The sequence below is a fragment of the Aquitalea pelogenes genome (assembly GCF_001515305.1).
Lineage (GTDB): Bacteria > Pseudomonadota > Gammaproteobacteria > Burkholderiales > Chromobacteriaceae > Aquitalea > Aquitalea pelogenes.
In genome coordinates, this window is record NZ_LNQV01000030.1 from 1 (window position 1) to 52703 (window position 52703).

The window sequence follows — 52703 nt, forward strand, 5'->3', positions numbered from 1 at the left end:
GCAGGAGGCCGACCATGTCGCTTGATCCGCATCGGCGCTGGCGCCGTCGCCTGCTGCTGGCACCCACCACGCTCACCCTGTTGCTGTTCATGCTGCTGCAATTGTCGGCGCAGCCGGGTGCCTTCCACCGTTTGCAGGAGGCCGACCATGTCGCTTGATCCGCATCGGCGCTGGCGCCGTCGCCTGCTGCTGGCACCCACCACGCTCACCCTGTTGCTGTTCATGCTGCTGCCCATGCTGCTGATGGCCTGGATGTCGGTGTTGGCCCCCGACACCTACGGCGGCGTGCGCTGGCATGAATGGAGTGTGGATGCCTATGTGCAATTCCTGTACGAGCGCGATCTGGACGACAGCCTCACGCTCAACAGCGATTACCTGCAAATCTTCGGCCGTTCGTTCTTGCTGGCCGGTTTTGCCACGGTGGTGACGTTGCTGATCGGCTTTCCCACTGCGCTCTACATCGCACTGAAAGAGGAAAAAACCCGCCAGCGGTTGATCCTGCTGATTTCCATCCCGTTCTGGACCAACCTGCTGGTACGCACCTACGCCTGGATGCTGCTGCTGCGCAACGGCGGGCTGATCGACAGCAGCCTGTCGGCGCTGGGCCTGAGCCAGGGCGCACTGGATGTGCTGTACACCCCCACCGCGGTGGCCATCGGCTTTGTCTATTCCTTCCTGCCCTTCATGGTGCTGCCCATTTACACCAGTCTGGAAAAAATGGACTGGCGGTTGGTGGAAGCGGCCTTCGACCTGGGTGCCAACCGCTGGCAGGCGCTACGGCGGGTGATTCTGCCACTGGCCATGCCCGGCATCGTGGCGGGCTGCCTGCTGGTGTTCATTCCGGCCATCGGTTCCTATTACATCCCCGAGCTATTGGGCGGCGGCAAGAGCCTGATGATAGGCAACCTGATCCAGAACCAGTTTGGCACTGCGCGTAACTGGCCGTTCGGTGCTGCCTTGTCCTTCATGTTGCTGGCGCTGGTGCTGCTGGCGATGTGGGTTTACACCAGGCGCTTCCAGCGCCCTCCGGGAGAATGACATGCAGGCAAGCAATAACTTGTGGCGCTTCCGTGGCGTCACCCCCACCGCCATGCTGGCCTTTGTCTACCTCTACCTGCCCATCGTGGTGCTGGTGGTGCTGTCCTTCAACGCCAACCGCATTGCCACCTTGTGGACCGGTTTTTCCTTCGACTGGTATCTGAAGGTGATGGACAACGACAACATCCTGCGGGCCACCAAAAACTCGCTGATCATCGCCTGCGGTGCCACGGTGCTGGCCACCAGCTTTGCCACCATGGCGGCGCTGGCCATGGCCGGCAAGCGCTTTCGCGGCCAGGCCTTCATCAATGCCATGCTGGGCCTGCCGCTCTTGGTGCCGGAAATTGTCACTGCCGTGGCGTCCTTGCTGTTTTTCCTCGCGCTGGGGCTGGACCTGGGGCTGATGACGGTGCTGATTGCCCATACGGTGTTCTGCATTCCCTTTGCCTACCTGCCCATCCGCGCCCGGCTGGAAGGGCTGGACCCACGGCTGGCGGAAGCCGCGGCGGACCTGTACGCCGGGCCGTTTGCCACCTTCCGCCGGGTGACCCTGCCCTTGATCCTGCCCGGGGTGCTGTCCGGCGCCATGCTGGCCTTCATCGTGTCGCTGGACGATTTCGTCATCACCTTTTTTGTGGCCGGAGCCGGTGCCACCACGCTGCCGGTGTACATCTTCGGCCTGATCCGCATGGGCATCACCCCGGAAGTGAATGCGGTGTCGGCGCTGATGCTGCTGGTGTCCATTGCCTTTGTCGCGCTGTCCTACTGGATGGGCCAGCGCAAGTCCTGAACCGGGTCGGCGGCTGTTCCGCCCCTCATGTTTCGCTTGTTGCACAACATACGAAGGAGAAATGCCATGAAAGTCTGCAAACTGCATTCGCTGGCCCTGGCGGCTGGCCTGCTGGTATCCGCCTCGGCCATGGCCGGGGGCGAATTGAACCTGTACAACTGGTCCGACTACATCCCGCAGGATTTGCTCAAGCGCTTCGAGAAGGAAACCGGCATCAAGGTGAACCTGGATGTGTTTGATTCCAACGAATCCCTGCTGGCCAAGCTGAAGGCCGGGGCCAAGGGCTATGACGTGGTGGTGCCGTCCGACTACATGGTGAAGATCATGCGCGACGAAGGCCTGCTGGAGAAAATCGACGTCAGCAAGATGCCCAATTTCAAGCTGGTGCAGGCTCCGCTCAACAAGCCGGATTTCGACCCGCAACGTGAATACTCCGCGCCATACATGTGGGGGGTAACCGGCTTTACCTATGACGCCAGCCGTGTGCCGGGCGGCAAGCTGGACAATAGCTGGAAGAGCTTCTTCACCCCGCCGGCCGCGCTCAAGGGCAAGGTGGTGGCGCTCAATGACGTGGCCGAGCTGTACAAGGCCGCCGCCATCTACCTGAAAGTGGACCAGTGTACCGAGGACCCGAAGCAGGCCAAGCGTATCCAGGACCTGCTGGAAGCCCAAAAGCCCATGCTGGCCATGTATAACTCCGACGGCACCATCGAGCGCATGCAGGCGCAGGAAGTCATCATGCACCAGCAATGGAACGGTGCCGCCTACCGCACCCGCCAGAAGCTGAAGTCCGCCGTGTTTGTCTATCCGAAAGAAGGCATCCCCTTCTGGAACGACAATCTGGTCATCCCCAAGGGTGCCAAGAACCGCGATAACGCGCTCAAGTTCATCAACTGGATGATGGAGCCGAAGAATATCGCCGAGGCCTCCAACTTCACCGGCTACAACAACGCCATCAAGGGCAGCTCTGCCTATTTTGTCGCCGACCTCAAGGCCGACCCGGCTATCAACCCGACGGCCGCCATGCGCGCACTGTTTGTGCCCAACAAGAACTGTTCGGCCAAGGCCAATGCCCTGCGCGACCGGGTGTGGACCAAGCTGAAGAAATGACACTTGCCGGCTGAGGCCGGCTTTCCCTTGCAAACACAACACAATGCCGCCGGTTCCCCACCCGCGGCAAGGAGACCTGCATGCTGACAATTTACAGTGACGACCACCACCTGCACCACGGCAATGCCGAGCTGATCGACGGCACCCTCAAGCCCTGCTTCGAGATGCCCAGCCGCGCCGACATGGTGTTGCAGCGGGTACGGCAAACCGGGCTGGGCGACATCATTGCTCCCACCGAACACGGGCTGGAGCCGCTGTTGCGCGTGCATGACGCGGGCTATGTGCGTTTTCTGGAGCAGGCCTGGAGCCTGTGGCAGGCCGAAGGCCGCAACCACGACGCGCTACCGCTGGTATGGCCGGTGCGCGGCCTGCGTACCGACCGCATTCCGCAGGACATCGACGGCCTGATGGGCTATTACTCCTTCGATGCCGGGGTGCCCATCACCGCCGGCACCTGGCAGGCCATCCGTTCCTCGGCCAATGTGGCGCTGACCGGGCTGGATGCCATGCTGGCCACCGGGCACAGCACTTTTGCGCTGTGCCGTCCGCCCGGCCACCATGCTGCGGCGGATTACATGGGCGGCTATTGCTATCTCAACAACGCCGCCATCGCCGCCCAGGCCATGCTGGACCGTGGTGCCAAACGGGTGGCGATTCTGGATGTGGATTACCACCACGGTAACGGCACGCAGAGCATTTTCTATCAGCGCAGCGATGTGCAGTTCCTGTCCCTGCATGGCGACCCGACGGTGGAATACCCCTTCTTCCTCGGGTATGCCGATGAGCCGGGCGAGGGCGCCGGGCTGGGCTTCAATCACAACTACCCGCTGGCCCATGGCACCGACTGGTCGCACTACGGCCCGGCCCTGGCGGATGCCTGCAGCAAGATTGCCGCCTACGCACCGGACGCACTGGTGGTGTCGCTGGGGGTGGATACCTTCGAGCAGGACCCGATCTCCCGATTCAAGCTGAAAAATGCCGACTACCTGCGCATGGGCGAGGCCATTGGCGGACTGGGCCTGCCCACGCTGTTCGTGATGGAGGGCGGCTATGCAGTGGAGGACATCGGCGTGAATGCGGTGAACGTGTTGTCCGGCTTTGAAAGCGTGGCAGGCTAAGGATGGCGGGGAGGCCGGCCGGCCTCCCTGACTGCTGTTTCAGGCCCGGGCCGGCGCAAAGCTGCCCGCCTGCGCCATACGCCACATGCGGCCATAGAACTCGGCCTTGATGTCACTGCCCAGCAGTTCGCCCGGCTGCAAAAACACATGCAGCTGCGAGAACAGGCGGATTTCGGTATCGCTTACCCTGCGTACCAGATGGTGGGCTTCCAGTTGTTCCGGATGGGTGAGGCCGGCGGCGGCCAGCATCTCGGACAGCGCATGCAGGGTGTTGCGGTGGAAGTGATACACCCGCTCGGCCTTGTCCGGTACTACCAGAGCGCGCTGGCGCAGCGGGTCCTGCGTGGCCACGCCGGTGGGGCAGCGGTTGGTGTGGCAGCTCTGACTCTGGATGCAGCCCACGGCAAACATGAAGCCACGGGCGGAATTGGCCCAGTCCGCCCCGATGGCCAGCACGCTGGCAATGTCGAAGGCGCTGATGATCTTGCCGCTGGCACCCAGCTTGATCTTGTCGCGCAGATTCAGCCCCACCAGGGTGTTGTGCACGAACAGCAGGCCCTCGCGCAGCGGCACGCCAATGTGGTCGGTAAACTCCAGCGGAGCCGCGCCGGTGCCGCCTTCCTTGCCGTCCACCACGATGAAATCCGGCAGGATGCCGCTTTCCAGCATGGCCTTGGCAATGGCCATGAATTCCCATGGATGGCCCAGGCAAAACTTGAAGCCCACTGGTTTGCCGCCGGACAGTTCGCGCAGCCGGGCAATGAAGGCCATCATCTCCAGCGGGGTGGAAAATGCGCTGTGGCTGGAGGGCGACACGCAGTCCTGCCCCAGCGGCACGCCACGGGTGGCGGCAATTTCCGGCGTCACCTTGTGCTTGGGCAGAATGCCGCCGTGGCCGGGCTTGGCTCCCTGGCTGAGCTTGATTTCAATCATCTTCACCTGCGGGTTTTGCGCCTGTCGGGCAAAGCGCTCCGGGTCGAAACGGCCTTGTTCGTCGCGGCAGCCAAAGTAGCCGCTGCCCAGCTCCCATACCAGGTCGCCGCCGTGTTCCAGGTGATAGGGACTGATGCTGCCCTCGCCGGTATCGTGGTAGAAACCGCCCTGGCTGGCGCCCTGATTGAGGGCGCGGATGGCATTGGCGCTGAGCGCACCAAAGCTCATGGCCGAAATATTGAATACCGAGGCCGAGTAGGGCTGCGCGCATTGCGGCCCGCCAATCTGCACCCTGAAACCGGCCGGGTCGCTGCGCGGGGCCGGGCGGATGGAGTGGCTGATGAATTCGAAGCCGCTGCCATAGACATCCAGCAGGGTGCCGAAGGGCTTGTCAGCCTGGGTGTTCTTGGCGCGGGCGTAAACCAGCGAGCGCTGGTCACGCGAGAAGGGCAGCTGCTCGCCATCGGCTTCCAGCAGGTACTGGCGGATTTCCGGGCGGATGGCTTCCACCAGATAGCGGATATTGCCCAGCACCGGGTAGTTGCGCCGTACCGCATGGCGGGTTTGTGTGAGGTCCAGCACCCCCAGCAGGCTGAGCGCGATGGCGGTAAGGGTGAAGGGCCACAGCCATTCGATCTGGTGCAATACCAGGCCGATCAGGCTGAGCAGGATGCAGGCGGCGAAAAAAGCATAGCGGCTGAGCAGGGACAGGTTCATGCGGGCTCCGGCAGGCGAGGGCTGAATGCGATGTGGAACAGGACAAGGCTTGAGACTTGTCCTGCCTGATCGGGTTCAGCTTAGCGCCCAGGCCGGGGCAGTACCATGGCTGATGGCAGCGCAGTGACGGTGTTAATGAAAGCGCACGATGTCGCCGTCGCGATCGAACGCCAGATAACGCGACACATCGCCACCGGTCTGGATGGTCTGGATCATGCGCTTGAGCGCCGCTTCGATATCGGCTGCTGCGGGCGGGCCACCGGCGCTGCCGTCCAGACAGGCGACAAACACGATTTGCCACGGCTCGCCCATGCGGGCGGATTCGGCTTGCAGGCTGGCAAAGTCCACCAGCTCTCCGGCGGCGCGGTCCAGGCACATGATGGGCAGCAGGATGCCGCCCTGGCCGCGGGCAAAGCGTTCGGCCTCCTGCGGCTGGTGGTCGTCATGCAGTACTGCCTTGGCAAATACCAGCAGCAGCTGTTGCGGGACAGGCTGCTGGCAGGCGGCAGCCAGCAGGGTGTTGAAATCGTGGATATCCATGGTCAGGCACTCGACAAGGTGGGCGCACACAGTGTGGCTGCCGGCATGACAACTGGCCATTCTCCGCAGGAACTAGTCTGGCAGCGCAGTGGAATTAGACCGCAATAAAGCGGATGCGCGGGCGGGGCTGCCCCTTTATGCTGACAGCCATCACAACAAGGGAGGCGCGACGATGAATCGCGACATGGTGGGACTGGTGGTGCTGGCGGCCCTGTGGGGCGGCTCGTTTCTGTTCATGCGGGTGGCCGTGCCCGAACTGGGAGCCGTGCCATTGATCGCCTTGCGCCTGGCGCTGGCGTCCCTGGTGTTGTTACCGGTCTTGCTGCTGCGAGGTGGCCTGCCCCTGTGGCGGCAGCACTGGCTGCGCATTGCCGTGGTGGGGGTGTTTCTGTCGGCCCTGCCGTTCTGCCTGATTGCCTGGGCCAGCCATAGCCTGCCGGCGGGCGTGGCGTCGGTACTGAATGCCACCACGCCGTTGATGACTGCCTTGTGGGCCATTCCGCTGGCAGGGGAGCGCATGCGTTTTGCGCGCGCCGCGGGCTTGCTGCTGGGTTTGGCCGGGGTGCTGGTGTTGATGCTGGGGCGTGGCGCGGCATTCGACGTGCAGTCGCTGCTGCCGGTACTGGCCATGCTGGGGGCCACCGCCTGTTATGGTTGGTCCGGTCATATGGCGCGGCGCTGGTTGCCCGGCCTGCCGCCGCTGGTTACCGCCACTGGCAGCCTGTTCAGCGGTGCCGTGCTGGTGGCACCACTGGCTTTGTTCTCGCTGCCGGCACAGGCCCCCTCACCCATGGTGTGGGGCGCGGTGCTGGCCCTGGCCGTGGGCTGTACCTCGCTGGCTTATCTCATCTATTACCGTCTGATTGACCGGCTGGGCGCGACACGCGCCAGCACGGTGACCTATCTGGTGCCGGTATTCGGTGTGCTGTGGGGGGCCTTGTTTCTGCAAGAGGCGGTCAGCTGGCCGATGCTGCTTGGTGGGGTACTGATTCTGGGCGGGGTGTTGCTGCTGGGCTGGCGACCCCGGTCCTGAGTCGCCAGTCGTTTGCCGCCGGTTTCAGGCGGTAGCGGCTGCAGTGGTGAGTGGCAACAGGATGCATACCCGGAAGCCACCGTCCGCTTCATCCACAAAGCGCAGTTGTCCGTGGTGCTGCTTTACCACGCGCGAGACGATGGCCAGCCCAAGGCCGCTGCCGCCATCGGTGCCGCGGTGTTCGGCCAGCCGCTCGAACGGTGCCAGGGCCGATTCGCGCAGCGCTGCCGGAATCCCCGCACCATGGTCGATCACACTGAGCATGGCCATATTGTCCTGGCTGGCCACTTCCACCCGGATTGGCGGTTTGCCGTAACGCCGGGCATTTTCCAGCAGATTGGACAGCAGGCGTTCCAGCGCCAGCGCATCGGCATAGAGTTCGGGTTCGGCCAGACGATCCAGGTGGACATCCAGCCCGCTGCGGCCAAAGCGTGCCACCACGCTGTCGGCCAGCTCTGCCAGGGCAACCGGCTCCAGCCGGGCCGATTCCTCGGCGCGGGCAAAGTCGATGAACTGACGCACAATGCGTGACAGCTCGTCGATATCCGCCAGCATGTCCGGGGTGTCCGGGCTGCTGTCCTGCAGCTCCAGCATCAGTTTCAGCCGGGTCAGCGGGGTGCGCAGGTCGTGCGACAGGCCGGCCAGCATCAGCCGGCGTTCCCGCGCAGCATTGTCCAGCGCGCTGGCCATGTGGTTGAAACCGCGCGCCAGGGCAATCAGCTCGCGCGGGCCATCTTCGGCCAATGGCGACGGAAGTTTGCCACCTGCCAGTTCACGCGAGGCATCCACCACCTTGCTGATGGGGCGGGTGATGCGCCAAGCCACCACGGATGCCAGCAGGATGGCCAGCACGGTGGCCAGCAACGCAGCCTGGATCAGCGAATAAATGGGGCGGTCGCTATAGCGGCCAAACGGAATCACCAGCCAGTACGGGGTGTCCAGCACATGCACGTTCACCCACAGCTCGTTGCGGTCTTCGCGGTGTACCATGTAGCCGTGCACGGTGTCTCCCAGGCCCTTGCTCAGCCGGCTGACCAGGCTGTCGGCCACGCGGGGCAGTTCCTTGTCAAACTGTTGGCGGGGGGCAGAATCCTGCGGCAGCAGGCGTGGCAGGCCGGGGCGGTTGTAGCTGGCCAGAAAAGCAGTGCGCTGGGCCGGGCTCATGTTTTCCATCGAACCCTCCAGAAAGGCCAGGGTGTCCACCACCTGGGCATACAGCTGCTTGTCCATCAGCTTGTGGCGCTCCCCTGCGGCAATATAGACCGTCACCACCTGGGTGGTGACCACCACCACCACCACCAGCACGATCAGGCGAAACAGCAGGGAACCGGCAAGGCGTCGCAGCACGGCTTACTCCCGCTCGCTGCCGTCAGGCACAAAGACATAGCCATAACCCCACACTGTCTGGATGAAGCGCAGCGGGCTGTCGCCAGCTTCCAGCGCCTTGCGCAGGCGGGAAATATGCACGTCGATGCTGCGGTCCAGTGATTCGCCATTGCCCTTGCCCAGCGCCATTTCCATCAGCTGTTCGCGGGTGAGCGGGCGGCGCGGATGGGTGGCCAGTACGGTGAGCACGGCAAATTCCGCCGTGGTCAGCGGCAGCACCTGCTGGTTTTTTTGCAGCTCGCGGCGGCCCAGATTGAGCTGGAAGTCGCCAAACTCGATGATTTCGTCGGATTCATGTCGGGCGGCCAGCGCCGGCGTGGCATGATGGCGGCGCAATACCGACTGGATGCGGGCGGTCAGTTCGCGCGGGTTGAACGGTTTGGGCAGGTAGTCGTCCGCGCCCATTTCCAGTCCCAGGATGCGGTCCACGTCTTCACCACGCGCGGTCAGCATGATTACCGGCACGGTTTCGCCCTGGGCACGCAGGCGGCGCACCACGGCCAGACCGTCATCACCCGGCATCATCACGTCCAGTACCATCAGGTCGGGGCGATTGCGTGCCAGTTTGCGGTCCAGTTCGCGCGCGTCCGGCAGGGTGTCCACCACATAGCCTTGCTGGCCCAGATAGCGGGTAAGCAGTTCGCGCAGCTTGGCGTCGTCGTCGACGATCAGAATCTTGTTGTGTTCCATGATATTTTCCTTGATGGCGCGGCGGAGTGTGACAGCCGTCATGCTGATGGCAAAGCTTAACGTGCCTCGGCGCTGGCGGCGATGGGGCTTCATGAATTTCTGTTAAACCCTGATGGCCATTCACATTAGTTAACATTTGGTAACATACGGCACACGGTTGGGCAAAAACGGGCTCCTACACTGCCATTGTGTCCTGCATGCCGGAGTACATCATGAGCAACAAATCCCTGATTTGCATGACAGTCATCCTGTCTGCGCTACTGGCGCCTGCACTGGCGCGTGCCGATGAACGCGGTGGCAATGGTGCGGATATCCGCGAGGCCCGTCAGCAAGCCCATGCCCAGGTCAGCCTGGCAACGCCATCTCCCACCACCGTGGGCGAGCCGGCAGTCAGCCCGCCGTACAGCATGCGCCGTCCAGCAGACGAGAAATGAATCCCGCGGCATTTGCCGTGTATCCCACCCGCCTTCTGCCCCGATTCCCAAGCATCGTCGTGGCAGGAGGCTTGATGTCAGGTTAAAATACAGCCATGAAGTACCATGCCATTTATGTCCTGCTGTTTGCTTCGGTGACGGCATTTGCCTTGCCGGTAGCTGCACAGGGCCCGGATGGCATGCAGGACGGCGCAACCGAGTTTCCGCATCAGGGCCGGCCACCGGCTGGCGAAGAGCGTCGCTTGCGTAATCTGCGCCTGAAGGAGGCCGTGCAGGCCGGTGACTTGTCGCCGGAAGATGCACGCCGTTTGCAGCGCAAGCATCCCGGCCCGCCATTGCCCCCGCCTGCGGGAAACGGCATGGAGCGGTATGGCCCGGATGGTTTCTCCCGTCCGCCTCCGCCCCCGCCGGCTCAGCGCAATTTCTGGCGTGACAAGCGGCAAAAGGCGCAGGAGCAATACCAGAACGATTGACCCGGTTGCATGGTGCGCCGGGGATTGCCAGTGGCAAGGACACGGCTTTGAACACAGCTTGGGGAAAACGGATTCGTATGCGCAGCTTGTCCTGCTTGATCGGGCTGCTGCTTTTGCCGACGGCGCTGGTCCAGGCGGGGGTTCCCGACTGTGACAAGGCCATGGCACCACAGCGCTGTGCCAGTTATCGCCAAGCCTGGCTCAGCTGTAACGATATGACTGACGGTGCGGCACGCGCCTGTATCGAACAATACACGCCTGCGCTCAGTTGCAAGCGTAGTCGCGATGCACGGCAGTGCGAGGCCTTGCAGGCGGCTCAACAGGCTTGTGACGGCACGGAAGGCGCAGCACGGCGGCTGTGCGTGCGCGAACGCATGCCGGCAGCCGATTGCAGTCATGCCAGCAACAAGGCGCGTTGCGAGCAACGTGCCGCTGCCGAGTGGCAATGTGCCGAGACCGCTGGCCAGCAGGGCCGTGAATGTGTACGCAAGGCACTGATTCCGGCACCGGCCGCAGCCAGTCGTCCGGCACCACGCCGTTAACCTTGGTGTGATTTATCCGAAAAGACCCGGCAGGGCCGGGTCTTGTGCATGTTGCCTGCCACTTGCCTTGGCCCCCGTGGCATGGTTTCAGGGCAGCAGGATCAGCGATCCGGTGGTGCGGCGGCTTTCCAGGTCGCGGTGTGCCTGTCCCGCATCGGCCAGTGCATAGCGGGCCGACGGCGTTACCTTGATGCTGCCGTCGCCAATGCGGGCAAACAGCGCCTGGGCAGAGGCTTCCAGTTCGCTCCGGCTGGCCACATAGTCACCCAGTTTGGGGCGGGTGAAGAACAGCGAACCCTTTTGTGACAACAGCAGCGGCTCGAAGGCCGGTACGGCACCGGAGGCATTGCCGAAGCTGACAAAAGTGCCGCGCGGCGCCAGGCTGTTGAGCGACATTTCGAAAGTACTTTTTCCCACCGAATCGTAAACCACCGGTACGCCTTGCCCGCCGGTAATCTCGCGCACGCGCGCCACCACATCTTCCTGGTTGTAATTGATGACATGCTGGCAACCCAGCTGTCGCGCCAGTTCCCCCTTGGCGGCGGAACCGACGGTACCAATCACGTTTACCCCCAGCGCATGCAGCCATTGCACGGCAATCTGGCCTACGCCTCCGGCGGCGGCATGCCACAGCACGGTCATGCCGGGCTGCACCGCAAAGGTACGGCGGATCAGGTACTCCACGGTCATGCCCTGCAGCATGACGCAGGCAGCCACCTCGTCACTGATATGGTCCGGCAGTTTCACCAGTACGGCGGCCGGAATCAGCCGTTCGCTGCTGTAGGCACCCAGCGGGCCGCCGGCATAGGCCACCCGGTCACCCACTGCCACATGACTGACGCCTTCTCCCACCGCCAGCACGGTGCCCGCGGCTTCACTGCCCAGGCCGCTGGGCAGCGAGACCGGATACAAGCCGCCACGCTGGTAGGTATCGATGAAGTTAATGCCGATGGCACTGTGGCGCAGCAGGACTTCACCCGGCCCGGGCTGGCCTGTCGTCACGTCCTCCAGTTGCAGTACTTCCGGGCCTCCATGTTGATGGAAACGGATTGCCTGGCTCATCTTGCCTCCCTTGTCTGGCCGATTGAGGAAGTGCCGAGTCTGCGCCTGCCTGCTTTGTACCGGCAAGCGTCTTGTGCTGAACAGTCTGTTTTTTAAGGGTTACTGCTTGGTATTTGGCTGTATTTGTTTCTACATTGAATCAATCCCTGACATTGTGCTGTGCGATACAGGGGCAAGGGGCGACGGGCGGGAAACAGGAAAGGGCAGGACATGAAAGGCGTGGTATTTACCGAATTCATGGAAATGGTGGAAGCACGTTTTTCTGCCGACATGGTGGATGACATCATCGACGATGCGCAGATCAAGTCCGGCGGTGCATATACCGCAGTGGGCAACTACCCGTTTGCCGAGCTGGTGGCGATGATCACCGCGCTGTCGCGCCGCAGTGGCATGAGTGCATCAGAGCTGATCTTTCACTTCGGCCATTACCTGTTCGGACGTTTTGCCGTTCTCTATCCGTACAGCATTCAGTCCTGTAGCAGTTCTTTCATGGTATTCGAGGGGATAGAAAAACATATCCACGTGGAAGTGCAAAAGCTGTATCCCGACGCCCAGTTACCGGATATCCAGGTTGTGGAGCGTGACGACAAGCGGATGATACTGCTGTACCGCTCGCCACGTTGTCTGGCACCACTGGCCACCGGGCTGATCCAGGGTGCACTGGACCACTTTTCCGAACAGGGCCGCATCACCACGGAGCCATTGAATGCAGAAGGCAGTGAAGTGCGCTTTACCGTGGAGTTGCTATGAGCCAGAGCGAGCTGTCCCAGTTGCAAGAGCAATTGCAGCGCTATCAAAAGCGGTATTTGCGCGAGAAGACTGCCCGCAAGGAAGCCGAAAGCCTGCTGGAGCAGCGTAGCCGAGCCTTGTATGACGCCAATTTCGAGCTGTCCACCGTGGCGGCGCAGCTGGAAAAAATTGTCGAATGGCGGATGGCCCAGCTATCCGAGGCCTTGCTCAAGGCCGAAATGGCGGCCAAGGCCAAGTCCGAATTCCTGGCGGTGATGAGCCATGAAATCCGTACCCCGCTCAATGGCGTGCTGGGCATGGCCGAGTTGTTATCCCATAGCCAGCTGACAGCCGAGCAGGGCGATCAGGTGGCTACGCTGAAAGAATGCGGCAGTTCCCTGCTGGCCCTGATCAACGACATTCTGGACCTGTCCAAGATTGATGCCGGCAAACTCACGCTGGAGCAGCGGCCGTTCAATCTGTTCAGCTTGCTGGATAGCGTGGTCAACCTGTTTGAACCCAAGGCCATGGAGGCCGGGCTGACCGTCACCTGGCAGCGCCCGACCGGCCACGCCTGGCTGCTGGGGGACGCCACCCGTCTGCGGCAGATCACCAGCAATCTCTTGAGCAATGCCATCAAGTTCACCCATCAGGGTGGCATTACGGTGACGGTGTCGATGGCGCCGCTGGAAGATACCTTCGACATGCTGCGCTTGCAGCTGGATGTACGCGATACCGGCATCGGCATGACGCCGGAGCAGATGAACAAGGTATTCACCGCCTTTGAGCAGGCCGATTCCACCACCACCCGCCGCTATGGCGGTACCGGCCTGGGACTGGCCATTTGCCGCCGCCTGGCCGAAGCCATGGGCGGACGCATCGATGTCAGCAGCACGCCGGGCGAGGGGAGTTGTTTCAGTGTCTACTGGGTGGCCACCAAGGTGGCGGCCCCGGCGCAAGAGGCCGCGGAACAGCAGACGGTGGCCGCGCCGGTGGCGGTATCAAGCCAGCCGGTATCGGTGCTGGTGGCCGAGGACAATACGGTCAACCAGAAGTTGATCCTCAAGCTGCTGGACAAGCTGGGTTACCGCGATGTGCAACTGGCGGCCAATGGACGTCAGGCACTGGAGCAAGTCTGTCAGGGCGGGATAGAGCTGGTATTGATGGACATGCAAATGCCGGAAATGGATGGCCTGGATGCCACCCGTGCCATCCGTCAGGCCGCGCTGGCGCAGCAACCACACATCATTGCGCTGACAGCGAACGCCTTTGATGAAGACCGCGAGCGCTGCCAGCAGGCCGGCATGGATGACTTCCTGTCCAAACCGGTCAGCCTGGAGCGCCTGTCCGCCGCCATGCAGCGCGGGCTGGGGCGGCTCAGTCCGCCTGCTGCATCCACGCCAGCGTAGCCGGAAGGCACTCCGGCCAGCGTGCCAGCCGGTGATCATCACCGTTGAACACGGTCTGCCGTTGACCGCTATAACAGCGTGAAGCCTGCTGCCACGGCAGTACGGCATCGGCACTACCCAGCCACAACCAGTAACGACCCTTGGCAATCCCTTGCGGACGCATGTCGCGCAGGGCATGCATGTCGGCTGCGTCCAGCACGTATTGTTCCCCGGTATAAGGGTTGGTTTGCACGCCCAGATAGCGCTGCAAATCCAGATGCGGGGTGATGGCCGGGTTGATCAGCGCGGCTTTCCTGCTGTGTTTTTCAGCCAGTACCGTGGCATAGAAGCCCCCCAGCGAACTGCCGATCAAGGCGGTATTTGCCGGCAGGGACAGCAAGAGCTCTTCCGCCTCGGCAATGGCCTGGGCCGGATGGGAAGACAGGCGCGGGCAGTGCAGTTGCACCTGCGGTGCGTGTTGCTGCAGGAAATGCCGGGTTTCCTCGGCCTTGAGCGATTGTGGGCCGGAATTGAATCCGTGCAGGTAAACGATATCCATGAGCTGAAATCATCATCAAAAAACGGCAAGCCCAGAGGGTTGCCGTCAAACCCCCTCTCGCTTTCTGAAATGAAAGCGAGGCGCCCTTGCAAGGCAAGGGCGGGGGATTGGGAATAGATGGAAAGGCTGCGGAATCCATAAGTTAACCGAAAGGCCCGGCTTTGCCGGGTCCAGTACCATCGCACCGGATAACTTTGTCCGCAGCCTGAAGGCAAGCCCAGAGGGTTGCCGTTTTTGTCTGGCTTGGCAAGCATTGTCTGTTTCACGTGAAACAAACTTGATGCACCGCAAGCTTGCCGGAAGCGTAAGGCTATTCGGCCTGCCAGGAGTAGGACTTGAGAATCGATTTGAGCTTGCCGCTGCGACGCATGGCGTCAATGCCCTGATTCAGGCGGTCGGTGCTGATGTGCGATTGCGGCGCAACGGCGCACATGGTGGGCATGTAGGTGACGGTAAGCGGATGTTGCTTGAACTGACGGGCTTCATCCGGATTGGTTTTGGCCCACCAGGCAATTTCCAGTTCCGATGAAATGGCCAGGTCGGTCAGCTTCTTCTGCAAGGATTTCACCAGCAGGTCCAGCCGCGGTTCGTCCACCCGCGTGGTGCGCCCAACCGCCCACAGGTGCTCCAGCGTCGGGTAGCTGTAACCGCGGATGGTGCCAATGCGCTTGCCCACCATTTCGTCGGCCTGATGGATATCCGGTACGCCCTTGAGCGACAGCACCCGTTCGATCTGCGGATAGAATTCGCGCGTCCAGCCCAGCCGCGTGGCATTGCCGAACCATTCCGGGTTGGCATTGCACACGATATTCACCTTGCCGGTTTCGATGGTGCTTTCCACCCGCTTGCGGGCAATCACCACATACTGTGCTTTCATGCCCAGCTCGCCGGCCAGCGCATCGCCCAGTTCCTTGATCAGTCCGCTGGCCAGGTTCTGGTTATCCGGGGTCAGCACCACGATGGGTGGTGCATCGGAATCGGAAACGCCAATCTTCAGTATGCCCCCTGCATGGATTGGCAGGCTGAGTACTGCTCCCGCAAGCAGTAACGGCCAAGTCTTATTCAAAGCAACCATAAGCTTGTACTCTCTTCTTCTTAGTTAGTTGTCTGACAGTTCCAAGTGCAATGGTAAACTGTTCGGCCGCACCATGAGTGTGCCACCTATCGTTCTTCACCATACAGCCTGTTTGCCATGACCAAAAAACCCACGCATCCGGTATTTTCCCAGCTGTCCCAGCGCATCCTGATCCTGGATGGCGGCATGGGCACCATGATCCAGCGCCATGCGCTGCAAGAAGCGGATTACCGTGGCGAGCGGTTTGCCGACTGGTCCTGTGACGTAAAAGGCAACAACGACCTGCTGGTGCTGACCCGGCCGGATGTGATTGGCGGCATTCATCAGGCGTATCTGGATGCCGGGGCCGACATCATTGAAACCAACACTTTCAATGCCACGTCGATTGCCATGGCCGACTACCGGATGGAAAGCCTGGTGTGGGAAATCAACCACGCGGCGGCCCGCTTGGTGAAGGAGCTGTGTGTTGCGCAAACCGCAAAGAACCCGGCAAAGCCGCGTTTCTGTGCCGGCGTGCTGGGGCCGACCAACCGTACCGCCAGCATCAGCCCGGATGTGAACGACCCGGGTTATCGCAATGTCAGCTTTGACGAACTGGTGCAGAGCTATACCGAGGCCATTGACGGCCTGGTGGCGGGCGGGGCGGACTTCCTGCTGGTGGAGACCATTTTCGACACACTGAACGCCAAGGCGGCAGTGTTTGCCATCCACCAGTATTTTGACGATCACCCGGACATCGCCCGTCTGCCCATCATGGTGTCCGGCACCATTACCGACCAGTCCGGCCGCACCCTGACCGGCCAGACCACCGAAGCCTTCTACAACAGCCTGTCACACGCCGATGCCATGTCCTTCGGCCTCAACTGTGCGCTGGGGCCGGACCTGCTGCGTCCCTATGTGGAAGAACTGTCGCGCGTGTCCGCCACCTATGTCTCGGTGCATGCCAATGCCGGCCTGCCCAATGCCTTTGGCGGTTACGACCTGGAACCGGCAGCCATGGGCGAGTTCGTGCGCGAATGGGCCGAATCCGGCCTGATCAACATCGTCGGCGGCTGTTGCGGCACCACGCCGGAGCACATTGCCGCCATTGCTGCTGCGGTGGATGGCATTGCCCCGCGTGCCTTGCCCGAGATCGAGGCCAAGTGCCGCCTGTCCGGGCTGGAGCCGTTCAACATTGGCGACAACGACCTGTTCGTCAACGTGGGCGAGCGTACCAATGTCACCGGCAGCCGCGCCTTTGCCAAGCTGATCCTGAACGGCGACTACGCCACTGCGCTGGATGTGGCACGCCAGCAGGTGGAAAACGGCGCGCAGATCATCGACATCAACATGGACGAGGGCATGCTGGATGCGCTGGCGGCCATGGATCGCTTCCTCAAGCTGATCGCCGCCGAGCCGGACATCGCCCGCGTGCCCATCATGATCGACTCCTCCAAGTGGGACGTGATCGAAGCCGGCCTCAAGTGCATCCAGGGCAAGGGCATCGTCAACTCCATTTCCATGAAGGAAGGGGTGGACAAGTTCAAGGAACAAGCCCGCCTGCTGCGCCGTTACGGCGCGGCGGTGATCGTGATGGCCTTCGACGAAAAAGGCCAGGCCGACACCTACGCCCGCAAGGTGGAAATCTGCGAAAAGAGCTACCGCATCCTGGTGGACGAGGTGGGTTATCCGCCGGAAGACATCATCTTCGACCCTAATATCTTTGCCGTGGCCACCGGTATCGAAGAACACGCCCGCTATGGCCTGGACTTCATCGAAGCCACCGGCTGGATTCACCAGAATCTGCCGCACGCCAAGGTATCCGGCGGCGTGTCCAATGTGTCCTTCTCCTTCCGTGGCAACAACAAGGTGCGCGAGGCGATTCACGCCGTGTTCCTCTACCACGCCATCCAGCGCGGCATGACCATGGGCATCGTCAATGCCGGGGCGCTGGAAGTGTATGACGAGGTAGACCCGGAGCTGCGCGAGCGCATCGAGGACGTGGTGCTGATGCGTACACCCAAGGATGGCGGCGATGCCACCGAGCACCTGATTGCGCTGGCCGAACGTTTCAAGGGTGAAGCGGCGGGCGAGAAAAAGGGCGAGGACCTGTCCTGGCGCGAGTGGCCGGTGGAAAAGCGGCTGGAACACGCGCTGGTCAAGGGCATCACCACCTATATCGTGGAAGACACCGAAGAAGTCCGTCTCAAGAGCGCACGCCCGATCCACGTGATCGAAGGCCCGCTGATGGACGGCATGAACGTGGTGGGCGACCTGTTTGGCGCTGGCAAGATGTTCCTGCCGCAGGTAGTGAAATCCGCCCGCGTGATGAAGGCCGCCGTGGCGCACCTGGAACCCTTCATCGAGGAAGAGAAGATTGCCCTCGGTCTGGCTGATGCCCCGGCCAAGGGCGTCATCATCATGGCCACGGTGAAGGGCGATGTGCACGACATCGGCAAGAACATCGTCGGTGTGGTGCTGCGCTGTAACAACTACAAGGTGATCGACCTGGGCGTGATGGTGCCGTGCCAGACCATTCTGGACGCCGCGCGCGAACACAAGGCCGACATCATCGGCCTGTCCGGCCTGATTACCCCCAGCCTGGAAGAAATGAGCCATGTGGCCAAGGAAATGCAACGTCAGGGTTTTGATATCCCGCTGCTGATTGGTGGTGCCACCACTTCCAAGGTCCATACCGCAGTGAAGATTGCGCCGCACTACCAGCAGCCGGTGATTTATGTGCCGGATGCCAGCCGTGCGGTAGGTGTGTGTTCCAACCTGCTGTCCGACACCCTGCGCGATGGTTTTGTGGCCGAAGTGGCGGCCGAGTACCAGCGTGCCCGCGAAGGCCATGCCAACAAGGCCAGCCGCAAGGTGGTGAGCCTGGAGGCCGCGCGCGCCAACAAGCAGGCTACCGACTGGGCCAGTTACACCCCGCCCAAGCCGCAGTGGCTGGGTGTGCGCCGTTTCGAAAACTACCCGCTGGCCGAGATTGCCACCTTCATCGACTGGACGCCCTTCTTCCAGAGCTGGGAGCTGGCTGGCCGCTTCCCGCGCATTCTGGACGACGAGATCGTCGGCGAATCCGCCCGCAGCCTGTACGCCGATGCACAAACCATGCTCTCGCAAATCATCAGCGAAAACTGGCTCAGCGCCAATGCGGTGATCGGCCTGTTCCCGGCCGCTACGGTGAATGATGACGATATCGACATCCGCAGCGTGGACGGCAGCGCCAGCCAGATGACCTGGGTAGGCCTGCGTCAGCAGCTGCCCAAGGCGGACGGCAAGCCCAACTGGGCACTGGCCGATTACATTGCCCCGGCAGACAGCGGCGTGGAAGACTACATTGGCGCTTTTGCCGTTACCGCCGGCATCGGCATCGAGCCGCATGTGAAGCGCTTTGAAGAGGCCAATGACGACTACTCTGCCATTCTGCTCAAGGCGCTGGCCGACCGTCTGGCCGAAGCCTTTGCCGAGCTGATGCACCAGCGCGTGCGCCGCGAGTTCTGGGGCTATGCCGCCGACGAGGCACTGGACAACGAAGCCTTGATTGACGAGAAATACCGCGGCATCCGCCCGGCACCGGGCTATCCGGCCTGCCCGGACCACACGGTGAAGAAAGAACTGTTCGCCTTGCTGGACGCACCGGGCATCGGCATGACCCTGACCGAAGGCTATGCCATGCTGCCCACGGCAGCGGTGTCCGGCTTCTACTTCAGCCATCCGGAATCACGCTATTTTGGTGTGGGCAAGGTGGAGAAGGACCAGGTTACCAGCTATGCCCAGCGCCGCGGGGTGACGCTGGAGCAGGCCGAGCGGGATCTGGCACCCAATCTGGGTTACGACGCCTGAGAGTCCGAACGCGTCACCGACAAGCCGCCTTGGGGCGGCTTTTTCTTTGCCTCCATCCTGGCTTGTGTTGCCAGCTGAAGTACGGTGTATTCGGCGGTCATGGCAAAGACATGACGGTTCTTGCCATGGCGCTTGGCCTGATACAAGGCCCGGTCGGCTTCCCGCAGCGCGGCACTCAGCCCGATGCGTCCGTCCATGCTGACGATGCCAACGCTGATGGACAGCTGGCGTTGCTGGATGCGGCATTGATTGACCTGCTGGATGAGCTGGCAGGCCAATGCGTGCACCTGGCCATGGTCGGTCAGGCGGGTGAACAGGCCGAACTCCTCCCCGCCCAGCCGTCCGCATAGCGATACCTCCGGATGCCGGCTCAGCACGGTGGCTACTTCCTGCAATACCTGGTCGCCGACATCGTGACCAAAATCGTCATTGACGCTTTTGAAGTCATCAATATCCACCATCAGGAAATGTCCCATCTGGGCCGGGTACCAGGCTTGCAACTTCTCCAGCAGACTGCGCCGGTTGTCGATGCCGGTCAGGGCATCCTGAAAGGCCAGGGTTTCCAGTTCGCGGCGCAAGGTGAAGTCGCGCAGCCGCAGTCGGCGGAACAGGATGTTGAGCATCAGGCCGGAAGTGGTACAGATGAAGACCAGCAAGGCCAGCCAGGAGTCCTGTGCCCACAGTCGCTGATCTCCTTGCGTGCTTTGCAGCATGAGCAGCCAGATCCCGCTGCTGGCCAGCAGGAAGGCTGGTGTGCGATGGAATACCGGGGCCATGGTGAGGGTGATGCACACGGCGATGGAAATGGCCCACGGTGCAGGATCGGCCACCGTCATGATGTTAAGGCGGAACCCCAGGGTCAGGCCCGCCAGGTTCAGCAACATGCCCAGCAGCAGGGTGCGGTGATGGCTGGCCAGCGAGGAGAACAGGATGCCGGCCAGCATGATCAGCAAGACCAGAACGGAATTAAGGCTGTCAACCTGCCGGTAGCGGTGACTGAACAGCAGTGAGGCCAGCCAGGCAAATACGCCGAGCATTTGCAGGTATACCGCGATGGGACGCAATTCAAGAAAGGACTGATGCAGGAAATCGGCACCGTCTGCCTGGTCGTGAGGCATGAGATCTCCTTGTGAATGGGTACACGGTAATGGTGCTGGTGAAGGGCATCGCAGCATCGTGGCTGCTTGCACAGAGGTGGTCGACTGGACATAGGTGCAGGAAGTCGCACCGCGCCGACTTGCGTTGCCGGCATGGGCGGGCACAATGCAGATGTCTGCCGCGCATCTGCTCTGGATCAAGAAAGCCGGCTGGCACCGGGTCTAGCATGAAATCGTAATCAGGTGGCATGACGCCACCCAGGACACCCACCAGGAGAAGCCGATGTTTCCAGAATTCCGTGAACTGATCAGCAAACTGAAAACCGAAGACGACCACTTCAGCCGCTTGTTCAACAAGCACAATGAATTGGACCAGACCATCAAGAACATCGAGGCCGGCATTGAAAAGGGCAGCCAGTTCGATGTGGAAGTGCTGAAGAAGGAAAAGCTCAAGCTCAAGGACGAGTTGTACGTGATCCTGAAAAAGGCTGATGCCTGATCACCACACAGGCAAGAAACGAAAAACCCGCCAGTTGGCGGGTTTTTGTTTGCTGCCACAAGGCGGCATCAGGCTGGGTCAAGCTCGCCGGGGCGGACATCCTCGTCGGCATCCTCACCCAGGAATCCGCCACTCTGGTGCGCCCACAGCCGGGCATACAGCCCGCCTTTGGCCAGCAGGCTGGCGTGATCGCCTTCTTCCACCACCCGGCCCTGATCCAGCACGATCAGGCGGTCCATGGCGGCAATGGTGGACAGGCGGTGGGCAATGGCAATCACCGTCTTGCCTTCCATCAGCCGGTACAGGCTGCCCTGGATGGCGGCTTCCACTTCCGAATCCAGCGCGCTGGTGGCTTCGTCCAGCAGCAGGATGGGCGCGTCTTTCAGCATCACCCGCGCAATGGCCACCCGCTGGCGCTGGCCACCGGACAGCTTGACGCCGCGTTCACCGACATGGGCATCGTAGCCGCGCCTTCCTTTGGGGTCGGTCAGTGACTGGATGAAGTCATGCGCTTCCGCCTGGCGCGCGGCATGGATCATTTCTGCGTCGCTGGCATCCGGCCGGCCATACAGCAGGTTGTCGCGTACCGAGCGGTGCAGCAGCGAGGTGTCTTGCGTCACCATGCCGATTTGCGCCCGCAGGCTGTCCTGGGTGACGGCGGCAATATCCTGACCGTCAATCAGGATGCGGCCATGCTCGACATCGTAAAAACGCAACATCAGGTTGACGATGGTGGACTTGCCCGCGCCGCTGCGCCCGACCAGACCAATTTTTTCACCCGGGCGGATGGTCAGGTTCAGCCCGTCCACGATGGTGCGCTCGCCACCATAGGAAAACCGCACCTGCTCGAAGCGTACTTCGCCGCGGGTCACCTGCAAGGCACGGGCATCGGGGCGGTCCACAATGGCCACCGGGCGCGACAGGGTGCTGATGCCGTCATGCACGGTGCCGATGTTCTCGAACAGGCTGGACATTTCCCACATGATCCAGTGCGATACGCCATTCAGGCGCAAGGCCATGGCGGTGGCGGCTGCCACCGCGCCAATGCCGACTTCGCCCTGGGTCCACAGCCACAGGGTGGCACCGGCGGTGCTGGCAATCAGCCCCATGCTCAGGATGTGGTTGACGATTTCAAAGCCACTGACCAGCCGCATCTGGCCATAGGCCGTCTGCATGAATTCCTGCATGGCGCTCTTGGTGAAGGCGGCCTCACGCTGGCCCTGCGAAAACAGCTTCACCGTGGCGATATTGGTGTAGGCATCGGTCACCCGGCCGGTCATCAAGGAACGGGCATCAGCCTGGCGCGTGGACGCCTTGCCCAGCCGTGGCACAAAAAAGGCCAGGGTGGCGACATACAGCAGCAGCCAGCCGACAAAGGGCAGCAGCAGGACGCGATCGAAACTGCCCACCACGGCCACCATGGTGATGAAGTAGATCACCACGAATACCAGGATGTCGGTGATGATCAGCACGGTATCGCGTACCGCCAGTGCAGTCTGCATCACCTTGGCGGCCACCCGCCCGGCAAATTCGTCCTGATAAAAGCTCATGCTTTGCCCCAGCAGATGGCGGTGGAACTGCCAGCGCAGCCGCATGGGGAAATTGCCGAACAGGCTTTGGTATTTGAACATGGCCTGCAGCGCGATCAGTACCGGACTGGCCAGCAAAATACCGCCCAGCAGCAGCAAATGCTCGCGCTCCTGCGTCCACAGGCGGGAGGGCGCCACATGGCTTAGCCAGTCCACCACCGAGCCCAGCATGGAAAACAGCAGTGCTTCAAAGGCACCAATGGCCGCTGTCAGCAGGGTCATGCACAGGATGTAGGGGCGCATGCCGCTGGTGGCGGACCAGACAAAAGGAAAGAAGCCCTTGGGAGGCTGTACGGGAGGAGTATCCGGGTAGACTTCCACCCGTTTTTCAAACCAGGAAAACATAAAGATCGTCCTTGTCCGGACATGAGGTCCGTTGAGGTTGTATGGGTGTATGACCTTAGCTTGAAGCGAAGCAATCAGCAATGCTTTTTTTGCATGGCAGATGGCGGGGAGGGTCAGCCGGGCAGCCGGATTGGCAGGAAGTAATATGTTTATGGCATGGTTGCCGGCAAGTGTGGCAAGGGTGCGGGACAAACAAAAACGCTTGCCAGGTGGGCAAGGCGTTGTGCCTGGTCAGGCGATCAAACGTGTAGCTGCACGATCTTGAGCGGATGCTGGCCATCCAGGCTGGGGAAGTCTTCTTCCGGGGTGATCCACTCTACCGCCTGAATCGGACGGCCGGCTTTTTCTGCACTGCGCTTGAGCGCTTCCAGCCAGGCGGCACCATCCACCTGGGCCACGTTATTGCAGCAGATCAGCACCCCGCCCGGCGCGGTGCACAACAGCGCAGGCTTGAACAGGGCCTGGTAGTCGTTGATCAGGTCCACCACGCCGAAGGGGCTCTTGGCATAGCGCGGCGGGTCGAGGAAAACCACATCGAACTGGCGCGCTTCCAGCGTGGGGAAGGGCGGCATTTTCTTGCCGCGTACCATCTTGGGCTGGCCGATGCCGGACAGCTGGCGCAGGGCGGCAAAGGCATCGCTTTGCACGCAGCGCGGACGGGTGGTCAGGCTGTTGAGCTTGGCATTGGCACGGCCTACGGCCAGGCTGGATTCGGCAAAATCCACATTCATCACGAAGCTGGCACCGCCTTTGGCTGCGGCCAGGCCCACACCGCAGGTGTAGGCAAACAGATTGAGCACGCTCTTGCCTTCGGCCAGCTGCATCACGCGGCGGCGGCCGGCACGCAGGTCGAGGAACAGCCACGGGTCCTGGCCGCTGTGGCGGGCGCGGATGTGATAACGGATGCCCAGCTCGTGTGCCACGCGGTTTTCTTCGGCCACGGCCTGTTCCGCCAGGCTCAGGGTATTGCTGATGCGCGAGTTGGCATTGCTGCGGTCGTTGTAGACCAGTTGCAGTTCAGGCAGGCTGGCGGCGTAAAACTGGCGGATTTCGTCCAGTTCTTCGTCGCTCAGCGACTGGTGGAAGCTCTGCACCAGCAGCAAATCGCCATAGCGGTCTATGGTCAGGCCGGATACCCCTTCCACACTGCCATGAAACAGGCGGTAGCTATTGGTATCTTCTGCCAGCAGGCAGCTGACAAGCTCGCTGCGGCGATCGGCGGCGGCTTGCAGCAGGGTGCTCAGGGTGTGGGACATGAGGGGCTTTCTTTCTGGAATGAGGGCAATTGTAAGCCCTCGGGGGGCATGCCTCAAAATTAGCACTAAGCTGTAAGAATTCATTGGCTGGCTCGACCCATGACAGACAGCCAGATCACGGCCAGTGTGTGGCCATTTTGCGGAGCAGAGCATGCAGGCAGCGCAGGAATTACTCAAAACCCTCTACACCATGGCCATGATGGTGGAAACCCGTGACGCTTATACCGGTGGCCATTTATGGCGGGTGTCGCGTTTCTCTGGCCTGCTGGCGCAGGAAATGGGGCTGGCGCGCGGCGAGGTGCTGCGTATCATGCTGGGCGGCTTTCTGCATGATCTGGGCAAGATTGGCGTACCCGATGCCATTCTCAACAAGCGCGACCGTCTGACTGACGACGAGTATGCGGTGATCAAGACCCATCCGCAGCAGGGGGCGGATTTGCTGCGTGAACATCCGCTGGCCGCCCTGGCCATGGAAGCGGTGCTGATGCATCACGAAACCCCGGATGGCCGAGGCTATCCGGCTGGCCTCAAGGGCGATGCCATTCCCATGGTGGCGCGCATCGTCGGCATTGCCGATGCCTTTGACGCCATGACCAGCCACCGTCCCTACCGGGCAGGCATGCCGATTGCGCGGGCGCTGGACATCATTCGCGAAAATCTGGGCAGCCAGTTCGACCGCACTTGCGGCGAGCACTTCATTGCGCTGGGCGAAGCCGGCAAGCTGGAACACATCGTCGGTCACAGCGAAGCTGGCATTCCCTTGCAGCAATGCCAGGCCTGCGGTCCCATCATCGCCATCCCGCGGCGCATGCAGGATGGTGACACCGTACATTGCCCCTCTTGCGGCGGCGGCTACCGCCTGCACCGGCAAGGGCCGGGCCTGGCACTTGCCCCCACCGGAGAGCAGGACCCCTTGCAGGTGCAACGGCCGGTGGTGGACCACGAACTGGTGGCCGAGCTGGTGCAGGAGGCATCCGCCTGCTTGCAGCCGGTGCGCCAGGGTGGCTGGCTGGCGCGGCTGTTTGCCTGAGCTGCGCCGCATGCCGTGCCGGAGGATTGTGTCAGCAAGTGTTAAGCGCGGGGTGTAAGGCTAGAGTTACAGGCGTTTAGCCGGTAGGCTTGAGTTCTTTGTCATGGCCATTCCGGCCGTCTTTACTGCTTCCATGAACGACGCGTCTGCATCCTTGCGGCATTGCCGCCCTTTCTGGCATTTCTGGTTGGCCCGTGTATTGCTGACGGCCGGTTTTCAAATTCTTACCGTGGCCATTGGCTGGCAGGTGTATGCCCTGACCGGCAGTGCGCTGGACCTGGGCCTGGTGGGCCTGTTGCAGTTTTTGCCACGGGTGCTGCTGGTGCTGGTGACCGGCGCGGTGTCCGACCGTTTCGACCGGCGGCGGGTGGTGGCTGTCAGCCTGGCCATTCAGGCGGTGGCGGCGAGCGTGCTGCTGCTGGGTAATCTGGGCGCGGGCTGGCAGGTCAGTCGCGGGCTGATCTTTGCCCTGTCGGTGGTGGTGGGCTGCTGCCGTGCCTTCGACATGCCGGCCATGCAGTCCTTGTTGCCCAATATCGTGCCGCCGCGCTGCTGGGGCAGGCCATTGCCATGGCAGCCTCGGCCAATGAGGCCGCCACCATCATCGCCCCCGCACTGGGCGGTTTTCTGTATGCGCTGGGGGCGGAACTGACTTATGGCTTGTCTGCCGCCAGTTTCCTCGCCTGCCTGCTGCTGGTCAGCCTGCTGCCTTCCAGCCGGGTGTTGCCTACCGGCCAGCGCGTGTCGCTGGACTCCCTGTTGATGGGGGTGCGTTTCATCCGCAGCCGTCCGGATATCCTGGGGGCAATATCGCTGGACCTGTTTGCCGTGCTGCTGGGCGGGGCCACGGCACTGTTGCCCATTTTTGCCCGCGACATCCTGCTGACCGGCCCCTGGGGTCTGGGCCTGTTGCGCTCGGCACCGGCGGCCGGGGCCTTGCTGATGTCAGCCTGGCTGATGCGCCACCCCATCAGGCGGCGCTCCGGTCACATCATGTTTGCGGCGGTGGCGGTGTTTGGCTTCGCCACCATCCTGTTCGGCCTGTCCAGCAGCTTCCCGCTGTCCTTGCTGGCGCTGATGCTGCTGGGTTCGGCCGATGTCATCAGCGTGGTGATCCGCGGCACGCTGGTGCAGCTGGAAACACCGGATGACATGCGTGGCCGCGTCAATTCGGTGAACTCCCTGTTCATTGGTGCCTCAAACCAGCTTGGTGAATTCGAGTCCGGTGTGACGGCGGCCTGGCTGGGTGCGGTTCCGGCCGTGGTGCTGGGTGGTGTGGGGACCTTGCTGGTGGTGGTGCTGTGGATGCGCTGGTTTCCACAACTGGCACAGCGCGACCAACTGGCACCCTGACGCGTGCCGCGCATGCTGGCATCATTCATGACTTTGGTATATTAATGTCGGCCTGATGCGCTATCAGACCGACTCAGCACCCGACTCAGGAGAAGTGCCATGCATGCTGTCAGCCCAAAGCTGACTGACTGGTTGTCGCAATTGAACCAGCTTATTCGCCGTTTGCAGGACAGCGGCTACAAACCTACCGCCATCGGTGCCCGCGAGGCCCTGGCCAATGTCACCCGCACGCTGGTGAGCCCCGGCCCGGATATTGCCTGGGTGAATGATGAAATCGTTCACGGTCGCGATTACAGCGTGCCGGTGCGCATTTATCATCCGGCACCGGACGAGGCGCGCCCGGTCTTGTTGTTCTTGCACGGCGGCGGTCATACCGCGGGCAGTGTCAGCGTGTATGACCCCATCAGCCGCAGGCTGGCAGCCGCTACCGGTTGCGTGGTGGTGGTGCCGGAATACCGGCTGGCACCGGAGAACCCTTATCCGGCGGCATTGCACGATGCTTATGCCGCTGCGCGCGGCGTGTTTGCCGCCCTGGATGCCCGTGGCCTGCCCTTTGTGCGGCAACTGGCCCTGGCGGGCGACTCGGCCGGGGCCGCGCTGGCTGCCACCGTCAGTGCGCGTTCACAGCATGATACCGCCTTGCAGATTGCTGCCCAGATACTGATTTACCCCAGTCTGGACTACAGCATGAGCCTGCCGTCGATTACCGAGAATGGCGAAGGCTATTTCCTCAACAGCGATCGCATTGCCTGGTATTTCGACAATTATTTCCAGCGTGGCGAGGACCGGCTGGCGGCGTCCCCGTTGCACATGACCGTGACGCCGCGCATGCCCGCCACCCTGGTGGTATCCGCCGGTTTCGACCCGCTGCGCGACGAAGCACTACGCTATCTGGACAAGTTGCAGGCTGCGGGCGTGGTGTGCGAGCACCTGCATTTTGATGACCTGATCCATGCCTTCCTGAACATGGAGCAGCTGGTCGCCGACGAGTGCGCCCGCACTTACCAGCACATTGCCGGTTTCCTGGCGCGCCAGCTGGCGCAGGTGGAGGCCTGAGCCGCCTTGCGGCATGCTCAGCCCTGCGGCAGTTCGCGCAGGGTGAGCCATAGCCGGGTGTCGAACTCCAGCTGGTGGTAGTCCGGTTCCATATGGCAACACAGCTGGTAGAAGGCCTTGTCGTGGTTCTTTTCGCGCAGGTGGGCCAGTTCGTGCACCACGATCATGCGCAAAAACGGCTCTGGCGCGTCGCGGAACAGGCTGGCAATGCGGATTTCATGCTTGGCCTTGAGCTTGCCGCCTTGTATGCGGGAAATCTGGGTATTGGTGCCCAGCGTGCCCTTGACCGGATGCTGCTGGTTGTCGAACAGCACCTTGGTGGGCGCCGGGGCATTCTTCAGGTAGCGCTGCTTGAGCGCGCTGACATACTGGTACAGCGCATTATCGCTTTGTACCTGATGGCTGGCGGGGTAACGGGCAGCCAGCCACTGGCCGAGGCTGCGTCATCCAGACGGGCCTGAACCTGGGCAAGCAGGGCGGGCGGGTAATGCAGCAGATATTTGAGGGCAGACATGCCGCCAGTGTAGCAAAGCGCTGGCGGCTGCGGCGGATCAGACTGCCACGCTGCCGCTGTCGGCCAGCAGTGCCGGCTGCTTCCAGCGGTAGCACAGCGCAACGGCCTTGCTGCCATCCGGAGCCAGCACACTTTCGCGGTCTACCATTTCCCCACCCATGCGGTTGTAGAAGCGGCGGGCATCGCTATTGGCTTCGTACACCCACAAGTGCATGGGGGTGCCGGCTTGCAGGCGATGCGCCTCGGCGGCGGCAGCCAGTAACAGGGTGCGTCCCACGCCACGGCCTTGCTGACCGGGCAGCACATGCAGATTGTCCAGCAACAGGCCGCGCTCGGTTTCGCCATCGGGCAGCAGGCAGACAAAACCTACCGGCTCACCATCCCACAAGGCCAGTTGTACCCACAGGTGATTGTCGTAATGAAAGCGGCGGGTCCACATGGTGTGCCGTTCCGTCGGGGCGACATGGTCCAGATAGTCGTCGGACAGGATTTTGCGATAGCTGTTTTGCCAGCTTTCGGTATGCAGCCGGGCAATCAGTGCGGCGTCGTCGAAAGTGGCAGGGCGCAAGGTCAGCGAAGTCATGGAGCGTGTCAGAGGGGTGTGGATCTTGGGATTTTACGACAGGCAGATGACATTAAGGTTCGGCTTACATACAAATTAACGTGGTTGACGCAAGGCTTGCTGGCTGATGGGGGTGGACAGGATGATGGAGGTGCGGGTTTCGCCCAGATGGTTCACCCGTGCCACCAGCGCTTCCAGATGCGCCACATCGCGCGCCAGCAGTCGGAACAGGTAGGAGTCGGCACCGGTGACGTGATGACATTCCATCACTTCCGGCATGCTGCCCAGCAAATCCAGCAGTTTCTTCTTGTAGGGCTGCGGCACGGTGATGCCCACCATGGCCGACAAGGTATAACCGGCCTTTTGCGGTGCCAGCCGCGCATGATAGCCCTGAATCACGCCGGACTCTTCCAGCCGCCGCACCCGTTCGGATACCGCCGGCACTGACATTTCCACAGCCCGCGCCAGCTCGGTGAGCGACAGCCGTGCGTCCTGTTGCAGGCACTCCAGAATCTTCCATGACTTGCTGTCTATTTCCATGCTGTGCCTCTTTTGCTGCCATCAAGGGAAATTGCCTTAATTTATCAGCTCTGATTGGTATTTGGCCTGAAAAACAGCATGTGCAGGACGGATGTGGCCGGGCAGACTATCTGCATCAAGCGGAGGAAATACCATGTTGCTTGCAGAACTGTTTGTCCAGGCCATGCTGGTGGGGGTGGCCATTGCCGCACCGGTAGGCCCCATCGGCCTGCTATGTATTGAGCGCACCTTGCAGCAGGGAGCGTGGATGGGGCTGGCCACCGGCCTTGGGGCCGCCACGGCGGATGGCATTTACGCCATGTTGGGGGCGATGGGGATGACGGTGTTGATCAGCCAGCTGACGGCACTGGCCCTGCCGCTGTCGCTGGCGGGCAGCCTGTTTCTGGCCTGGATGGCAGTGGGCATGCTTGGGCGTTCTGTCCGGCCGGAGGCAGACACCGGCGGCAGTGTGGCGGCCAGTCTGCTACGGGCTTATGCCTCCACCCTGGCGCTGACGCTGGGCAACCCGATGACCATCTTGTCCTTCGTGGCGGTTTTTTCCAGCTTGTCCGGCCATGCCCGGCCCGGGGCGACAGAGGCCTGGGTGATGGTGCTGGGTGTGGTGGCCGGCTCGGCATTGTGGTGGTGTGTGCTGGCGTTTGGTCTGGGCAGCGTATTGCGGCGCGTGGGGCCGCGTGGCAGGCAATGGCTGGACCGTGGCTGTGGCCTGTTGTTGCTGGGCATGGCCGGCTGGATGTTGTGGCAGGCATGGCCGCACTGAAACCGCCGTGCAATGCCGGCAGATTGGTTCCTTTCAGGTAAGCATGATTGGCTCTGTGATGGAGCCGCTCATTGCCCGGATAATGAGCCGGTCCCGTTGAGGAGTTACCAATATGTCGAATTTGCGCCTGCCCTATGTCGAGCTGTCTGCCCCTGCCTTGCAGCATCTGCGTGCCATCAAGCAACTGCTGGCGGAAAGCCCGCTGGGGCGTAATCTGGTGGAGCTGGTTTACCTGCGGGTTTCGCAGATCAATGGCTGTGCATTCTGCCTCGACATGCACAGCCGGGCGCTGCGCAGCGGCGGCGAAACTGCGGTGCGGCTGGACACGCTGGCTGGCTGGCGACTGAGCCCGCACTTCAGTGTGCGGGAGAGGGCTGCGCTGGCCTGGGCCGAGTCGGTGACGCTGATTGCCGGCACACAGGCGGATGACGCGGCGTATAACCCGTTGCTGGAACACTTCAACGCCCAGGAAATCTGCGACCTGACCATGGCCATCGCCAGCATGAATGCGCTGAACCGGCTGGCCATTGCCATGCGCCAGTAGCGACACCGGGTGGTGAACCGGATTGGTTCTTGATCAATCGTGTTGATGGAGTATTGCGATGAGCCTGTATTGCCCGTCTGCTTTTCGTGCCGAAGCTGGGTATGCCGCGCGTGTGATGACGGATAATCCGCTGGCCACCCTGATTACCCCGGCGGCAGACGAACCGTGGATCAGCCATGTGGTGCTGTTGCCCGATCCGCAACATCCTGATTGCCTGCTGGGCCATCTGGCGCGGGCCAATCCGCATGCCGGAGTGCTGTTTGCACAAGACAGCGTGGCGGTGTTTGCCGGTGCGCATGGCTATGTGTCACCGCGCTGGTATGTGTCCGATGGCATGGTGCCTACCTGGAATTACCGGGTGGCGCATGCTCATGGCCGGGCAGAACCGGTGGACGGCGCGCAGCTGGGTGAACTGTTAAGCCAGCTGGCGCGTCATTTTGAAGGCCCGGATGGCTGGAGTACCGATGCCATGCCGCCAGCGGCGATGGCCGCCATGCAGCGCGGCATAGTGGGTTTCCGTTTGCGGGTGGCGCGTTGGGAGGTCAAGGCCAAGCTGAGCCAGAACCGGCTGCCGCAAGACCGGCAAGGGGTGATCCAGACGCTGGAAAGGGGTGACGAGGCGGCACGCCAGCTGGCCGCCGCCATGCCGCGGCCTTGATGGATTGAATGGTTTAGTGGGGCACTTTCAGGGCTTCCACTTCCACCAGCACATTGCGGCTTTCATCGGCCAGCCATAGTTGGCCGTCCTGCACGGTGGCAGTCAGTTGCATGCTGCGCTGGCACAGCGCGGCCAGCTCGGCCTGGGTGGCGGTGCTGATGCGGTAGACGCTGAGCTTGTCCAGCTTGGCCAGCTTGTTTTCGATTTGCGGCCACCATACCTCGCTGGAGCGGCCGCCATAGGTGTACAACACGACCTTGTCGGCGCGGCTGCAGGCTTTCTTCAGCCGCTTTTCATCCGGTTCGCCCAGTTCTATCCACAGTTCGATTTCGTCGCTGTAATTCTTCTGCCACAGTTCGGCCTCGTCGTCGGCACTCAGGCCACGGGTAAAGCTGAGGGTTTCGCTGGCATTGAGCACAAAGGCCACCAGGCGCACCATCAGGCGCTCCACGGTTTCGGACGGGTGTTGTGCCAGGGTCAGGTTATGGCTGGCGTAATAGCCGCGGTCCATGTCGGAAATCGACAGACCGGCTTTGTAAATGGTGGCGGTAAGGGCCATGAGTGATATCCGGGTTGCAATGTTGGCTGCACACGGCCCGGTGCGGCTGCCGGCCGGTGCAGGAGTATGGACTTATTGTTCAGGCTGGCTGATGCACAGCAGGCTTTCGCCTTTCCAGTTGATGCTGGCTTCCTTGCCGCGGATGATGAATTCGACATTCTGACCGGCATAGCGGGCACCGCCGGTGACCAGCTCCTGCTGGTGCAGGATGGCCTGGCTCTTGCCACGTACCAGCCGCGCGGTGGCGGGTTTGGTACGGTAAAAGGTGGCCAGCACGTCGTTGTTGCCGCCACCGCCGCACAGATAATGCAGCGGGGTCAGCGAGGGCGCCAGTTCCCAGCTGGCCTGCAGTTCGGTAATGCGCAGGATGTAGGTATCCCCCAGACACATATGGGGGTTGTCGTTCTTCATGCATTCCTTCAGGTTGTGCGCCCAGTGGCGCTGCTCCTGTTGCAGCTTGCTGACGCTCAGCGCACCTGCCGGCGTCTGGCGGGCCTTGTCCATGGCCTGGGTGTATACCTTGTCCAGCCGGTTGCCCAGCCGGATCAGGCCTTCATCCTGGCACAGCATGGTTTCCATGGGGTTGGCCGGCTTGTTGCAATCAAATTCGGTGGCCGCAATGGTGGCAATCGGCGGCGTCACCGCGGCGGGTGGCATGCGTGTGCTGCTGATGTTGCCACGGCCTCCGCTACGGTCCTGTCCGGTACCAAGCGAATGCGCACCGTTCAGGGCATGCGCCAGGCCGGGTGCAAGCAGCAGCAAGCAGATTGCAGTGGGTACGGGACGGAATTTGAGCATGCAGTATTGTGCCACGTGCAGCCCCGTCCTGCTGCATCATTCCGCAGCATGATTTCCCAGCATGGGCAATTGTCTGTAAACTCGCCCGCTTTCGCGTCTTGCCAATCGGCGCACAATGCAGGCCTCATCCCGCGGCCACCCGCATTCAATTCAATTGTTTACCGTCAGCCTAGATTGGTGTCGCTTACTGCGATCAGGCAGTCGCAGGAGTGTTGTATGTCCGATTTAAGCTTTGCTGACCTTGGCCTGGCCCAGGATTTGTTGCGTGCCGTGGCCGATACCGGTTACACCGTGCCCACCCCCATCCAGGCGCAAGCCATTCCGCAGGTGCTCAAGGGTGGCGATTTGCTGGCCGCCGCGCAAACCGGTACCGGCAAGACCGCCGGTTTCACCCTGCCTTTGCTGCAATTGCTGATGGGCAAACCGTCGCGTCAGGCGGGCAAACCGCGCGCGCTGGTGCTGACCCCCACGCGTGAACTGGCCGCCCAGGTGGAAGAGTCGGTCCGCGAATACGGCAAATACCTGCCGCTCAAATCCATGGTGATGTTTGGTGGTGTCGGCATCAACCCGCAGATTGCCGCCTTGCGCAAGCCGGTGGACATCCTGGTGGCCACGCCGGGCCGCCTGCTCGACCATGTCAGCCAGCGCACGCTGGATCTGTCTGCCGTGGAAATCCTGGTGCTGGACGAGGCCGACCGCATGCTGGACATGGGCTTCATCCACGACATCCGCAAGGTGCTGGCCCTGCTGCCGGCCAAGCGGCAGAACCTGCTGTTCTCGGCCACCTTCTCCGACGAGATCAAGGCACTGGCCGACAAGCTGCTGGATCAACCCAAGCTGGTGGAAGTGGCGCGCCGCAACACCACCAACGAGCTGGTGGACCAGCGCGTGCATCTGGTGGACCGCGACAAGAAGACCGATCTGCTGATCAAGCTGATCCGCGATCACAACTGGTACCAGGTGCTGGTGTTCACCCGCACCAAGCACGGTGCCAACCGTCTGGCGGAAAAGCTGGACAAGATCGGCATTCCGGCCGCAGCCATTCACGGCAACAAGAGCCAGAATGCCCGTACCCGCGCCTTGGCCGACTTCAAGAATTCCACCCTGCAAGTGCTGGTGGCCACTGATATCGCCGCCCGGGGCCTGGATATCGACCAGCTGCCGCATGTGGTCAACTTCGAACTGCCGAATGTGCCGGAAGACTATGTACACCGTATCGGCCGTACCGGCCGAGCCGGCAGTCCGGGCGAAGCGGTATCGCTGGTGTGCGTGGATGAGTTCAATTTCCTGCGTGATATCGAGAAGCTGACCAAGCAATCCATCGCCCGCTTTACCGTACCGGGCTTTGAAGCCGACCTGAACGTGAAGCCGGAACCCATCCCCATGGGTGGCAACAGCGGTCGTGGCCGCGGCCAGGGTGGCGGTGGCCGTCAGGGTCAGGGCGCACGTCAGGGTCAGGGTGGCGGCAAGCCGCGCCATGAGCAGCAAGCCAAGCCTACCGGCCATGGTCATCGCAGCCCGGCGGGCAACACACCGCGCAACAAGCCGGCAGCGGCTCAGCCGCAGGGCACGCGTCAACCACAAGCCGCCAAGCCTGCCGGTGGCCAGACGCAGCAACGTCGCAGCCAGCCTGCACGCCAGGTTTCGGCCTTGCTCTCGCCGGGCAAGCGCTAAACTGACAGGACATGGCAGCGGCACCTGTTGCACGCTGCCCATGCTTGCTGTCCATGGCCCGGACTCGTATCCTCTTGGATTGGTCGCCGGGCCATTTTTCCATCATAAACAAAGGCATATCCCGGCTGACGCGGGGAAGTCCGGCACAAGGTGGCCGGTGGTCAGGCACTCCTGATTCGGAGCAGGACATGATTGCAGCATGTGCAGCACCTTGGTGGTGGATGGCCAGACGGCTGGTCTGGCTGGTCCCGTGCGCTGCCGTCTTGTGCGGCCTGCCAGGGCCGGTGCATGCCCAGCGTTCAGCCCCCTTGCCATCTGGGCAGATGGCCATTGTGCTCAGTGCAGATGACTGGCCACCTTACATCGGTGCCAATCTGCCTGATAACGGCATTTTGTCCCGCGTCGTGAGTGCTGCCTTTGCCCGCAGCGGCGTGACGGTGCGTTACCGCTTCATGCCCAATAACCGCAGTCTGCAATCGGCCCGCAACGGCATGGTGGATGGCAGCCTGGGTTGGGCGCCCAGTCCGGACCGTCTGCAGGACCTGCTGTATACCAAACCAGTTCTTTCCGCGCGCATGGTGTTTTTCCAGCAGCGCAGCCATGTGGTGAGCTGGAAACAGCTGGCCGAGCTGTCCGGCATGCGTATCGGCATCACCATTGGCAACTATTACTCGGATGAATTCGACCGGCTGGTACGTCAGGGGGTGTTGCATACCGACGGTGCCGCCGACGACCTGAGCAACTTCCGCAAGCTGCTGGCGCGGCGTATCGACCTGTTTCCCATTGAAGAAGAAGTCGGCCTGTTTCTGCTCGGTCGTCACTTCTCCCGCGCCCAGGCGGCAAAACTACAGCATTCCCAGCCCTTCTGGCTGGCACCGCTGCATGTGGTGATCTGGAAGAAGCATCCGCATGGTGCCGAGCTGATTGACCGTTTCAACCGCGGTTTGCTGGCCATACAGCGCAGCGGTGAACTGGCACGTCTGGTGCAGGAAACCCGTCAAGCCTGCCTGCGCAGTGCTCAACCGGCTGCTGAGCCGGAATGATGGGCGATCAGCGCTTCGGCTTCCACCAGCAACTGGCCGGATAGTGCCGGGTCGGTTACCGCCCGTGCCAGCAGCATGGCACCCACCATCAGGCTGAGCTGGGCGCAGGGTGTCAGGGGGGGGCATCGGAATCACCATCCTGTTCGGCGGCGCTTGCCAGGGTGGCCAGCTGTTGTTGCAGGCTGGCGGTGAAGGCCTGACGCGTGGCCGGTGTATGCCGACTCAGTTCCCCGGCCAGTGTCGCAGCTACGCAGCCGGTGTCCGGGAAGTCCCGATGCTGGATGCTCAGATAATGTTGTGCCACCGACAGGCGTTTGCTGCCAGGTGTTGCCAGCTGCATCTGTTGCTGCCATTGCTGATCGACAGATTGCATGGCCTGCTGGCAGGCTTGCGCCACCAGGTCTTCCTTGTCCTTGAAATGCCAGTAAAAGCCGCCATGGGTCAGGCCCAGATCCGCCATCAGGTTGGCGATGCCAACCGCGGCAATGCCTTCGGAACGGAAACGCAGTGTGGCCATGTCCAGAATGCGCTGGCGGATGGCGGTCTTGTGCTGTTTGTCGTAACGCATGCTGAATTCTTTAGCCGGATGATATTTATATTATGGACATAATATAAATAATTGCCATGTGAATCAGCAAGATAGCGCTTAACAATAAACATGTCCCAAGTGACAGGATGGCTTGCTTTAAGCCGGTCGGGTTTCTATTCCTAAGCGTCAGGACTCACGCACATGTCCAGGAGTGTCCAGATGGTGCTCAAGCTCAGGGATTTCCGCCTTATCGTCGAACATGCCAGCGATGCCATCATGGTGACCGAAGCAGCCCCACACCGTGCTCCCGGGCCGAAAATCGTCTACGTCAATCAGGCATTTTGCCAACTGTGCGGCTACGAAAAGTCAGAAATCCTGGGTCGCAATCCACGCTTCCTGCAAGGGCCGCAAACCGACCCGGCGATGCTGCACGATATCCGTGCGGGGCTGGAGCTGGGGCGTCCGCTACGCATGCAACTGCTCAATTATCACAAGTCCGGGCGCAGCTACTGGGTGGAAATGAGCATCATGCCGCTGCATGACGATAACGGGCTGGTCAGCCACTTTGTCGCCATCGAACGGGATGTCACGCACTGGCACAGCGTGCAGGATGCACTGTATTTGCTGGCGGTCACCGACGAGCTCACCGGCCTGCCCAATCGCCGGATGTTTGCCGAACTGGGTAACAAATACCTGCACCTGGCGCAGCGTCAGGCAACGCCGCTCAGTGTGGTGATGCTGGACCTGGATCACTTCAAGCAGGTGAACGACCGCTTTGGTCACCAGATGGGTGACAGCTTGCTCCGTGTGGTGGGCCGGGTCCTGAGTCAGGGAATACGTGAAAGTGATGTTGCCGGCAGGCTGGGTGGCGAGGAGTTTGGCCTGCTGTTACCTGAAACCAGTCAACAGGAAGCCTTGCAGGTGATACACCGGGTACAGGCCATGCTGGATGCCGCATGCCGGGCCGCCAGCTTGCCTGCGGAGGCCTGTGTCACGCTCAGCGTGGGCCTGGCCATGCTCGGCGCGAAGGACAAGGCGCTGGATGACATTTTGCAGCGCGCCGACGAGGCGCTTTACACGGCCAAGAAACTGGGTCGGAACCGGGTGGAAATCAGCCTTTAGCGGTGGCATGCCGTCATTTTCCGGTCCAAGGCCCGGACTATTCCGGGCTGTAACGCCTCCTGTGTCAATTCGTTACCACACAAGGGCTTGGGCTCGCAGGAAAGCGTGGATTTATCCCGTTGTCTTGGCTATTCTTGCTGCCCATACCGCACTACAAACGACGGATAAGGTTTCGTCTTTTGCCGCGGCATGGGAGAAACCGTGTTCTCATCTGGCAAATCTGCACAGCCCTGGCTGACACGGGCGAAACAAGCCCTGTGGCAGGCCCTGTCACTGTGGCTGCTGACATGGTTGTCGGTCTGTTTGCCGTATTCGGTGGACTTCGGCAGGCTGGCCCCTCCCTTGTGGCTGCCGGCCGGTTTCTGCCTGGCGCAGGCCATGCTGCGGGGCTGGTCTTGCTGGCCCGGCTTGCTGCTGGGCCTGAGTCTGGGTCAGGCCTGGCTATTACCGCAACATGCGGTGCTGGGGCTGGGCATGGCTGCCGGGCAGACGCTGGCGGCCTTGCTGGCGGGCCATTTCCTGCGCGCGCGCAGCGGGCTGGAGCCGCCATTTGACCGCTTGAGCGGCGTGCTGCTGTTTTTGTGGTGCGGCGTACTGGCCAATACCCTGCTGGCCAACTTGCCGGCCTATCTGCTGATTCCCCCCGCCTTGTTACCCGCTGGTGTTTCGCACTGGCAGTGGCTGTTTTCCCGCTGGCTGGGCGAGGTCAATGGCATCCTGACGCTGACGCCTGCCTTGCTGTTTCTCAGCCATGCGTCCTACCGCAAACAGCAGCTCAATCCAGCCGGCTGGCTGGAAACCGCCTTGCTCAGCCTCAGCACCCTGAGCCTGGCACTGGTAGAGTTCATCTGGGCTGATTTCCGCCACGGGGTGGCGGCATCGCTGTGGCCATTGTTTCTGATTGCCTTGATGTGGGTGGCGTTTCGCTGTCGTCTGGCGCTGGCTTATTGCCTGCACGCAGCGGTGGTGGTGCTGGCCTTTGTCGGTGTGCTGCTGCATAACGGTGCGGCGTATCAGGACCCCGGACTCAGCGGTATTGCCACTGCCGGCATGTTGTTACTGGTGCAGTCGCTGGGTTTGCTGGTGTTTGGAGCACTGGTGGCTGAGCGGCGTCATGCCGAAGACTGGCTGCGCCGTTCCAACCAGACGCTGGAAGCCAAGGTGGCGGAGCGCACCCGGCAACTGGCTCAAAGCGAAGCCCGGCTGAAGCTGATGGCAGATGCATCCCCCTTCCCGCTGGTAATGAGCCATCTGGATGGCGGCACGCTGATTTATGCCAATGCGCAGGCGGAAAGCCTGTTCCAGTGCCAGCTCAATGACACGGGCCGCCGGGTGCAGGATTTCTATATCGATCAGGAAGCACGCAAGCAGGTGTCGCGGCTGCTGCATGGCGAGGGTGCGGTGCGCGATCATGAAGTCCGCTTGCATGACGCGCATGGCCGTCAGTTCTGGGCACTGATTTCCTGTTCGCTGGTACATAGCGACCAATCGCTGTATGTCATCAGCGGTATCAACGACATCAGCGAGCGCAAGCGGCTGGAACACAGCCTGCACGAGGCAAACGACGCCTTGCGTCAGCATGTGGCGGAAATCGAATCCATGCACGTCGGCCTGCGCGAACAGGTGCGGCGCGACCCGCTGACCGGCCTGTTCAACCGCCGTTATCTGGATGAAATCCTGCCGCGTCTGCTGGCGCACATGCTGGCACTCAATGGCACGGTGGCGGTGATGATGGTGGATGCTGACCATTTCAAGCGCATCAATGACAATCACGGCCACCCCTGCGGGGATGCCGTATTGGCGGCACTGGGTGCCTTCCTGCGAGACCGCTTCCGCAGTGGCGACGTGGTATGCCGTTATGGTGGCGAGGAGTTCTGCATCCTGATGCCGGGAATGGCGCTGGACGTGGCCAGTGAAAAAGCGGAACAACTCTGTGCCGACGTGCGGCAATTGCCCATCCAGGCGCTGGGCCAGCGTTTGCACATTACCCTGTCCATCGGCCTGTCGGTTTGCCCGCTGCATGGAGAAGACCCGGCCAGCCTGATACAGGCTGCGGATGCCGCGCTGTACCAGGCCAAGGCACAAGGCCGCGACCGGGTGTGTCTGGCAGGCTCCAGTCAGCCCGCCCTGTTTTGAAGCCGCTGTTGTTTGACGCCCATTTCCAGCCACCAGGCCAGGCTGCCCAGCAACACACCCACCAGCAGGGTATCGGCCACCCGCTCCACCACGCCATGCTGCACCTGCGCCACCGGCATGACGGAAAGCACCAGCAGGGTCAGCCCGGCAATAAAACCGCGGAAGCTGCGTTGCATCAGCATCAGCGCCGTGGTGAGAACCAGACACATGATCAGCATGTGGATGGCCGGTGGCGGCTGCCACCAGGCCAGCAGTGCCGCCAGCACGCCGCCCAGCAAGGTGCCGTATACCCGCTCCTTCACCAGCCATAGCATGCGCTGTGGCGAGGGATCGATAATGCCGACCACCAGCACCGGCAGCCACCAGGTATGGGGCAGATGCCATCTTCCCCCGGCCAGCCAGGCCAGACATCCGCACAACAGTAAGTGCCAGGCATAGCGCCGGACATCATCGCGCGCGGCACCTGGTAATACCCGGTGCCAGTCCGCCAGACCGTATCGACCCAACAACAGGCCGTAAACCGCCCCGCAAAACGCCAGCAACGCGTGTTGCCCGGCGGGCAGTGGGGACGCGGGCATCATATTGGCCAGCAGCAGGCTGAATACCCAGAACTGCATGCCCTTGTGCAAGCCGCGCCGCGAGACCATGGCCATGATCAGCAGCATGCCCGCCAGCACCGGCAACATCAGCCAGTCCTTGCCGATACAGGCCTGACCCAGCCATTGCATGGCCGGCAAGCCTGCGAGGGAGTACAGACTCAGGCGCTTGGCCAGCAGCACGATCATCATCGAATAGGCGGCGCTCAGCGTGAACGGAAAAATCCAGCTGGCGGGTTGATCGCTGAGGGCAAACAGCATGGCCGGAACAAACAGCAGCGTGCTGGTGCTCAGCGCGTGCAGTAGCCGGAACCGTACATGACGAATGGTGGCAAGGCCGCGCAGGGCCAGGCGTGGAAAAGTCATCAGGGCTGTCCCCGCAGGTGGGTGGGATGGCGACTGTTCCATCATAGGCAAGCCTGCAGACCGGGTCATGGCCGGGCGGTAGCCATGCCGGCGGGCGGGGGGCGTGCTAACATTTCGCCATGGAACTCTACAGATTATTGCAACAGCAGGGCTTCGGCAGCCGCAAGGAATGCCGCAAGCTGGTGGAATACGGTTTGGTGGAAATCAATGGCGAAGTGGCCGAGGACTACCGCCAGGAATACCTGCCCGCCGACATCGAAGAACTGGTGGTCGATGGCGAACCGTGGCCATTGCAGGATGGCGCCATTTATATCCTGCTGCACAAGCCGGATGGCTATGAAACCTCGCACAAGCCCATGCACCATCCCAGTGTGTATACCTTGCTGCCCTGGCAATTTGGCAATCTGGGCATATCAGCAGTCGGACGACTGGACGTCGACACGACCGGCCTGCTGCTGCTGACCAATGACGGCCAGTTTGTGCATGCCCTGAGCTCGCCCAAGCGCCATGTGCCCAAGTGCTATGAAGTAACCCTCAAACATCCGGTGGTGGACGATCTGGTACGGCATCTGCTGGCCGGGGTGTTTCTCAAGGACGACAACGAAAAGATTGCGGCAGACCAGGTCGAGGTGGTCGATGAAATCACCATCCGCATGACCATCACCCAGGGCAAATATCATCAGGTGAAGCGCATGGTGGCTGCGGCAGGTAACCGGGTAATGGATTTGCACCGCCTGAGCGTGGGTTCAGTCGTGTTGGGTGATCTGGACGAAGGGCAGTGGCGCTACCTGGAAGCGGATGAACTGGCCAGTTTCGGCTTTGGTCCAGACAAATAGGTTCAACAACGCGCGCATTTACAACAGCTGGTGCAGCTTCTGCATGGCTTCGTGCATGCCGCTGACACTCTCGATATGGGTGTAGCCAAGGCTGCGCAAGCGGGCGGCGGCCAGCTTGGCGCGCTCGCCGGTGCGGCAATACAGGGTGAACGGGGTTTCCGGTGTCGGAATGGTGCTGGCAGCCTGTTGTTCCAGCTGCTCCAGCGGGAGTGAACGTGCGCCCGGAATATGCTCGGCATGAAACTCCTCGCTCGAGCTGACATCAATCACCAGTCTGCTGGAGCCGCTCAGCAAGCGGTGTGCGAATGCCGCAGCAGTCACGCCACCAAGCAGTGCACCAAATAGATGTTTCATGATCTTGCCTGTCTCCTGACCGTGCTATCTGAACAGCAGGCACGTTCTTGTTCCATATTGCAGTTTTGCATGCCTTTGCCATAAAGCGCATTGTGGCAATTACCTAGTCAGCACTTTATTTCAAACGCCTGTTTTTTCTGCATGCACAGGGCGTGCGCAGTGTCAGGCCCAACTCCCAAGCCAACTCCCAAGCCAACTCCCAAGCCAACTCCCAAGCCAACTCCCAAGCTGACTTTTGAGCCCCTGTTCCTGTGTATGCCAATTTTCCGGCTGGCCTGCCCGGCCTATTGCGCTGGCCTGGTGTTTTTGGGCACCCGTCTTCCCGGCCAATTGCTGAGTGATACCTGTCTGATTCTGGAATTCCCTGTTTTGTTGCTACATATTCATGGCGAGTTTTTCCGTATTTTTTGGATGAAAAAATCTATCAAGATCAATTTTGTTATTTATGTAATGGAATACATGAAATATTTACGTAAATACGGATGTTTCTGGTGTCGTAGAGGAACGGATCGGGATAGGGTTTACGCATCGCTATGGATGGCAGGTCTGCTGCCGGGGCGGCCAGGTGAAGAGGAGAAGTGGGTGGTTGGGAAAATTCGCCCATTCAATCAGAAAAGCAGGCTTGCCCGGAGGGAGTGAGAAAAATAGCTTCTCACAAGCAGCGTAAGCCACTGGATGCTGTCCCATTTTCTGAGGAGATGTCCTGTCATGACCCAAGCAACACACACACCGGCCCTGCATGCCCATCCCGATGCCGCCTTGCATACCCCCAGCGACCTGGGTTCAACGGCTTCCCGCGACATCAGCGCCGCCTTGAACGGCTTGCTGCAGATGCCTTTGCGCTTTACCTGAAAACAAAGAACTTCCACTGGCATGTCAGTGGGCCGCATTTCCGCGATTACCATTTGCTGCTGGATGAGCAGGGCGATCAGCTATATGCGATGACCGACCCACTGGCGGAGCGGGTGCGCAAGGTGGGTGGCACGACATTGCGCTCGATCGGCCACATTGCACGTCAGCAACGCATCAAGGATAACGATGCTGTTTATGTCACACCGGAAGATATGCTGGCGGAACTGCGCGAGGATAATGCAGCCCTGGCTGGCAGGCTGCGTGAGGCACATGCGGTATGCGAGGAGCACCGCGATATCGCGGCGGCCAGCCTGATTGAGAACTGGCTGGATGAAACCGAGCGCCGTTGCTGGTTCCTGTTTGAGGCCGGGCGACGCTAACAGCGCAGGCAGAATGAAAAACAGCCCGTCAGGGCTGTTTCTGATTGTCGACCAGGCTATTGTGCTTACCGTATGGAAAGCCAGGCTGCCTTGTGCAACTGGCTTCAGCTTCTCCCATCTTCATCAATTGGCAATGGCAGTGGGATGGGGCGGACAGATGGTCAGGCTGTGAAATCAGGCGCTTGGCAGGAGAGCCCGGCTTTGCCGGGCCCTGTGCAATCGAGGCAGAATACTGCGCAGCCGCCTGCTCAATGCAGATGTTTCTCTTCCACCATGCGGTCCAGTAACTGCAGGATCTGGGCACTATCCTGTTCCAGCACCCGCATGTGCTGGATGATGGCGTCTTCGTCCAGCGTCTGCTTGTTGCTGGCGGTGGACAGCGCCAGTTCAACGCCTTTGCCGACACGTTCATCCGCTGGTGCCAGCTGACCGAAGGCGCGGGTCGCGCCGAAGCTGTTCCGGCCTTCGCCCTGACACCAGGATGTCAGATCATTACTCAGTGGCAGCCCGGCACCTTCTTCAATGGCGTGATAGGCCATTTGCTTGTACATGACGTGGCCGACTTTTTGCAGCGATACCTGCGACATGTCGCGCACCCGCTGGACTTGTCCCAGCACGGTATCGGACTGTTCCGCGAGGGTGGCAAAACGCTGGTGGAAGGTTTCTACCGAAGCCTTGACTTCAGCGGCTACCGTGCCGGCTTCACTGGCACGGGCATGCATGTCGCTGATGCGGCTGGACAGGCTGCCCAGCACCGACTGTACCCGGTGCGCGGTGTCCTTGCTGCGTTCGGCCAGCTTGCGTACTTCATCAGCCACCACGGCAAAGCCGCGTCCCATTTCGCCGGCGCGGGCCGCTTCAATGGCGGCATTCAGCGCCAGCAGATTGGTCTGGTCGGCAATGGCGGAAATGGCCGCCAGCGAGGATTCAATGCCCGTCCACTCCTGAGCAAGCGCGGTGCTGGCTTCGTTCATGCTGACCACGCTGCCGGCAATCGTATCCATATGACCGGTCAGCAAGGTGGCACTTTCCAGGCTGTCACGCGAGGTACTGGCCGTGTCGCGGGTGATGCTGGAGACCTGATCCATGGCGGTACTGATCTGGGTGAGATCGTTCTGATTGCTGGCCAGGTTGTGACGCAGATGCGGGTTGTTCAGGGCAGCCAGCTGGGAGGACAGGCGATTCTTGCGGATGTAACCGTCGTTGTCCGCCATGGCCTGGATGGCGCTGTCCACATTCTGCAGCGATTCGGCAAACATGCCAGGCAGGCCCTGGCTGAGCGGACGCCGGCTGTAGTCGTTCTCACTGACGCGACGGAAGCTGGTATTGATTTCCTTGAAATAGGTTTCCACCAGATCAAGAAAATCGTTCAGCTCCCAGGCCACCAGGCCGACTTCACCCATGTCGCGGGTGCGCGAGGCGCGATGGTGCAATTCGCCATCACAGGCATAACCCAGTTGTTCGTGCAGGGTGTTCAGCACGGTAAAAATGCGCCCGCTGCCCAGCCAGATCATGCCCGAGAGCAGTAGCGACAACAAAACCAGGAACACTTCTACCGCCAGCCGCCAGCTATCGGGCAGCAGCAAGGATGCCAGTACGGTGCAGATGGTGAGTACATTGAAGCCAATCAGCCAGAAGCCCAGCCGGGTTCGCAAGAAGGGTGAGGTGCGGCGGGCCATCAGGCAGACCTCCCGGTGGAAAGGTGAGGGTCCAGCAAGGACAGCACAAAGCTTTCATAGCTGTGGCCCTGCTTGTCCAGTTCGGCCAGCAGCCATTCCATGGAGGCGTCCGGTGCGCTCGCCTTGTTCAGTGTGCTTTCCAGCTGGCACATACGGGCGTAAATGGGAATCACGGTTTCCACTGCGCGCCGGCCGGGCGGACGCCGTACCGAGAAATAACCTTCCAGCTTGTTCTTGCTGTCGTAGTCCGGCGTGACATTGGCCAGCACCCAGTAGTAATTGCCGCTGGCGGTATAGTTTTTGACCACGCCGAAAAACTCGCGCCCGGCTTGCAGGGTTTTCCACATCAGCCGGTATACACCGCGTGGCATGTCCGGGTGTCGAATCAGATTGTGTGGCTTGCCCAGGAGCTCGCTTTCCGGATATTCGGCCAGCTGCATGAAGACGCGGTTGGCATAGGTAATGTGGCCGGTGCTGTCCGTCTTGGTGACAATCAGCTCATCTTCCTTCAATTGCACTTCCCGGCTTTGGGATGGGTGGATCTGGCTCGCCATGGTGGGCTTCCGCATAGATATCCGTGCTGGATATGTCGATTAAGTAGAGTTCTTGGTAACTTTACTTAGTCATGCCGAAATTTTTCATGACAGCGATCAGGTTTTTCCAATCTTTTGACCAGAAAACAGTTGTGCGGTCAGAGATCCGCCCACATGCGCAGCAAGTTGTGATAACTGGCAGTCAGGGTCACCAGTTCCTTGGTGTCGCCGTGCTGCTGGCGCAGCTGTGAAATGGCCATGTCCATGTCAAACAGCAGGCTGCGTTTGGTGTCGTCCCGGATCATGCTTTGGGTCCAGAAAAACGAGGCAATGCGCGCGCCGCGGGTAACCGGTTCAACGCGGTGCAGGCTGGTGGAGGGGTAGAGCACCATGTCGCCGGCAGGCAGCTTCACACTGTGCAGGCCATAGGTATCTTCCACCACCAGTTCCCCGCCGTCGTATTCATCCGGCTGGCTGAAGAACAGGGTGCAGGACACATCGGTGCGCACCCAGCTCTGGTCGAAGGGGTGGCTGCGCACCGCATTGTCCACATGATTGCCAAAGTCCATGCCGCCCTGATAGCAGTTGAACAGAGGGGGAAATACGGTTTTGGGCAGAGCTGCTGAAAAAAACAGCGCATTGCGTTTGAGCGCTGCTTCCACCATGGCTTGCAGCTCGCGGGCAATGTCCAGGTGCTGGGGCAGTTGCAGATTGCGTTTGACCTGGGCGGACTGGCTGCCCGCGGTGATGCGGCCATCGGCCCAGTCGGCCTGGGAGAGCAGCATGCGGCCATGGGCCAGTTCTTCGGGGGTAAGGACGTCGGGGATGTGAAGCAGCATGGGTTTGACTCCGCGTGTACCGGGCGCTGTCTGACGACAAAAGCGCTGGCGCCGGTCAGGTAGAAAAGCGCCAGCCGCAGTGAGGCGCGGCCGGCGCAGAGGCTTAGTATTTCAGGCCGATGGTCAGCTGTGCTTCGCGTGGGGTACCCACGGTGGCATGGCCGGTATAGGCACCGTCGTAGTAGGTCTTGTTGCCCAGGTTGTTCAGGTTCAACTGCAGGCGGTAATGCTTGGTTTCATAACTGAGCATGGCATTGGCCACCGTGTAGGACGGCAGATACAAGGTGTTGGTCTCGTTGGCATAGCGCTTGCCCACGTAGGTGGCACCAATGCCGCCGGTAATCTGGTCGGTCAACTTGTAGGTGGTCCAGATATTGCCGGTGGCACGCGGTGTGTAGCGTGGCATCTTGCCAGTGGTGCTGTTCAGGCCGGGTGCGGCTTTGTCGATCTTGGAATCCATGAAGGTGACACCGGCAAAGATTTCCCAGCGCTCGGTCAGGCGGCCGCTGCCTTCCAGTTCAATCCCGTTGGTGTGCCGCTTGCCGGACAAGGTGACCAGCGTGGTGTCGTCCGGGTCGGTATTGCGCTCGTTGGTTTTTTCAATGCGGAACAGTGCCGCACGCAGGCTGGCATCGCCATCCAGCAAGTCCCACTTGGCACCCAGCTCGATATTGCGGTTCTTTTCCGGGTCTACCTTGGCGGTAGCCTTGTCCAGCGAATAGGTTTCGCCAGAGGGGTTGAACGAGGTGCCGTAGCTGAAGTAGTAGGACTGGGCCATGTCCGGCTGCCAGATCAGGCCGCTGCGCCAGCTCCACACATTATCCGTGCGCGACAGGTCGTAGGTGTTGCTGCTGTTCACGCTGCCGTTGGAATTGAAGCCGCGCACATTGTAATCCCCCTCGAAGCGGTCAAACCGTGCACCCAGCACCGCTTTCCACTGCCGGGTCAGTTCGATGGTGTCCATGCCGTACAGGGCAATGTCGCTGGCCTGGAACTTGGTATTGCTGCTGCGATAGCGGGCCGCGTTGTAGGCGGTGGAGGATACCGGGTTGCCAATGGTGGTGGTGGGCAGGGTATTGAGCAGGGCGTAACGGCTGGTGTCAGACAGCTCGTAAGTCAGTTCCAGCCCGGTCAGCAGGGTGTGGCGAATGTCACCCGTAGCAAAGCGGGTGGTCAGGTCGGTCTGGTTGTTGACGGACTGGTCCACTCCGTCGCGCATTGGCTTGCTGCGGCGCATCAGGCCGGTGGCACTGGTGTCGCTACTGGCCAGGCGTGGCGCGGTGGGGCTGACATCACGCCAGAAGCGGTTATAGCGCAACTGGTTGCTCAGCTCGGTGCCATTGCCAAAATCGTGGGTGACTTTGGCGGTGACGATATCAGCGCTGGTCTTTTCGTAGTCACTGTCAAACCGTAGAACTTGCTGCGATCCACGCTCAAGGGTTGGCGTGTGACCGAGTTGTACGGCACGCCGTAGTCCGGCACATTGTTTTCTTCCTGATGCATGTAGGACAGCACCACGGTGGTGGGCTCTCCCAGGCCAAATGCGACGGAAGGCGCAATGCCCCAGCGCTCGTTTTTGGCTGCACCGCGGTCGCTGCCGTCGTGCGTGTCCATCAGGTTCAGCCGTACTGCAGAGTGATCGCCGGTCATCTGGTTGATGTCGGCCGTCACGCGCTGGTAGTCATTGGTGCCGATGGTGAGGTCGCCCTCCAGCTTGCTACCCAGATACGGCGATTTGCTGACCTGATTCACCACCCCGCCGGTGGAACCACGGCCAAACAGCATGGAACTGGCACCCTTCAGGACTTCCACCTTTTCGTCGTTGAAGGCATCGCGGTTGTACTGGCCGATGTCACGCATGCCGTCGCGATAGGTATCGGTGGCGGCGGAGAAGCCGCGAATCACCACCTGGTCGCCACTGCGGCCGCCTTCACCCGCTGCAAAGGTGATGCCCGGCACGTTGCGCAGCGCATCCTTGAGCGTGGCCACGCCCTGGTCCTGCATCAGTTGCTGGTTTACCACGGTGATGGATTGCGGAATGTCACGCAGCTGCTGCTTGGTTTTGCCAATGCTGGTGGTTTCCGTCTTGTAGGTGTCGCGTACCGGGGCCTCGCCCTCCACGGTAACCGTCTCCAGGGTCTGGCCGGTTTCTGCCGCCAGTGCCAGGCTGGGGCTCAGTGCCACCGCCAGCATGCCGACTGCCACGCGTGTGGGCAGCTTGCGCTGCGCAAGGTGAGGCGATTGTTGCAAGCTTTGTTTCATTTAATCCTCTTTTATTGTGTGCCAATCACAGAAAGCAACTGCAGAAAGCAAAGTCCCGGTCTGCGCATGGGCGTGACGCAGCCGTTCCCGCATGCTGAGTGGGCAGCATGGGGTGCAGCAGACAAGGACAGGGGAGTACAACAACCGGTCAGCCACCCCCGTGACGGGCCGGTTGTCAGGACAGCGGTGGGTGGCGGCTAGGGCGCTTCGGTCAGAAAGCCGATGCGGCTGATGCCGTTTTGCTGGGCGTGGCCAGCGTGGTGGCCACCAGCTCGTAGCGCACGCTCTTGTCGGCGCGCAAGTTCAGTTCCACCTTGGGGTTGGATTGCACGGCAGCGGCAAAGCGGGCGGCCAGGGCACTCTGGCTGACCGGCTGGTCATTCCAGAACAAGGCACCGGCGGCATTGATGGACAGGCGGATCTGCTCCGGCTTGTCCTGATGTGCCGCGGCGGCAGCCTGGGGCAGGTCCAGCTTCACGCTATTGGTCAGCAGCGGCGCGGTAATGATGAATACCACCAGCAGCACCAGCATCACATCCACCAGTGGGGTGGTGTTGATCTCGGCCATGGGTGCGCCGGGCCCTTTGTCGAAACTACCGAATGCCATGGCCAGACTCCGGCTGGGTCAGCAACTGGGCGTGCAGGTCATGGGCAAAATGGTCCAGCTGCTGCGACAGTACCCGTTGCGTACGGGTAAACGTGTTGTAAGCCAATACCGCGGGAATGGCGGCTGCCAGGCCTGCCGCAGTGGCAATCAGCGCTTCACCGATGGGGCCGGCCACCGTGGCAATGCTCACCTGGCCTGCGGTGCCGATATTCACCAGCGCGTGGTAAATCCCCCATACCGTGCCAAACAGGCCGATGAACGGCGCAGTCGAACCGACGGATGCCAGCACGGTCATGCCGCTTTCCTGACGGGCATTTTCCTGTGCCAGTGCCTTGCGGATGGCGCGGGTGACAAACTCGTTCAGATCGCAGGCCTTGCCCAGAGAACGTTCGGCATGCTGCTGGTGATGGCGCAGCGCGGCCAGGCCTTCACGGGTGATATGCGCCATCGGCGCGGTGGAGTCAGCCAGTGCCTGTTCGGCGCTCGACCAGTCCGGCGCATCCCACAACGCGGCTTCCGCCTGACGGTTGGCGCGTCGCAGGCGGTAAGTCTGCACCCCGCGCTGCAAAATGAGCGACCAGGTTGCAATAGACATGAGAATGAGAATCATGAACGTCGTGCTCAGCACAACGTCCCCTTGTTGAAAGACAGTCAGTAGCTTCATGGTTTGCGCAAGTTCTTCAGGGAAAATTCGACGGGAACAATAAAGGTATAAGGAATGGCTTCATCACCACGCTTGGCCGGAATGAATTTCCAGCCGCGTACCGCAGTCTGCGCGGCGCGGTCCAGCCGGGGAAAACCGCTGCTGTGCTCCAGCTCCACCGACACCGGCAAGCCCTGGGCGCTCACCTGCACCCGCAGGCGCACCGTGCCGGTTTCTTCCATTTCAATGGATAGCGGCGGGTAAGTCGGCTTGGGGTTATTCAGATAGCCGCCGCGGTACAAGGGCTCCTGTACCTGTGGCGCCGGTGCGGCTGGTGTCGCCACCGCAGGTGCAGCAGCAGGTGCCGCCACATGGTTGCTTGTTTCCGCCGGGGCCGCCGACGGGCTTGGCGCGACGGACGAACGTGCGACAGGCTGCGCTGTTGGCTTGGCTGCCGTCTTGGCAACAGGCCGGGGCGTGGCCGGTTTCGCTACCGGCGTTGGCTTGCTTTGCTTGGGTGGTGTCACCGGAACCGCAGCAGAAGGCGCTGGCGCGCTGGGCGCTGCCAGGGTCATGGCCGGCAGGCTGGCCAGCTGCGGCAGGGTTACCGGAGGCGTGGTGGCCAACCAGCTTGCCAACAGCAGCAATGCCAGCCCGTGCAAGCTGCAGCTTCCCAGAAATGCCGCAGAGGGCAGTCTGTTTGCAGTAGTTTGGAGTCGGAGATTCATGGTAAAAAATGATAATGCAAATTATTATCATTAGCAATTATTAAGATCAGTAGCGCCTTCACCACAATAAGCCATGTGTGCCAAAGGGTTGTCTTGTAATCGCCCTGAATGGCTGCATATTGCACATTACGCGTCAGTCTGGCGCAGACACATTCAATAGACTGGAACAGAACATGCAGCAGTTTGACGGAACCACCATCGTCTCCGTCCGTCGCGGCGAGCGCGTGGCGCTGGGCGGCGACGGCCAGGTAACCCTGGGCAATATCGTGATCAAGTCCACGGCGCGCAAAATCCGCCGCCTGTATCAGGGCAAGGTACTGGCGGGCTTTGCAGGCGGCACGGCCGATGCCTTCACCCTGTTCGAGCGTTTCGAGGCCAAGCTGGAAAAACACCAGGGCCATCTGGTGCGTTCGGCGGTGGAGCTGGCCAAGGACTGGCGTACCGACCGCATGCTGCGTCGGCTGGAAGCCATGCTGATTGTGGCTGACAAGGAAGCCACCCTCATCATTACCGGTAACGGTGACGTGCTGGAGCCGGAGCAAGGCATTGCCGCCATTGGCTCGGGCGGAGCTTTTGCCCAGTCTGCCGCGCGTGCACTGTTTGAAAATACCGAACTGGACCCGGCCGTGGTGGTGAAGAAGTCGCTGGAAATCGCTGGCGACATCTGCATCTACACCAACCAGAACCACCTTATCGAAACGCTGGGAGAAGAAACCCAGCCGGCGGCGCAATAAACCCAGCCTTCATTCCCACAGATTCACAGGCCAGCGCAGGCATGCCGGCGTGGCCGGGAGTACCGTCATGACGCAAATGACCCCGCAAGAAATCGTTCACGAACTCAACAAGCACATCATTGGCCAGGACGCCGCCAAGCGCGCCGTCGCCATTGCCTTGCGCAATCGCTGGCGTCGCCAGCAAGTGGCCGAGCCGCTGCGCAGCGAAATCACCCCCAAGAACATTCTGATGATTGGCCCCACCGGCGTCGGCAAGACCGAAATCGCCCGTCGCCTGGCCCGTCTGTCCGGCGCGCCCTTCATTAAAGTGGAAGCCACCAAGTTCACCGAAGTCGGTTATGTCGGCCGCGACGTCGACACCATCATCCGCGACCTGGTGGAAGTCGCCATCAAGGAAACCCGCGACGCCGCCATCAAGCGCAACCGCGTGCGCGCTGAAGATGCCGCCGAAGACCGCATCCTCGACGTACTGCTGCCACCGGCACGCAGCGCCCCCGGTTTCTTTGGCGAACCGCAAGCCGAAGGCAGCAAGCCCGAAGACGGCCACACCCGGCAGAAATTCCGCAAGATGCTGCGCGAGGGCAAGCTGGACGACAAGGAAATCGAAATCGAAGTGGCTGCGCCGCAGTCCAAGATGGAAATCTTTGCTCCGCCGGGCATGGAAGACTTCTCCAGCCAGTTGCAAAACATGTTCCAGGGCATGAATGCCGGCAAGAAGAAGGCCAGCAAGCTCAAAGTGACAGAAGCCTTCAAGCTGCTGATCGACGAAGAAGCCGCCAAGCTGGTCAACGAAGACGAACTCAAGGCCGAAGCCATGAAGAACGTCGAGCAGAACGGCATTGTCTTCCTCGATGAAATCGACAAGGTCACCAGCCGCTCGGAAGGGCAGGGCGCCGATGTCTCCCGCGCCGGTGTGCAGCGCGACCTGCTGCCGCTGGTGGAGGGCACTACCGTCACCACCAAATACGGCATGGTCAAGACCGACCACATCCTGTTCATTGCCTCCGGCGCCTTCCAGCTGTCCAAGCCGTCCGACCTCATCCCGGAACTGCAAGGCCGTCTGCCCATCCGGGTAGAACTCTCCTCGCTGTCGGTGGACGACTTCGTGCAAATCCTCACCAGCACCGATGCCTGCCTCACCCGCCAATACCAGGCACTGCTGGCGACCGAAGGCGTGGAGCTGGAATTCGAGGAGTCCGGTATTCGTCGCCTGGCCGAGATAGCCTGGCAGGTGAACGAAAAAACCGAAAACATCGGTGCGCGCCGTCTGTATACCGTGATGGAAAAACTGTTGGAAGAAGTCTCCTTCGATGCGCGCAGTGGCAGCTGCAAGATCGACGCGCACTATGTGGATGGCAAGCTGGACATGCTGTCCCAGCGTGAAGACCTGGCCCGCTACGTACTGTAAGCCCCTATCTGCTTCCGCAAACAACAGCGCCCAGCGGGCGCTGTTCAGGATGCTGACAATGTTATTTGCTGCGTTTGTACTGGACCCGGCAATGCCGGGCCTTCCGACCAAGCATTTAATTCCGCAGCCTTCCCATCGATTCCCCTTTCCCCCCGCCCTTTCCCTGAAAGGGAGCCTCGCTTTCTATCCAGAAATCGAGAAGGGGTTGTTGTCAGTAAGCAGAAAAATGAAAAATGCGTATAAACGGCGAAATGATTTGCTGATTTGACCATCCTGCACGATTTTCCTGCCGGGAAATCCCGGTAGTCACCAGCAAATGGCGGGACGTTAGCATCGACATTCAATTTGTTTCAGTTTTTATTCTTTTTTGAATCAATGTCTTGCGATGAAATCTGTAAAAACAGCGCATATTTTGAAAATAAGGTGTTGACGAGGTCAGGCCGCGGGCGTATAGTTCGCCTCCTCAGCAGACAACGCAGCGACGGAAACGAAACGCAGCGACCTGCACCGCTCTTTAAAAAACAGAATAACCGATAGGTGTGAGTACTTGGCGAAAGCCAAATACTTGCACTGCAAGACAAGAAATACTTGTTATTTTCTTTGATCTTGCGTGCCAGAAATTTGCTATGAGATTGAACTGAAGAGTTTGATCCTGGCTCAGATTGAACGCTGGCGGCATGCTTTACACATGCAAGTCGAACGGTAACAGGGAGCTTGCTCCGCTGACGAGTGGCGAACGGGTGAGTAATGCGTCGGAACGTGCCGAGTAGTGGG

The 52703-nt window shown here is 61.1% G+C and carries 54 protein-coding genes, 1 rRNA gene and 1 pseudogene; 30 read left to right on the forward strand and 26 right to left on the reverse strand.

Annotated features, from left to right (window positions below):
• Positions 1 to 147 precede the first annotated feature (147 nt).
• From AWT75_RS13355 to AWT75_RS13370, 4 genes are all read left to right on the forward strand, one after another.
• Positions 148 to 1038, forward strand: a complete 891-nt coding sequence (locus tag AWT75_RS13355; RefSeq protein WP_062789550.1) for an ABC transporter permease — start codon at positions 148 to 150, stop codon at positions 1036 to 1038.
• 1 nt (position 1039) lies between these two features.
• Positions 1040 to 1828: an ABC transporter permease gene (locus AWT75_RS13360; protein WP_062789551.1), complete on the forward strand. Its 789-nt coding sequence runs from the start codon at positions 1040 to 1042 to the stop codon at positions 1826 to 1828.
• Positions 1829 to 1894: 66 nt separating this feature from the next.
• Positions 1895 to 2938, forward strand: a complete 1044-nt coding sequence (locus AWT75_RS13365) for an extracellular solute-binding protein (protein WP_045846309.1) — start codon at positions 1895 to 1897, stop codon at positions 2936 to 2938.
• A gap of 80 nt (positions 2939 to 3018) precedes the next feature.
• Positions 3019 to 4056 carry a histone deacetylase family protein gene (locus AWT75_RS13370; RefSeq protein ID WP_062789552.1) on the forward strand — a complete coding sequence of 346 codons (1038 nt, stop codon included), beginning with the start codon at positions 3019 to 3021 and terminating at the stop codon, positions 4054 to 4056.
• Between the two features lie 39 nt (positions 4057 to 4095).
• Here the strand turns inward: AWT75_RS13370 and AWT75_RS13375 are convergent, their stop codons facing one another.
• A complete protein-coding gene (locus tag AWT75_RS13375) occupies positions 4096 to 5706 on the reverse strand; it encodes an FMN-binding glutamate synthase family protein (RefSeq protein WP_062789554.1) in 1611 nt (536 codons plus the stop codon).
• Between the two features lie 132 nt (positions 5707 to 5838).
• Positions 5839 to 6246, reverse strand: coding sequence for a hypothetical protein (locus AWT75_RS13380; RefSeq protein WP_062789605.1), 408 nt, complete (start codon positions 6244 to 6246; stop codon positions 5839 to 5841).
• 172 nt (positions 6247 to 6418) lie between these two features.
• On the opposite strand from AWT75_RS13380, the gene AWT75_RS13385 reads away from it, so the two are divergent.
• Positions 6419 to 7279 (forward strand): DMT family transporter, encoded by an 861-nt coding sequence (locus tag AWT75_RS13385; RefSeq protein WP_045846312.1) that lies wholly within the window; start codon positions 6419 to 6421, stop codon positions 7277 to 7279.
• A gap of 24 nt (positions 7280 to 7303) precedes the next feature.
• Here AWT75_RS13385 and AWT75_RS13390 read toward each other — a convergent pair whose 3' ends face one another.
• Both AWT75_RS13390 and ompR read right to left on the reverse strand, forming a co-directional pair.
• The gene (locus AWT75_RS13390) at positions 7304 to 8626 is read right to left on the reverse strand and encodes an ATP-binding protein (protein ID WP_239689585.1); all 1323 of its coding nucleotides are present in this window, start codon (positions 8624 to 8626) and stop codon (positions 7304 to 7306) included.
• 3 nt (positions 8627 to 8629) lie between these two features.
• Positions 8630 to 9355 (reverse strand): osmolarity response regulator transcription factor OmpR, encoded by a 726-nt coding sequence (ompR, locus tag AWT75_RS13395; protein ID WP_045846341.1) that lies wholly within the window; start codon positions 9353 to 9355, stop codon positions 8630 to 8632.
• A 212-nt stretch (positions 9356 to 9567) separates the two neighbouring features.
• On the opposite strand from ompR, the gene AWT75_RS13400 reads away from it, so the two are divergent.
• The 3 genes from AWT75_RS13400 (at position 9568) to AWT75_RS13410 (ending at position 10804) form a co-directional block, all read left to right on the forward strand.
• Positions 9568 to 9789 (forward strand): hypothetical protein, encoded by a 222-nt coding sequence (locus AWT75_RS13400; RefSeq protein ID WP_153013332.1) that lies wholly within the window; start codon positions 9568 to 9570, stop codon positions 9787 to 9789.
• 95 nt (positions 9790 to 9884) lie between these two features.
• Positions 9885 to 10262 carry a hypothetical protein gene (locus AWT75_RS13405; protein ID WP_052693948.1) on the forward strand — a complete coding sequence of 126 codons (378 nt, stop codon included), beginning with the start codon at positions 9885 to 9887 and terminating at the stop codon, positions 10260 to 10262.
• A gap of 215 nt (positions 10263 to 10477) precedes the next feature.
• Positions 10478 to 10804 carry a hypothetical protein gene (locus AWT75_RS13410; RefSeq protein WP_153013333.1) on the forward strand — a complete coding sequence of 109 codons (327 nt, stop codon included), beginning with the start codon at positions 10478 to 10480 and terminating at the stop codon, positions 10802 to 10804.
• A gap of 87 nt (positions 10805 to 10891) precedes the next feature.
• Here AWT75_RS13410 and AWT75_RS13415 read toward each other — a convergent pair whose 3' ends face one another.
• Positions 10892 to 11866 (reverse strand): quinone oxidoreductase family protein, encoded by a 975-nt coding sequence (locus AWT75_RS13415; RefSeq protein WP_062789558.1) that lies wholly within the window; start codon positions 11864 to 11866, stop codon positions 10892 to 10894.
• Between the two features lie 210 nt (positions 11867 to 12076).
• Here AWT75_RS13415 and AWT75_RS13420 point away from each other — a divergent pair, with 210 nt between their 5' ends.
• Positions 12077 to 12616, forward strand: coding sequence for a heme NO-binding domain-containing protein (locus AWT75_RS13420; RefSeq protein ID WP_062789560.1), 540 nt, complete (start codon positions 12077 to 12079; stop codon positions 12614 to 12616).
• On the forward strand, positions 12613 to 14004 hold the full coding sequence (locus tag AWT75_RS13425) for an ATP-binding protein (protein ID WP_062789562.1): 1392 nt from the start codon (positions 12613 to 12615) through the stop codon (positions 14002 to 14004). Before AWT75_RS13420 ends, AWT75_RS13425 begins: the two co-directional genes overlap by 4 nt.
• Here AWT75_RS13425 and AWT75_RS13430 read toward each other — a convergent pair.
• Together AWT75_RS13430 and AWT75_RS13435 are read right to left on the reverse strand one after the other, a co-directional pair.
• Entirely contained in the window at positions 13973 to 14542 is a 570-nt protein-coding gene (locus tag AWT75_RS13430) for a YqiA/YcfP family alpha/beta fold hydrolase (RefSeq protein WP_062789564.1), read from the reverse strand. The genes AWT75_RS13425 and AWT75_RS13430 overlap by 32 nt on opposite strands.
• Positions 14543 to 14852: 310 nt before the next feature.
• The gene (locus AWT75_RS13435) at positions 14853 to 15617 is read right to left on the reverse strand and encodes a substrate-binding periplasmic protein (protein WP_045846317.1); all 765 of its coding nucleotides are present in this window, start codon (positions 15615 to 15617) and stop codon (positions 14853 to 14855) included.
• Between the two features lie 117 nt (positions 15618 to 15734).
• On the opposite strand from AWT75_RS13435, the gene metH reads away from it, so the two are divergent.
• Positions 15735 to 19448 carry a methionine synthase gene (metH, locus tag AWT75_RS13440; RefSeq protein ID WP_062789566.1) on the forward strand — a complete coding sequence of 1238 codons (3714 nt, stop codon included), beginning with the start codon at positions 15735 to 15737 and terminating at the stop codon, positions 19446 to 19448.
• On the opposite strand, the gene AWT75_RS13445 is transcribed toward metH, so the two are convergent.
• Entirely contained in the window at positions 19436 to 20566 is a 1131-nt protein-coding gene (locus AWT75_RS13445; protein WP_062789567.1) for a GGDEF domain-containing protein, read from the reverse strand. The genes metH and AWT75_RS13445 overlap by 13 nt on opposite strands.
• A gap of 262 nt (positions 20567 to 20828) precedes the next feature.
• On the opposite strand from AWT75_RS13445, the gene AWT75_RS13450 reads away from it, so the two are divergent.
• Entirely contained in the window at positions 20829 to 21044 is a 216-nt protein-coding gene (locus AWT75_RS13450) for an HP1242/YdcH family protein (RefSeq protein WP_045846319.1), read from the forward strand.
• A gap of 68 nt (positions 21045 to 21112) precedes the next feature.
• Here the strand turns inward: AWT75_RS13450 and AWT75_RS13455 are convergent, their stop codons facing one another.
• A complete protein-coding gene (locus AWT75_RS13455) occupies positions 21113 to 22978 on the reverse strand; it encodes an ABC transporter ATP-binding protein (RefSeq protein WP_062789568.1) in 1866 nt (621 codons plus the stop codon).
• Positions 22979 to 23217: 239 nt separating this feature from the next.
• A complete protein-coding gene (locus AWT75_RS13460) occupies positions 23218 to 24234 on the reverse strand; it encodes a class I SAM-dependent rRNA methyltransferase (RefSeq protein ID WP_062789570.1) in 1017 nt (338 codons plus the stop codon).
• Between the two features lie 151 nt (positions 24235 to 24385).
• Between AWT75_RS13460 and AWT75_RS13465 the strand changes: the two genes are divergently transcribed.
• The 3 genes and pseudogenes from AWT75_RS13465 to AWT75_RS13475 all read left to right on the forward strand — a co-directional run bounded on the left by AWT75_RS13465 (position 24386) and on the right by AWT75_RS13475 (position 27673).
• Complete coding sequence (locus tag AWT75_RS13465; protein WP_062789610.1) at positions 24386 to 25264, forward strand: HD domain-containing phosphohydrolase; 879 nt, start codon at positions 24386 to 24388, stop codon at positions 25262 to 25264.
• A gap of 229 nt (positions 25265 to 25493) precedes the next feature.
• Positions 25494 to 26617, forward strand: a pseudogene (locus AWT75_RS13470) (MFS transporter).
• Positions 26618 to 26716: 99 nt separating this feature from the next.
• Complete coding sequence (locus AWT75_RS13475; RefSeq protein ID WP_062789572.1) at positions 26717 to 27673, forward strand: alpha/beta hydrolase; 957 nt, start codon at positions 26717 to 26719, stop codon at positions 27671 to 27673.
• Between the two features lie 17 nt (positions 27674 to 27690).
• Here the strand turns inward: AWT75_RS13475 and AWT75_RS22950 are convergent, their stop codons facing one another.
• From AWT75_RS22950 to AWT75_RS13490, 3 genes are all read right to left on the reverse strand, one after another.
• Positions 27691 to 27987, reverse strand: coding sequence for a M48 metallopeptidase family protein (locus tag AWT75_RS22950; protein WP_239689586.1), 297 nt, complete (start codon positions 27985 to 27987; stop codon positions 27691 to 27693).
• Positions 27988 to 28224: 237 nt separating this feature from the next.
• Complete coding sequence (locus AWT75_RS13485; RefSeq protein WP_062789574.1) at positions 28225 to 28770, reverse strand: GNAT family N-acetyltransferase; 546 nt, start codon at positions 28768 to 28770, stop codon at positions 28225 to 28227.
• Between the two features lie 75 nt (positions 28771 to 28845).
• Positions 28846 to 29289, reverse strand: a complete 444-nt coding sequence (locus AWT75_RS13490; protein WP_045846325.1) for an Lrp/AsnC family transcriptional regulator — start codon at positions 29287 to 29289, stop codon at positions 28846 to 28848.
• Between the two features lie 133 nt (positions 29290 to 29422).
• Between AWT75_RS13490 and AWT75_RS13495 the strand changes: the two genes are divergently transcribed.
• The 3 genes from AWT75_RS13495 to AWT75_RS13505 all read left to right on the forward strand — a co-directional run bounded on the left by AWT75_RS13495 (position 29423) and on the right by AWT75_RS13505 (position 31251).
• On the forward strand, positions 29423 to 30049 hold the full coding sequence (locus AWT75_RS13495; protein ID WP_062789576.1) for a LysE/ArgO family amino acid transporter: 627 nt from the start codon (positions 29423 to 29425) through the stop codon (positions 30047 to 30049).
• Positions 30050 to 30161: 112 nt separating this feature from the next.
• Positions 30162 to 30593 carry a carboxymuconolactone decarboxylase family protein gene (locus AWT75_RS13500; RefSeq protein ID WP_062789578.1) on the forward strand — a complete coding sequence of 144 codons (432 nt, stop codon included), beginning with the start codon at positions 30162 to 30164 and terminating at the stop codon, positions 30591 to 30593.
• A 58-nt stretch (positions 30594 to 30651) separates the two neighbouring features.
• Positions 30652 to 31251, forward strand: a complete 600-nt coding sequence (locus AWT75_RS13505; RefSeq protein WP_062789580.1) for an FMN-binding negative transcriptional regulator — start codon at positions 30652 to 30654, stop codon at positions 31249 to 31251.
• 13 nt (positions 31252 to 31264) lie between these two features.
• On the opposite strand, the gene AWT75_RS13510 is transcribed toward AWT75_RS13505, so the two are convergent.
• The gene (locus tag AWT75_RS13510) at positions 31265 to 31810 is read right to left on the reverse strand and encodes a YaeQ family protein (protein WP_062789582.1); all 546 of its coding nucleotides are present in this window, start codon (positions 31808 to 31810) and stop codon (positions 31265 to 31267) included.
• A 72-nt stretch (positions 31811 to 31882) separates the two neighbouring features.
• The gene (locus tag AWT75_RS13515) at positions 31883 to 32572 is read right to left on the reverse strand and encodes an MliC family protein (RefSeq protein ID WP_062789584.1); all 690 of its coding nucleotides are present in this window, start codon (positions 32570 to 32572) and stop codon (positions 31883 to 31885) included.
• A gap of 252 nt (positions 32573 to 32824) precedes the next feature.
• Here AWT75_RS13515 and AWT75_RS13520 point away from each other — a divergent pair, with 252 nt between their 5' ends.
• Complete coding sequence (locus AWT75_RS13520; protein ID WP_062789585.1) at positions 32825 to 34282, forward strand: DEAD/DEAH box helicase; 1458 nt, start codon at positions 32825 to 32827, stop codon at positions 34280 to 34282.
• Positions 34283 to 34470: 188 nt separating this feature from the next.
• The gene (locus tag AWT75_RS13525; protein WP_204377052.1) at positions 34471 to 35325 is read left to right on the forward strand and encodes a substrate-binding periplasmic protein; all 855 of its coding nucleotides are present in this window, start codon (positions 34471 to 34473) and stop codon (positions 35323 to 35325) included.
• A gap of 112 nt (positions 35326 to 35437) precedes the next feature.
• Here the strand turns inward: AWT75_RS13525 and AWT75_RS13530 are convergent, their stop codons facing one another.
• Positions 35438 to 35893, reverse strand: a complete 456-nt coding sequence (locus tag AWT75_RS13530) for a TetR/AcrR family transcriptional regulator (RefSeq protein WP_239689587.1) — start codon at positions 35891 to 35893, stop codon at positions 35438 to 35440.
• A 162-nt stretch (positions 35894 to 36055) separates the two neighbouring features.
• On the opposite strand from AWT75_RS13530, the gene AWT75_RS13535 reads away from it, so the two are divergent.
• On the forward strand, positions 36056 to 36976 hold the full coding sequence (locus AWT75_RS13535) for a sensor domain-containing diguanylate cyclase (protein WP_082696099.1): 921 nt from the start codon (positions 36056 to 36058) through the stop codon (positions 36974 to 36976).
• 201 nt (positions 36977 to 37177) lie between these two features.
• Complete coding sequence (locus AWT75_RS13540) at positions 37178 to 39112, forward strand: sensor domain-containing diguanylate cyclase (RefSeq protein WP_161937753.1); 1935 nt, start codon at positions 37178 to 37180, stop codon at positions 39110 to 39112.
• On the opposite strand, the gene AWT75_RS13545 is transcribed toward AWT75_RS13540, so the two are convergent.
• Entirely contained in the window at positions 39094 to 40074 is a 981-nt protein-coding gene (locus tag AWT75_RS13545) for an FUSC family protein (protein WP_062789593.1), read from the reverse strand. The two genes, AWT75_RS13540 and AWT75_RS13545, sit on opposite strands and share 19 nt — an antisense overlap.
• Positions 40075 to 40193: 119 nt before the next feature.
• Here AWT75_RS13545 and AWT75_RS13550 point away from each other — a divergent pair, with 119 nt between their 5' ends.
• On the forward strand, positions 40194 to 40910 hold the full coding sequence (locus AWT75_RS13550; RefSeq protein WP_045846334.1) for a pseudouridine synthase: 717 nt from the start codon (positions 40194 to 40196) through the stop codon (positions 40908 to 40910).
• 18 nt (positions 40911 to 40928) lie between these two features.
• Here AWT75_RS13550 and AWT75_RS13555 read toward each other — a convergent pair whose 3' ends face one another.
• Entirely contained in the window at positions 40929 to 41264 is a 336-nt protein-coding gene (locus tag AWT75_RS13555) for a rhodanese-like domain-containing protein (protein WP_062789595.1), read from the reverse strand.
• A 159-nt stretch (positions 41265 to 41423) separates the two neighbouring features.
• On the opposite strand from AWT75_RS13555, the gene AWT75_RS21900 reads away from it, so the two are divergent.
• The 3 genes from AWT75_RS21900 to AWT75_RS13565 all read left to right on the forward strand — a co-directional run bounded on the left by AWT75_RS21900 (position 41424) and on the right by AWT75_RS13565 (position 42496).
• Positions 41424 to 41903, forward strand: coding sequence for a hypothetical protein (locus tag AWT75_RS21900; protein WP_153013335.1), 480 nt, complete (start codon positions 41424 to 41426; stop codon positions 41901 to 41903).
• A 69-nt stretch (positions 41904 to 41972) separates the two neighbouring features.
• Positions 41973 to 42116, forward strand: coding sequence for a hypothetical protein (locus AWT75_RS22955; RefSeq protein WP_239689592.1), 144 nt, complete (start codon positions 41973 to 41975; stop codon positions 42114 to 42116).
• Positions 42113 to 42496: a Dps family protein gene (locus tag AWT75_RS13565; RefSeq protein WP_239689590.1), complete on the forward strand. Its 384-nt coding sequence runs from the start codon at positions 42113 to 42115 to the stop codon at positions 42494 to 42496. Before AWT75_RS22955 ends, AWT75_RS13565 begins: the two co-directional genes overlap by 4 nt.
• Positions 42497 to 42744: 248 nt before the next feature.
• On the opposite strand, the gene AWT75_RS13570 is transcribed toward AWT75_RS13565, so the two are convergent.
• The 8 genes from AWT75_RS13570 to AWT75_RS13600 form a co-directional block, all read right to left on the reverse strand.
• On the reverse strand, positions 42745 to 44175 hold the full coding sequence (locus AWT75_RS13570) for a methyl-accepting chemotaxis protein (protein WP_062789599.1): 1431 nt from the start codon (positions 44173 to 44175) through the stop codon (positions 42745 to 42747).
• On the reverse strand, positions 44175 to 44729 hold the full coding sequence (locus AWT75_RS13575) for a PAS domain-containing protein (RefSeq protein ID WP_045848458.1): 555 nt from the start codon (positions 44727 to 44729) through the stop codon (positions 44175 to 44177). The genes AWT75_RS13570 and AWT75_RS13575 overlap by 1 nt, the downstream gene beginning before the upstream one ends.
• Before the next feature lie 137 nt (positions 44730 to 44866).
• Positions 44867 to 45547, reverse strand: a complete 681-nt coding sequence (locus AWT75_RS13580; RefSeq protein ID WP_062789601.1) for a Fe2+-dependent dioxygenase — start codon at positions 45545 to 45547, stop codon at positions 44867 to 44869.
• Between the two features lie 103 nt (positions 45548 to 45650).
• On the reverse strand, positions 45651 to 46922 hold the full coding sequence (locus tag AWT75_RS22960) for a TonB-dependent receptor (RefSeq protein WP_239689591.1): 1272 nt from the start codon (positions 46920 to 46922) through the stop codon (positions 45651 to 45653).
• Positions 46874 to 47809, reverse strand: coding sequence for a TonB-dependent receptor (locus AWT75_RS22965; RefSeq protein WP_239689588.1), 936 nt, complete (start codon positions 47807 to 47809; stop codon positions 46874 to 46876). The genes AWT75_RS22960 and AWT75_RS22965 overlap by 49 nt, the downstream gene beginning before the upstream one ends.
• 211 nt (positions 47810 to 48020) lie before the next feature.
• Positions 48021 to 48416, reverse strand: a complete 396-nt coding sequence (locus AWT75_RS13590; RefSeq protein WP_239689589.1) for an ExbD/TolR family protein — start codon at positions 48414 to 48416, stop codon at positions 48021 to 48023.
• Complete coding sequence (locus AWT75_RS13595; RefSeq protein ID WP_231588933.1) at positions 48403 to 49011, reverse strand: MotA/TolQ/ExbB proton channel family protein; 609 nt, start codon at positions 49009 to 49011, stop codon at positions 48403 to 48405. Before AWT75_RS13595 ends, AWT75_RS13590 begins: the two co-directional genes overlap by 14 nt.
• Positions 49012 to 49076: 65 nt before the next feature.
• On the reverse strand, positions 49077 to 49721 hold the full coding sequence (locus AWT75_RS13600; protein WP_045848457.1) for an energy transducer TonB: 645 nt from the start codon (positions 49719 to 49721) through the stop codon (positions 49077 to 49079).
• 239 nt (positions 49722 to 49960) lie between these two features.
• On the opposite strand from AWT75_RS13600, the gene hslV reads away from it, so the two are divergent.
• The 4 genes from hslV to AWT75_RS13615 form a co-directional block, all read left to right on the forward strand.
• Positions 49961 to 50521 (forward strand): ATP-dependent protease subunit HslV, encoded by a 561-nt coding sequence (hslV, locus tag AWT75_RS13605; protein ID WP_045848450.1) that lies wholly within the window; start codon positions 49961 to 49963, stop codon positions 50519 to 50521.
• Between the two features lie 67 nt (positions 50522 to 50588).
• The gene (gene hslU, locus AWT75_RS13610) at positions 50589 to 51929 is read left to right on the forward strand and encodes an ATP-dependent protease ATPase subunit HslU (protein ID WP_062789603.1); all 1341 of its coding nucleotides are present in this window, start codon (positions 50589 to 50591) and stop codon (positions 51927 to 51929) included.
• A gap of 58 nt (positions 51930 to 51987) precedes the next feature.
• Complete coding sequence (locus tag AWT75_RS21325; RefSeq protein WP_153013336.1) at positions 51988 to 52197, forward strand: hypothetical protein; 210 nt, start codon at positions 51988 to 51990, stop codon at positions 52195 to 52197.
• Between the two features lie 366 nt (positions 52198 to 52563).
• Positions 52564 to 52703, forward strand: a 16S ribosomal RNA gene (locus AWT75_RS13615); the annotation flags it as partial.

What these genes read in the sequence shown, in the direction of transcription:
- AWT75_RS13360 (WP_062789551.1), top strand. Translation starts at nt 1,040, where the DNA reads ATGCAGGCAAGCAATAACTTGTGGCGCTTCCGTGGCGTCACCCCCACC.
- AWT75_RS13420 (WP_062789560.1), top strand. Translation starts at nt 12,077, where the DNA reads ATGAAAGGCGTGGTATTTACCGAATTCATGGAAATGGTGGAAGCACGT.
- AWT75_RS13380 (WP_062789605.1), bottom strand. Translation starts at nt 6,246, where the DNA reads ATGGATATCCACGATTTCAACACCCTGCTGGCTGCCGCCTGCCAGCAG.
- AWT75_RS13495 (WP_062789576.1), top strand. Translation starts at nt 29,423, where the DNA reads ATGTTGCTTGCAGAACTGTTTGTCCAGGCCATGCTGGTGGGGGTGGCC.
- metH (WP_062789566.1), top strand. Translation starts at nt 15,735, where the DNA reads ATGACCAAAAAACCCACGCATCCGGTATTTTCCCAGCTGTCCCAGCGC.
- AWT75_RS13430 (WP_062789564.1), bottom strand. Translation starts at nt 14,542, where the DNA reads ATGGATATCGTTTACCTGCACGGATTCAATTCCGGCCCACAATCGCTC.
- AWT75_RS13525 (WP_204377052.1), top strand. Translation starts at nt 34,471, where the DNA reads ATGATTGCAGCATGTGCAGCACCTTGGTGGTGGATGGCCAGACGGCTG.
- AWT75_RS13460 (WP_062789570.1), bottom strand. Translation starts at nt 24,234, where the DNA reads ATGTCCCACACCCTGAGCACCCTGCTGCAAGCCGCCGCCGATCGCCGC.
- AWT75_RS22955 (WP_239689592.1), top strand. Translation starts at nt 41,973, where the DNA reads ATGACCCAAGCAACACACACACCGGCCCTGCATGCCCATCCCGATGCC.
- AWT75_RS13575 (WP_045848458.1), bottom strand. Translation starts at nt 44,729, where the DNA reads ATGGCGAGCCAGATCCACCCATCCCAAAGCCGGGAAGTGCAATTGAAG.
- AWT75_RS13435 (WP_045846317.1), bottom strand. Translation starts at nt 15,617, where the DNA reads ATGGTTGCTTTGAATAAGACTTGGCCGTTACTGCTTGCGGGAGCAGTA.
- AWT75_RS13370 (WP_062789552.1), top strand. Translation starts at nt 3,019, where the DNA reads ATGCTGACAATTTACAGTGACGACCACCACCTGCACCACGGCAATGCC.
- AWT75_RS13415 (WP_062789558.1), bottom strand. Translation starts at nt 11,866, where the DNA reads ATGAGCCAGGCAATCCGTTTCCATCAACATGGAGGCCCGGAAGTACTG.
- AWT75_RS13450 (WP_045846319.1), top strand. Translation starts at nt 20,829, where the DNA reads ATGTTTCCAGAATTCCGTGAACTGATCAGCAAACTGAAAACCGAAGAC.
- AWT75_RS13425 (WP_062789562.1), top strand. Translation starts at nt 12,613, where the DNA reads ATGAGCCAGAGCGAGCTGTCCCAGTTGCAAGAGCAATTGCAGCGCTAT.
- AWT75_RS21325 (WP_153013336.1), top strand. Translation starts at nt 51,988, where the DNA reads ATGTTATTTGCTGCGTTTGTACTGGACCCGGCAATGCCGGGCCTTCCG.
- ompR (WP_045846341.1), bottom strand. Translation starts at nt 9,355, where the DNA reads ATGGAACACAACAAGATTCTGATCGTCGACGACGACGCCAAGCTGCGC.
- AWT75_RS13375 (WP_062789554.1), bottom strand. Translation starts at nt 5,706, where the DNA reads ATGAACCTGTCCCTGCTCAGCCGCTATGCTTTTTTCGCCGCCTGCATC.
- AWT75_RS13535 (WP_082696099.1), top strand. Translation starts at nt 36,056, where the DNA reads ATGTCCAGGAGTGTCCAGATGGTGCTCAAGCTCAGGGATTTCCGCCTT.
- AWT75_RS13545 (WP_062789593.1), bottom strand. Translation starts at nt 40,074, where the DNA reads ATGACTTTTCCACGCCTGGCCCTGCGCGGCCTTGCCACCATTCGTCAT.
- AWT75_RS13405 (WP_052693948.1), top strand. Translation starts at nt 9,885, where the DNA reads ATGAAGTACCATGCCATTTATGTCCTGCTGTTTGCTTCGGTGACGGCA.
- AWT75_RS13570 (WP_062789599.1), bottom strand. Translation starts at nt 44,175, where the DNA reads ATGGCCCGCCGCACCTCACCCTTCTTGCGAACCCGGCTGGGCTTCTGG.
- AWT75_RS13485 (WP_062789574.1), bottom strand. Translation starts at nt 28,770, where the DNA reads ATGACTTCGCTGACCTTGCGCCCTGCCACTTTCGACGACGCCGCACTG.
- AWT75_RS13550 (WP_045846334.1), top strand. Translation starts at nt 40,194, where the DNA reads ATGGAACTCTACAGATTATTGCAACAGCAGGGCTTCGGCAGCCGCAAG.
- AWT75_RS13365 (WP_045846309.1), top strand. Translation starts at nt 1,895, where the DNA reads ATGAAAGTCTGCAAACTGCATTCGCTGGCCCTGGCGGCTGGCCTGCTG.
- AWT75_RS13580 (WP_062789601.1), bottom strand. Translation starts at nt 45,547, where the DNA reads ATGCTGCTTCACATCCCCGACGTCCTTACCCCCGAAGAACTGGCCCAT.
- AWT75_RS13510 (WP_062789582.1), bottom strand. Translation starts at nt 31,810, where the DNA reads ATGGCCCTTACCGCCACCATTTACAAAGCCGGTCTGTCGATTTCCGAC.
- AWT75_RS13500 (WP_062789578.1), top strand. Translation starts at nt 30,162, where the DNA reads ATGTCGAATTTGCGCCTGCCCTATGTCGAGCTGTCTGCCCCTGCCTTG.
- AWT75_RS13530 (WP_239689587.1), bottom strand. Translation starts at nt 35,893, where the DNA reads ATGCGTTACGACAAACAGCACAAGACCGCCATCCGCCAGCGCATTCTG.
- AWT75_RS13465 (WP_062789610.1), top strand. Translation starts at nt 24,386, where the DNA reads ATGCAGGCAGCGCAGGAATTACTCAAAACCCTCTACACCATGGCCATG.
- AWT75_RS13590 (WP_239689589.1), bottom strand. Translation starts at nt 48,416, where the DNA reads ATGGCATTCGGTAGTTTCGACAAAGGGCCCGGCGCACCCATGGCCGAG.
- AWT75_RS13475 (WP_062789572.1), top strand. Translation starts at nt 26,717, where the DNA reads ATGCATGCTGTCAGCCCAAAGCTGACTGACTGGTTGTCGCAATTGAAC.
- AWT75_RS13355 (WP_062789550.1), top strand. Translation starts at nt 148, where the DNA reads ATGTCGCTTGATCCGCATCGGCGCTGGCGCCGTCGCCTGCTGCTGGCA.
- AWT75_RS13445 (WP_062789567.1), bottom strand. Translation starts at nt 20,566, where the DNA reads ATGCCTCACGACCAGGCAGACGGTGCCGATTTCCTGCATCAGTCCTTT.
- AWT75_RS13410 (WP_153013333.1), top strand. Translation starts at nt 10,478, where the DNA reads ATGACTGACGGTGCGGCACGCGCCTGTATCGAACAATACACGCCTGCG.
- AWT75_RS13505 (WP_062789580.1), top strand. Translation starts at nt 30,652, where the DNA reads ATGAGCCTGTATTGCCCGTCTGCTTTTCGTGCCGAAGCTGGGTATGCC.
- AWT75_RS13400 (WP_153013332.1), top strand. Translation starts at nt 9,568, where the DNA reads ATGAGCAACAAATCCCTGATTTGCATGACAGTCATCCTGTCTGCGCTA.
- AWT75_RS13455 (WP_062789568.1), bottom strand. Translation starts at nt 22,978, where the DNA reads ATGTTTTCCTGGTTTGAAAAACGGGTGGAAGTCTACCCGGATACTCCT.
- AWT75_RS13595 (WP_231588933.1), bottom strand. Translation starts at nt 49,011, where the DNA reads ATGTCTATTGCAACCTGGTCGCTCATTTTGCAGCGCGGGGTGCAGACT.
- AWT75_RS13520 (WP_062789585.1), top strand. Translation starts at nt 32,825, where the DNA reads ATGTCCGATTTAAGCTTTGCTGACCTTGGCCTGGCCCAGGATTTGTTG.
- hslU (WP_062789603.1), top strand. Translation starts at nt 50,589, where the DNA reads ATGACGCAAATGACCCCGCAAGAAATCGTTCACGAACTCAACAAGCAC.
- AWT75_RS13385 (WP_045846312.1), top strand. Translation starts at nt 6,419, where the DNA reads ATGAATCGCGACATGGTGGGACTGGTGGTGCTGGCGGCCCTGTGGGGC.
- AWT75_RS22965 (WP_239689588.1), bottom strand. Translation starts at nt 47,809, where the DNA reads ATGAAACAAAGCTTGCAACAATCGCCTCACCTTGCGCAGCGCAAGCTG.
- hslV (WP_045848450.1), top strand. Translation starts at nt 49,961, where the DNA reads ATGCAGCAGTTTGACGGAACCACCATCGTCTCCGTCCGTCGCGGCGAG.
- AWT75_RS13555 (WP_062789595.1), bottom strand. Translation starts at nt 41,264, where the DNA reads ATGAAACATCTATTTGGTGCACTGCTTGGTGGCGTGACTGCTGCGGCA.
- AWT75_RS13490 (WP_045846325.1), bottom strand. Translation starts at nt 29,289, where the DNA reads ATGGAAATAGACAGCAAGTCATGGAAGATTCTGGAGTGCCTGCAACAG.